General features: G+C 68.2%; 54 protein-coding genes (1 of these 54 only partly in view). 29 read left to right on the plus strand and 25 right to left on the minus strand.

What is annotated here, in order from left to right; genetic code table 11:
- Positions 1 to 179: 179 nt before the first annotated feature.
- The 4 genes from ACZ3HV_RS41245 to ACZ3HV_RS41260 all read right to left on the minus strand — a co-directional run bounded on the left by ACZ3HV_RS41245 (position 180) and on the right by ACZ3HV_RS41260 (position 2,229).
- Positions 180 to 1,076: a hypothetical protein gene (locus ACZ3HV_RS41245; RefSeq protein ID WP_465693009.1), complete on the minus strand. Its 897-nt coding sequence runs from the start codon at positions 1,074 to 1,076 to the stop codon at positions 180 to 182.
- Positions 1,073 to 1,291, minus strand: coding sequence for a heavy-metal-associated domain-containing protein (locus tag ACZ3HV_RS41250; RefSeq protein WP_465693011.1), 219 nt, complete (start codon positions 1,289 to 1,291; stop codon positions 1,073 to 1,075). The genes ACZ3HV_RS41245 and ACZ3HV_RS41250 overlap by 4 nt, the downstream gene beginning before the upstream one ends.
- 52 nt (positions 1,292 to 1,343) lie before the next feature.
- The gene (locus tag ACZ3HV_RS41255; RefSeq protein ID WP_465693012.1) at positions 1,344 to 1,646 is read right to left on the minus strand and encodes a metal-sensitive transcriptional regulator; all 303 of its coding nucleotides are present in this window, start codon (positions 1,644 to 1,646) and stop codon (positions 1,344 to 1,346) included.
- Between the two features lie 115 nt (positions 1,647 to 1,761).
- Positions 1,762 to 2,229, minus strand: a complete 468-nt coding sequence (locus ACZ3HV_RS41260) for a nuclear transport factor 2 family protein (RefSeq protein WP_465693014.1) — start codon at positions 2,227 to 2,229, stop codon at positions 1,762 to 1,764.
- Positions 2,230 to 2,448: 219 nt separating this feature from the next.
- On the opposite strand from ACZ3HV_RS41260, the gene ACZ3HV_RS41265 reads away from it, so the two are divergent.
- Positions 2,449 to 3,051 (plus strand): AAA family ATPase, encoded by a 603-nt coding sequence (locus ACZ3HV_RS41265; protein WP_465693123.1) that lies wholly within the window; start codon positions 2,449 to 2,451, stop codon positions 3,049 to 3,051.
- Positions 3,051 to 4,043 (plus strand): ABC transporter permease subunit, encoded by a 993-nt coding sequence (locus ACZ3HV_RS41270; protein WP_465693016.1) that lies wholly within the window; start codon positions 3,051 to 3,053, stop codon positions 4,041 to 4,043. The genes ACZ3HV_RS41265 and ACZ3HV_RS41270 overlap by 1 nt, the downstream gene beginning before the upstream one ends.
- Here the strand turns inward: ACZ3HV_RS41270 and ACZ3HV_RS41275 are convergent.
- Entirely contained in the window at positions 4,033 to 6,510 is a 2,478-nt protein-coding gene (locus ACZ3HV_RS41275; RefSeq protein WP_465693018.1) for a YfhO family protein, read from the minus strand. The two genes, ACZ3HV_RS41270 and ACZ3HV_RS41275, sit on opposite strands and share 11 nt — an antisense overlap.
- A gap of 33 nt (positions 6,511 to 6,543) precedes the next feature.
- Here ACZ3HV_RS41275 and ACZ3HV_RS41280 point away from each other — a divergent pair, with 33 nt between their 5' ends.
- Positions 6,544 to 7,533, plus strand: coding sequence for a glycosyltransferase family 2 protein (locus ACZ3HV_RS41280; protein WP_465693019.1), 990 nt, complete (start codon positions 6,544 to 6,546; stop codon positions 7,531 to 7,533).
- Positions 7,534 to 7,549: 16 nt separating this feature from the next.
- Here ACZ3HV_RS41280 and ACZ3HV_RS41285 read toward each other — a convergent pair whose 3' ends face one another.
- On the minus strand, positions 7,550 to 8,629 hold the full coding sequence (locus tag ACZ3HV_RS41285) for an ABC transporter ATP-binding protein (protein ID WP_465693021.1): 1,080 nt from the start codon (positions 8,627 to 8,629) through the stop codon (positions 7,550 to 7,552).
- Between the two features lie 219 nt (positions 8,630 to 8,848).
- Between ACZ3HV_RS41285 and ACZ3HV_RS41290 the strand changes: the two genes are divergently transcribed.
- Positions 8,849 to 9,868: a LacI family DNA-binding transcriptional regulator gene (locus ACZ3HV_RS41290; protein ID WP_465693023.1), complete on the plus strand. Its 1,020-nt coding sequence runs from the start codon at positions 8,849 to 8,851 to the stop codon at positions 9,866 to 9,868.
- A 72-nt stretch (positions 9,869 to 9,940) separates the two neighbouring features.
- Here the strand turns inward: ACZ3HV_RS41290 and snpA are convergent, their stop codons facing one another.
- Positions 9,941 to 10,627: a snapalysin gene (gene snpA, locus ACZ3HV_RS41295; RefSeq protein WP_465693025.1), complete on the minus strand. Its 687-nt coding sequence runs from the start codon at positions 10,625 to 10,627 to the stop codon at positions 9,941 to 9,943.
- A 528-nt stretch (positions 10,628 to 11,155) separates the two neighbouring features.
- A complete protein-coding gene (soxR, locus tag ACZ3HV_RS41300; protein WP_465693027.1) occupies positions 11,156 to 11,632 on the minus strand; it encodes a redox-sensitive transcriptional activator SoxR in 477 nt (158 codons plus the stop codon).
- Positions 11,633 to 11,995: 363 nt separating this feature from the next.
- Here soxR and ACZ3HV_RS41305 point away from each other — a divergent pair, with 363 nt between their 5' ends.
- Entirely contained in the window at positions 11,996 to 13,996 is a 2,001-nt protein-coding gene (locus tag ACZ3HV_RS41305; RefSeq protein WP_465693029.1) for a DEAD/DEAH box helicase, read from the plus strand.
- Positions 13,997 to 14,047: 51 nt separating this feature from the next.
- Here the strand turns inward: ACZ3HV_RS41305 and ACZ3HV_RS41310 are convergent, their stop codons facing one another.
- On the minus strand, positions 14,048 to 15,136 hold the full coding sequence (locus ACZ3HV_RS41310; RefSeq protein WP_465693030.1) for an aminotransferase class V-fold PLP-dependent enzyme: 1,089 nt from the start codon (positions 15,134 to 15,136) through the stop codon (positions 14,048 to 14,050).
- A gap of 117 nt (positions 15,137 to 15,253) precedes the next feature.
- Here ACZ3HV_RS41310 and ACZ3HV_RS41315 point away from each other — a divergent pair, with 117 nt between their 5' ends.
- Genes ACZ3HV_RS41315 through ACZ3HV_RS41330 form a run of 4 tightly spaced genes read left to right on the plus strand, consistent with a single transcriptional unit; the run spans position 15,254 to position 21,629 of the window.
- Positions 15,254 to 18,406 (plus strand): penicillin acylase family protein, encoded by a 3,153-nt coding sequence (locus ACZ3HV_RS41315; protein ID WP_465693032.1) that lies wholly within the window; start codon positions 15,254 to 15,256, stop codon positions 18,404 to 18,406.
- A 7-nt stretch (positions 18,407 to 18,413) separates the two neighbouring features.
- Complete coding sequence (locus ACZ3HV_RS41320) at positions 18,414 to 19,010, plus strand: YbjQ family protein (RefSeq protein WP_465693034.1); 597 nt, start codon at positions 18,414 to 18,416, stop codon at positions 19,008 to 19,010.
- On the plus strand, positions 19,000 to 20,385 hold the full coding sequence (locus ACZ3HV_RS41325; protein ID WP_465693036.1) for a GH1 family beta-glucosidase: 1,386 nt from the start codon (positions 19,000 to 19,002) through the stop codon (positions 20,383 to 20,385). Before ACZ3HV_RS41320 ends, ACZ3HV_RS41325 begins: the two co-directional genes overlap by 11 nt.
- Positions 20,382 to 21,629, plus strand: coding sequence for an MFS transporter (locus tag ACZ3HV_RS41330; protein ID WP_465693038.1), 1,248 nt, complete (start codon positions 20,382 to 20,384; stop codon positions 21,627 to 21,629). The genes ACZ3HV_RS41325 and ACZ3HV_RS41330 overlap by 4 nt, the downstream gene beginning before the upstream one ends.
- On the opposite strand, the gene ACZ3HV_RS41335 is transcribed toward ACZ3HV_RS41330, so the two are convergent.
- Positions 21,613 to 22,899, minus strand: a complete 1,287-nt coding sequence (locus ACZ3HV_RS41335) for a winged helix-turn-helix domain-containing protein (RefSeq protein WP_465693040.1) — start codon at positions 22,897 to 22,899, stop codon at positions 21,613 to 21,615. The two genes, ACZ3HV_RS41330 and ACZ3HV_RS41335, sit on opposite strands and share 17 nt — an antisense overlap.
- Positions 22,900 to 22,986: 87 nt before the next feature.
- Here ACZ3HV_RS41335 and ACZ3HV_RS41340 point away from each other — a divergent pair, with 87 nt between their 5' ends.
- Complete coding sequence (locus tag ACZ3HV_RS41340; protein ID WP_465693042.1) at positions 22,987 to 23,115, plus strand: hypothetical protein; 129 nt, start codon at positions 22,987 to 22,989, stop codon at positions 23,113 to 23,115.
- 24 nt (positions 23,116 to 23,139) lie between these two features.
- Positions 23,140 to 24,351: a pyridoxal phosphate-dependent aminotransferase gene (locus ACZ3HV_RS41345; protein WP_465693043.1), complete on the plus strand. Its 1,212-nt coding sequence runs from the start codon at positions 23,140 to 23,142 to the stop codon at positions 24,349 to 24,351.
- Here the strand turns inward: ACZ3HV_RS41345 and ACZ3HV_RS41350 are convergent.
- From ACZ3HV_RS41350 to ACZ3HV_RS41365, 4 genes are read right to left on the minus strand one after another with little or no spacing between them, the layout of a single operon-like run.
- Positions 24,342 to 24,782: an EVE domain-containing protein gene (locus ACZ3HV_RS41350; RefSeq protein WP_465693045.1), complete on the minus strand. Its 441-nt coding sequence runs from the start codon at positions 24,780 to 24,782 to the stop codon at positions 24,342 to 24,344. The two genes, ACZ3HV_RS41345 and ACZ3HV_RS41350, sit on opposite strands and share 10 nt — an antisense overlap.
- 4 nt (positions 24,783 to 24,786) lie before the next feature.
- Positions 24,787 to 26,301 (minus strand): tripartite tricarboxylate transporter permease, encoded by a 1,515-nt coding sequence (locus ACZ3HV_RS41355; protein WP_465693047.1) that lies wholly within the window; start codon positions 26,299 to 26,301, stop codon positions 24,787 to 24,789.
- Complete coding sequence (locus ACZ3HV_RS41360; protein WP_465693049.1) at positions 26,301 to 26,813, minus strand: tripartite tricarboxylate transporter TctB family protein; 513 nt, start codon at positions 26,811 to 26,813, stop codon at positions 26,301 to 26,303. Before ACZ3HV_RS41360 ends, ACZ3HV_RS41355 begins: the two co-directional genes overlap by 1 nt.
- The gene (locus ACZ3HV_RS41365) at positions 26,810 to 27,802 is read right to left on the minus strand and encodes a Bug family tripartite tricarboxylate transporter substrate binding protein (RefSeq protein ID WP_465693051.1); all 993 of its coding nucleotides are present in this window, start codon (positions 27,800 to 27,802) and stop codon (positions 26,810 to 26,812) included. Before ACZ3HV_RS41365 ends, ACZ3HV_RS41360 begins: the two co-directional genes overlap by 4 nt.
- 179 nt (positions 27,803 to 27,981) lie before the next feature.
- Between ACZ3HV_RS41365 and ACZ3HV_RS41370 the strand changes: the two genes are divergently transcribed.
- From ACZ3HV_RS41370 to ACZ3HV_RS41395, 6 genes are all read left to right on the plus strand, one after another.
- Positions 27,982 to 29,634, plus strand: a complete 1,653-nt coding sequence (locus ACZ3HV_RS41370; protein ID WP_465693053.1) for a sensor histidine kinase — start codon at positions 27,982 to 27,984, stop codon at positions 29,632 to 29,634.
- On the plus strand, positions 29,631 to 30,296 hold the full coding sequence (locus ACZ3HV_RS41375) for a response regulator (protein WP_465693055.1): 666 nt from the start codon (positions 29,631 to 29,633) through the stop codon (positions 30,294 to 30,296). Before ACZ3HV_RS41370 ends, ACZ3HV_RS41375 begins: the two co-directional genes overlap by 4 nt.
- 112 nt (positions 30,297 to 30,408) lie before the next feature.
- Positions 30,409 to 30,828: a gamma carbonic anhydrase family protein gene (locus tag ACZ3HV_RS41380; protein WP_465693057.1), complete on the plus strand. Its 420-nt coding sequence runs from the start codon at positions 30,409 to 30,411 to the stop codon at positions 30,826 to 30,828.
- On the plus strand, positions 30,825 to 31,553 hold the full coding sequence (locus ACZ3HV_RS41385; RefSeq protein WP_465693059.1) for an HD domain-containing protein: 729 nt from the start codon (positions 30,825 to 30,827) through the stop codon (positions 31,551 to 31,553). Before ACZ3HV_RS41380 ends, ACZ3HV_RS41385 begins: the two co-directional genes overlap by 4 nt.
- A 10-nt stretch (positions 31,554 to 31,563) precedes the next feature.
- The gene (locus tag ACZ3HV_RS41390; RefSeq protein ID WP_465693061.1) at positions 31,564 to 32,067 is read left to right on the plus strand and encodes an MFS transporter; all 504 of its coding nucleotides are present in this window, start codon (positions 31,564 to 31,566) and stop codon (positions 32,065 to 32,067) included.
- A 51-nt stretch (positions 32,068 to 32,118) separates the two neighbouring features.
- Positions 32,119 to 32,481 carry a cupin domain-containing protein gene (locus tag ACZ3HV_RS41395; protein WP_465693063.1) on the plus strand — a complete coding sequence of 121 codons (363 nt, stop codon included), beginning with the start codon at positions 32,119 to 32,121 and terminating at the stop codon, positions 32,479 to 32,481.
- A gap of 3 nt (positions 32,482 to 32,484) precedes the next feature.
- On the opposite strand, the gene ACZ3HV_RS41400 is transcribed toward ACZ3HV_RS41395, so the two are convergent.
- Positions 32,485 to 33,081 carry a TetR/AcrR family transcriptional regulator gene (locus ACZ3HV_RS41400; protein WP_465693065.1) on the minus strand — a complete coding sequence of 199 codons (597 nt, stop codon included), beginning with the start codon at positions 33,079 to 33,081 and terminating at the stop codon, positions 32,485 to 32,487.
- 86 nt (positions 33,082 to 33,167) lie between these two features.
- On the opposite strand from ACZ3HV_RS41400, the gene ACZ3HV_RS41405 reads away from it, so the two are divergent.
- Positions 33,168 to 34,547 (plus strand): MFS transporter, encoded by a 1,380-nt coding sequence (locus ACZ3HV_RS41405; protein ID WP_465693066.1) that lies wholly within the window; start codon positions 33,168 to 33,170, stop codon positions 34,545 to 34,547.
- Positions 34,537 to 35,004 carry a GNAT family N-acetyltransferase gene (locus tag ACZ3HV_RS41410; RefSeq protein ID WP_465693068.1) on the plus strand — a complete coding sequence of 156 codons (468 nt, stop codon included), beginning with the start codon at positions 34,537 to 34,539 and terminating at the stop codon, positions 35,002 to 35,004. Before ACZ3HV_RS41405 ends, ACZ3HV_RS41410 begins: the two co-directional genes overlap by 11 nt.
- Before the next feature lie 9 nt (positions 35,005 to 35,013).
- Here the strand turns inward: ACZ3HV_RS41410 and ACZ3HV_RS41415 are convergent, their stop codons facing one another.
- Both ACZ3HV_RS41415 and ACZ3HV_RS41420 read right to left on the minus strand, forming a co-directional pair.
- Positions 35,014 to 35,829, minus strand: a complete 816-nt coding sequence (locus tag ACZ3HV_RS41415) for an SDR family NAD(P)-dependent oxidoreductase (protein ID WP_465693070.1) — start codon at positions 35,827 to 35,829, stop codon at positions 35,014 to 35,016.
- A gap of 14 nt (positions 35,830 to 35,843) precedes the next feature.
- Positions 35,844 to 37,187, minus strand: coding sequence for an FAD-binding oxidoreductase (locus ACZ3HV_RS41420; protein WP_465693071.1), 1,344 nt, complete (start codon positions 37,185 to 37,187; stop codon positions 35,844 to 35,846).
- A 161-nt stretch (positions 37,188 to 37,348) separates the two neighbouring features.
- On the opposite strand from ACZ3HV_RS41420, the gene ACZ3HV_RS41425 reads away from it, so the two are divergent.
- Both ACZ3HV_RS41425 and ACZ3HV_RS41430 read left to right on the plus strand, forming a co-directional pair.
- Positions 37,349 to 38,284, plus strand: coding sequence for an NAD-dependent epimerase/dehydratase family protein (locus ACZ3HV_RS41425; RefSeq protein WP_465693073.1), 936 nt, complete (start codon positions 37,349 to 37,351; stop codon positions 38,282 to 38,284).
- 72 nt (positions 38,285 to 38,356) lie between these two features.
- Positions 38,357 to 39,013, plus strand: a complete 657-nt coding sequence (locus ACZ3HV_RS41430; protein WP_465693075.1) for a DUF998 domain-containing protein — start codon at positions 38,357 to 38,359, stop codon at positions 39,011 to 39,013.
- Between the two features lie 7 nt (positions 39,014 to 39,020).
- Here the strand turns inward: ACZ3HV_RS41430 and ACZ3HV_RS41435 are convergent, their stop codons facing one another.
- The gene (locus ACZ3HV_RS41435; RefSeq protein WP_465693076.1) at positions 39,021 to 40,025 is read right to left on the minus strand and encodes a DUF5937 family protein; all 1,005 of its coding nucleotides are present in this window, start codon (positions 40,023 to 40,025) and stop codon (positions 39,021 to 39,023) included.
- A 129-nt stretch (positions 40,026 to 40,154) separates the two neighbouring features.
- On the opposite strand from ACZ3HV_RS41435, the gene ACZ3HV_RS41440 reads away from it, so the two are divergent.
- On the plus strand, positions 40,155 to 40,733 hold the full coding sequence (locus ACZ3HV_RS41440) for a dihydrofolate reductase family protein (protein ID WP_465693078.1): 579 nt from the start codon (positions 40,155 to 40,157) through the stop codon (positions 40,731 to 40,733).
- A 63-nt stretch (positions 40,734 to 40,796) separates the two neighbouring features.
- Positions 40,797 to 42,041, plus strand: a complete 1,245-nt coding sequence (locus ACZ3HV_RS41445) for a DUF4142 domain-containing protein (protein WP_465693080.1) — start codon at positions 40,797 to 40,799, stop codon at positions 42,039 to 42,041.
- On the opposite strand, the gene ACZ3HV_RS41450 is transcribed toward ACZ3HV_RS41445, so the two are convergent.
- On the minus strand, positions 42,023 to 42,565 hold the full coding sequence (locus ACZ3HV_RS41450; protein WP_465693082.1) for a hypothetical protein: 543 nt from the start codon (positions 42,563 to 42,565) through the stop codon (positions 42,023 to 42,025). The genes ACZ3HV_RS41445 and ACZ3HV_RS41450 overlap by 19 nt on opposite strands.
- A gap of 126 nt (positions 42,566 to 42,691) precedes the next feature.
- Between ACZ3HV_RS41450 and ACZ3HV_RS41455 the strand changes: the two genes are divergently transcribed.
- Complete coding sequence (locus ACZ3HV_RS41455) at positions 42,692 to 43,528, plus strand: DUF1028 domain-containing protein (protein WP_465693084.1); 837 nt, start codon at positions 42,692 to 42,694, stop codon at positions 43,526 to 43,528.
- A gap of 1 nt (position 43,529) precedes the next feature.
- On the opposite strand, the gene ACZ3HV_RS41460 is transcribed toward ACZ3HV_RS41455, so the two are convergent.
- Positions 43,530 to 44,276: a helix-turn-helix domain-containing protein gene (locus tag ACZ3HV_RS41460; protein ID WP_360372442.1), complete on the minus strand. Its 747-nt coding sequence runs from the start codon at positions 44,274 to 44,276 to the stop codon at positions 43,530 to 43,532.
- An 86-nt stretch (positions 44,277 to 44,362) separates the two neighbouring features.
- On the opposite strand from ACZ3HV_RS41460, the gene ACZ3HV_RS41465 reads away from it, so the two are divergent.
- Positions 44,363 to 45,130: a phytanoyl-CoA dioxygenase family protein gene (locus tag ACZ3HV_RS41465; protein ID WP_465693125.1), complete on the plus strand. Its 768-nt coding sequence runs from the start codon at positions 44,363 to 44,365 to the stop codon at positions 45,128 to 45,130.
- Positions 45,131 to 45,166: 36 nt separating this feature from the next.
- Here the strand turns inward: ACZ3HV_RS41465 and ACZ3HV_RS41470 are convergent, their stop codons facing one another.
- Positions 45,167 to 46,294 carry a serine hydrolase domain-containing protein gene (locus tag ACZ3HV_RS41470; RefSeq protein WP_465693086.1) on the minus strand — a complete coding sequence of 376 codons (1,128 nt, stop codon included), beginning with the start codon at positions 46,292 to 46,294 and terminating at the stop codon, positions 45,167 to 45,169.
- Positions 46,295 to 46,359: 65 nt separating this feature from the next.
- Positions 46,360 to 49,383, minus strand: a complete 3,024-nt coding sequence (locus tag ACZ3HV_RS41475; protein WP_465693088.1) for a PQQ-dependent sugar dehydrogenase — start codon at positions 49,381 to 49,383, stop codon at positions 46,360 to 46,362.
- Positions 49,384 to 49,556: 173 nt separating this feature from the next.
- Here ACZ3HV_RS41475 and ACZ3HV_RS41480 point away from each other — a divergent pair, with 173 nt between their 5' ends.
- Positions 49,557 to 50,462, plus strand: coding sequence for a GIY-YIG nuclease family protein (locus ACZ3HV_RS41480; protein WP_465693090.1), 906 nt, complete (start codon positions 49,557 to 49,559; stop codon positions 50,460 to 50,462).
- Between the two features lie 44 nt (positions 50,463 to 50,506).
- On the opposite strand, the gene ACZ3HV_RS41485 is transcribed toward ACZ3HV_RS41480, so the two are convergent.
- On the minus strand, positions 50,507 to 51,247 hold the full coding sequence (locus ACZ3HV_RS41485) for a TrmH family RNA methyltransferase (protein WP_465693092.1): 741 nt from the start codon (positions 51,245 to 51,247) through the stop codon (positions 50,507 to 50,509).
- A gap of 73 nt (positions 51,248 to 51,320) precedes the next feature.
- Between ACZ3HV_RS41485 and ACZ3HV_RS41490 the strand changes: the two genes are divergently transcribed.
- The gene (locus ACZ3HV_RS41490) at positions 51,321 to 52,130 is read left to right on the plus strand and encodes an ACT domain-containing protein (protein WP_465693094.1); all 810 of its coding nucleotides are present in this window, start codon (positions 51,321 to 51,323) and stop codon (positions 52,128 to 52,130) included.
- Here the strand turns inward: ACZ3HV_RS41490 and ACZ3HV_RS41495 are convergent.
- On the minus strand, positions 52,120 to 52,416 hold the full coding sequence (locus tag ACZ3HV_RS41495) for a DUF4287 domain-containing protein (protein WP_465693096.1): 297 nt from the start codon (positions 52,414 to 52,416) through the stop codon (positions 52,120 to 52,122). The two genes, ACZ3HV_RS41490 and ACZ3HV_RS41495, sit on opposite strands and share 11 nt — an antisense overlap.
- A gap of 95 nt (positions 52,417 to 52,511) precedes the next feature.
- On the opposite strand from ACZ3HV_RS41495, the gene ACZ3HV_RS41500 reads away from it, so the two are divergent.
- Positions 52,512 to 53,105 carry a TetR/AcrR family transcriptional regulator gene (locus tag ACZ3HV_RS41500; RefSeq protein WP_465693098.1) on the plus strand — a complete coding sequence of 198 codons (594 nt, stop codon included), beginning with the start codon at positions 52,512 to 52,514 and terminating at the stop codon, positions 53,103 to 53,105.
- Here the strand turns inward: ACZ3HV_RS41500 and ACZ3HV_RS41505 are convergent.
- Entirely contained in the window at positions 53,076 to 54,467 is a 1,392-nt protein-coding gene (locus tag ACZ3HV_RS41505; RefSeq protein ID WP_465693100.1) for a pyridoxal phosphate-dependent decarboxylase family protein, read from the minus strand. The two genes, ACZ3HV_RS41500 and ACZ3HV_RS41505, sit on opposite strands and share 30 nt — an antisense overlap.
- A 58-nt stretch (positions 54,468 to 54,525) precedes the next feature.
- On the opposite strand from ACZ3HV_RS41505, the gene ACZ3HV_RS41510 reads away from it, so the two are divergent.
- Positions 54,526 to 55,107, plus strand: partial view of an MFS transporter gene (locus ACZ3HV_RS41510; RefSeq protein WP_465693102.1) — the 5' end (the start) only. Its footprint extends 612 nt past the window's final position; only the first 582 of its 1,194 coding nucleotides appear in the window; it begins with the start codon at positions 54,526 to 54,528; the stop codon falls past the right edge of the window.

Below are 55,107 nucleotides of genomic sequence, written 5' to 3' on the forward strand. Positions count from 1 at the left end.
ACTCAACCACCGCACAGCCACTCCATCTGCCGCATGAGGTTGACACAGGGAGTGTCATGGGGCCTCCCGGCCTGGACTGAGGAGCGGAGGGAGCGAAGCGACTGGAGCGACGAGGGAAGGCCGGGAGTCAAAGCCCCATGACCCTGCCGGTGCCGAAGGCCCGGCCAAAAGCACAGTCATCACGGAACCTCTACTGTGAACTCGGCGGTGTGGACCGCGCCCGCGTGTTGGAAGTCCAGGTACAGCCGGTACGTCCCGGCGGTGGGGAAGGTGGTCCCGAAGGTGATCGCCGGGCCGCCGTTCATGCCTGGGTCCGCGTGCTGGGCGGGGTGATTGTGCAGGTAGGCGAGGTCCCCGCCACGGAGCGAGACCAAGTGGCCGAAGGCGCCGAGGTAGGGCTCTAGGTCGGTGACTGGTTTGCCGCCGCGGCTGATCTGGAACGTCAGCTCGGATTCCTTCCCCGCGACCGGATTGCCTTGGAGCGTCACGTCGTACCCGTTGACGCTGTAGGTGCTCGCCGGCTTGGCCAGCGGGACCGGGGCGTAGGGGCCGGAGACGTTCACGTCGGTGCCGAGCGTGAGTTTCCGGTCCTGGCCGGCCGCCTGGAAGTCTGCGTACAGGCGCCAGGTCCCGCCGGAGGTGAAGGTGAACGGGATGCTCCACGCCCCGGTCGCATCCATCGTCGGATGCACGTGGTGGAAGCCGGACAGGTCACGCCGGACCACGATCAGGTGCAGGTCCTTCTCGTGGGTCTTGGTGTACTGCGTGACCGGCTTGCCGTCGGGTCCGTGGATCGTGAAGCGCAGTTGGGTCTTCGCGCCGGACTGGAAGGATGTGGTCGCCGGGGCGAACGTGTACCCGGCGTCGGAGACCGCGAGCCCGGGCAGTTGCCCGCCCTCGTCATGCTCGGCTTGCTCCATGCCGCCCATTTCTTCTCCGTGGGCAGCAGGGGTGCTGGACGCCGTGTCGGCCGCCGCGATCGGGTCGACCGCGGAGCCGATCGCGAACGCCGCCCCGAAGGCGAGCGCGAGCGCACCGGCGAACGCGCCGAGCCGGAGCGCGGCGGCCCGGTTCACGACGCCGCCAGTTCGTAGCCCGCCTCGTCGACGGCTTCGCGAACGGCGGCCTCGTCGAGAGCGGACTCACTGGTCACGTGGACGGCGGAGATGCCGCCGGCGTTCAGGTCGATGCTGACCTGCTGGACACCGGTCAGCTTGCCGATCTCCTCGGTCACGGCCGCGGTGCAGTGCCCGCAGGTCATCCCGGTGACGGAGTAGGTCGTAGTGGTCATATCAGCTCCTGAAGAACACGCCGCCTTCGGCGGCGGTGGGGGATGGATGTTTTCAGCTGCGAACCAGGCGGGCGATCGCGTCGGAGGCCTCGCGGACCTTCTCCTCGGCCTCGGCGCCACCCTTCTGTGCGGCCTCGACCACGCAGTGCGAGAGGTGCTCGTCGAGCAACTCCAGCGAGAACGACTGCAGTGCCTTGGTGGCGGCCGACACCTGGGTCAGGATGTCGATGCAGTACTTGTCCTCCTCGACCATCCGCTGCAGGCCGCGGATCTGGCCCTCGATCCGCCGCAGCCGCTTCAGGTGGCTGGTCTTCTCGGCGGTGTACCCGTGCACATGGGCGTCGGCGTCGGTCATCTCTCGCTCCTCTGGCTACCCCTCGGGGGTATGTCGACAGTACGAAAGTACCCCCTATGGGTATCCAGCGCAAGTCCTGCGCGGATACCCATAGGGGGTACTTGGTTCGGCGGGGTCAGAGTCCGAGGTCGGTGAGGCCCGGGTGGTCGTCGGGACGCGGACCCGACGCCCAATGGAACAGTCGCTCGGACTCCGCGATCGCCTGGTCGTTGATGCTGGCCCGCCGGATCCGCATCAGCCCGTTCTCGTCGAACTCCCAGTTCTCGTTGCCGTGTGAGCGGTACCACTGGCCGGCCGCGTCGTGGCACTCGTAGACGAACCGCACCGCGATCCGGTTGCCGGTGAACGCCCACAGCTCCTTGATCAGCCGGTAGTCCAGCTCGCGGCGCCATTTCTGGGTCAGGAACGTGACGACCTCGGCCCGGCCGTTGACGAAGACGTCCCGGTTCCGCCAGGCGGTGTCCGGCGTGTAGGCGAGCGAGACGGCCTCCGGGTCCTGCTTGTTCCACGCGTTCTCCGCGGCGCGGACCTTCTGGATCGCCGTCTCCTCGGTGAACGGGGGCAGCGGGGGTCGAGCGTTCACGACCAGCTCCTTCGGTTGACAGTATTCATTCAATCTTGGACCAGGCTGGCGGAGACATGCACTCGCCCAACAAACCTGTCACTCTGTGCGTCTGCTCACTGACGAGAGGGGGCGCGGGATGCCGGAAGCGGCGATCAGTACGCGCGGACTGCGCAAGACGTACCCGTCGAGTCACCGAAGTTCTTCCCGGCCTTCACCGGCCGGAAGAACCTGGAGCTGCTGGCCGCGGCGATCGGCACGCCGCGCACGCGGGTCGGTGAGGTGCTCGAGCAGACGTCGCTCGGTGACCGCGGCAAGGACCGGTACCGCGGGTACTCGCTCGGGATGAAGCAGCGGCTGGCGATCGCGGCCACGCTGCTGAAGGAGCCGGACCTGCTGATCTTCGACGAGCCGACGAACGGCCTCGACCCGGCCGGTATCCGCGAGATCCGCGAGACCATGCGGGCGCTCGGCGACCAGGGCAAGACCGTGCTGGTCAGCAGCCACATCCTGGCCGAGGTCGAGCAGGTCGCCGACACCGTCTCGATCATCGGCCACGGCCGGCTGCTCGCGTCCGGCACCGTCGCCGAGGTGATCGGCGGCGGTACGGCGACCACCGTCAAGGTTGCCGTGGACAACCACGAGGCCGCGACCCGGATCCTGGCCGCGGCCGGGATGACGGTGCGCGCCGACGGCAACTACCTGCTCGTCGACGGCGCGGAGCACCCCGCGGACGTCACTCGCCGCCTCGCCCACCAGGAGCTGTACGTGTCCGAGCTGGTCCCGGTCCGGGCCGACCTCGAGTCGGTGTTCCTCGAGCTGACCGAAGGCGAGGGATTGTGATGCTCCGCCTGAGCGGCGTCGAGCTGCGGCGGCTGACCTCCCGCCGGCTGACCGTGATCGGCGTCGTCGGGGTGCTGCTGATCATCGCGTTCCTGCTGTTCGCCACCTGGCTCGACGCGCGGCCGCAGTCCGCGCTCGACCAGGCGGGGGCGCAGCGGCAGTACGAGTTCGCGCACAAGGACTGGGTCGAGCACGCTGCCGAGAGCAAGAAGCTGTGCGAGGCGGACTACCAGAACCAGCCCGATCCGAAGCCGAAGATCGAGGACATGTGCGCCTACCCGGAGCCGAAGCTGGAGGACTTCGGCAAACCGCCGACGGTGTTCGCCCAGCTGATGCCGGAGCTGCTGCTCGGATCGTCGTACCTGCTGGTCTTCGCGGCGTTCCTGATCGGGGCGAGTTTCGTCGGTGCCGAGTTCAGTACCGGCGCGATCGGCAACTGGCTGACGTTCGAACCGCGTCGGCTCCGGGTCTACAGCAGCAAGCTGCTCGCCGCCGCCATCGGGTTCGTGCCGGTCGGGGCTGGTGTCCTCGCGATCCTGATGCTCGGCACGTATCTGATCGTCGCTCAGCTCGGCGACACGTCCACCACCACCAGCAAGGTCTGGGGTGATCTCGTCGCGACGGGTGGCCGGGCCGTGCTCGTGACGGCCCTGGGCGCCGCGATCGGTGGCATCACCGGGCTGCTGCTGCGGCACACAGCGGCCGCGATCGGGGTGGCGATGGGGTACCTGGTCCTGATCGAAGGGGTCTTCGGCAGTTTCCTCAACCAGGCGCAGCCGTGGCTGATCAAGCTGAACTTCGACGCGTTCGTCCGGCATGACGCGACGTACTACCTGAATCAGTGCAAGACCGGCAGCGACGGCAGCTACGTGTGCGAGAGCATCGAGAAGACGCTGTCGTTCGAGCACGGCGCTTGGTACCTGAGTGCGCTGACGGTCGCCCTGGTCCTGCTCGGCGCCGGGGTGTTCCAGCGCCGGGACATCAACTCCTGACGCGTCGCCGCCGCCATCCGAGCAGCACGATCCCGAGCGTGATCGCGGCGGCGGCCGCGCCGATCGCCAGGCCGCGGCGCAGGCCGGGCGGCGTGTAGGTGCAGTTGATCCGGTCGGCGTTTCCGGTCAGCGGTACCGCGACCAGGCCTCCGTAGTCCCGCGGAGTCTGGGCCTTCCCGTCCCCGGCCGAGCATTTCCAACCTGCAACCTTCGGTACGGCGACCACGGCGACCCCCCTGCTGCCGGGCGGTAGCGTCGCGCTGATCGAGTGACCGCCGGCCTTCACGTCCGTCGCTCCGCCCGCCCGCAGTCGCCGCACGGCCCTCGCCAGCGCTTGTTGATCGAGGCAACCGATCGCGCCGCTCGGCTCGATGCGCTGCGGCCCCTCGTCGAAGCTGATCTCGATCAGCACGATCCCGGACTTCGGCACGGTGCCCAGCTGGACCATCGCGCTGCTCGTGTTGATCCCCGGCCGGCGGGTCGCGGACAGCTCGTGCCACCGGTCGTCGGCCAGCCGTGCCCGGCCGCCCACGCGGGGGATGTAGAGGAAGGCCGTCGTACCCGCTGTGCACTGTGCGACCAGCCTCACGTCACCGGTGACGGACCTGCGGCCCCTGTACTCCGGGACCTCGTACACCGTTGACCCGAGCAGCCGCTCCTGCGCGACGTACGCGTTCGAGGAGGCCGGCGCGCCGAGTCGCCGGCGAAGCGTGACCAGCTGCGGAACCTCGGACCGGGTGATGTGCGGGCCGTCCTTCCCGAGCTGCAGCTTGGCCCCGATCGAGAAGATCGTGTCGGTCACCGGGTTGTCGAGGTCGTGCGACGCGCGGCCGTAGCCGGACCAGCCGAAGCCGAGACCGGTCAGCGTCTGGTTGAGCGAGTAGGGCAGCAGGCTGCTGTAGAGGCCGGCGCCCTGCCCGCCGAGCAGCAGCGGATCGTTCGGCGTCCCCGATGTCCCCGGGTCAGCCCGGTAGTTCGGCCAGTTGCTGGCCTCCAGGATCGTGGTGCGCCGCTGGGCCTGCGCGTCGTCCCACGCCGTCGACGACGCGCCGAGCACCTTCGACCGCTGCTCATCGGTGACCACCGCGGTCCACGTGGTCTCCACCGCGACGACGACCATCAGGATCGTGAACGCCGCCGCCACCGGCCACTTCGTACGTCGCACCGCGGGGACTCGGCGGATCACCCAAATGGCGCCGAACACAACCACCGTCAGGGTGCCGGAGGCGATCAGCACGGTCAACGCGTGCTGGGTCAGCAGCGGACTGCCGTCGGACAGCCAGGCGATCACGGCCAGCAGTACGCCGCCGCACAACAACTCGATCGGCCCCGGCAGGCGATACGCGACCGCCAGCCAGGCGAGCACGATGATGACGCCACACAGCAGGAAGGCCTCGCGGTACTGACTGCCGTTCGGGGTGTCGAAGCCGTGCCACATCTCCTGCGTCGGCGGCCAGCGGAACGACAGCGTCAGCAGGACGGTCGTCACCACCCAGACAGCCTTGGTCCGCCAGGGGACGTAGCGGTTGAAGGGCATCGTCAGGGCGAGCAGGAGCGCTACGGTTCCGACGTACAGGCTCGCGGTCTGGCCGACGCCCTCGGACAGCGGGAGCAGGCGGGACAGGAACAGGTCGATCGGCGACGGCTGGAAGACACCTGACGGCGACGGCGTCGCGGCGTCGTTGGCGGTGAGGACCGGTAGCAGGACGGGCGCGACCAACGCCATGCCGAGCACGAACGAGATACCGTGACGCAGCACCGCCCGCAGTCCCGGCATCCAGCCGAGGTCGCTGGTCAGCAGTCGCGCGAGCAGATACAGTCCAGCCGCGATCGTTGCCATGTAGGCGGTGTAGAAGTTGGACAGCCAGAAGACCGCGACCACCAGCACACTGAGCAGCCTGTTGGTGCGGCGTAGTGACCACTCGGCCACCAGAAAGAACATCGGCAGCGCGATCAGGCCGTCCAGCCACATCGGCACGTACCCGGCGTCGTCGATCGCCCAGCCGCAGACGCCGTACGACGCACCGAGCATCGCCGCAACCCAGCGGGGGCCTGGATGCATCTTGATCAGTAGGACCGCCATCGCGGCGGCCGCGAGGCTCAGTTTGAGGACGGTGATGACGTAGACGGCCAGATCGATCTGGTCGCGCGGGAAGAGACCCACCAGCAGGGACAATGGACTGCCGAGGACGACCCCGAAGTCGCCCAGGAAACCGACGCCGAACGCGCTCTGCCAGTTGAACAGCAGATCGCCCTGGGCGCCGCCGTGCAGGATGTCCCACAGATGGGCGAAGAAAGGGATGTACTGCGTGCCAAGATCGTTGGTACTGCGAGACAGTGAGCCGAAGGGATAGGTGCCGCGGATGATTCCGGAGGCGGTGAACACCGCCGCCACCAGCACGCCGGCGACCACTGCCGGTCGTAACGGTCGTGCCGCGCGCGGTTGCGCCTCGTTGTCCGAACCCACTGGCCGCCTCTCTGCTCGCCCTGGATGGTGCGCATGAGCACAACGATGCGCCTGAGCCTAGTGGTGCCTTGCTACAACGAGGTCGAGGTGGTCACGCGATTCCACGAGGCGCTCAGCCGTGAACTCGTCGCCACCGGGCGGCCGTACGAGATCGTGTACGTCGACGACGGTAGTACTGATGGGACGCTCGACGCGCTGGTCGGGTTGGCAGCCGCCGACGAAACGGTGCGCTACCTGTCCTTCAGCCGGAACTTCGGCAAGGAGGCCGCAATGCTGGCCGGCCTGCGGTACGCCGAAGGCGCCGCGGTGGTGATCATGGACGCCGACCTGCAGCACCCGCCGGAGCTGATCGGCCGGATGCTCGAGCAGTACGAGCGCGGCTTCGACCAGGTGATCGCCCGCCGCACCCGAACTGGTGACCCTGCTAGCCGGACGCTGTTCGCGCGGGCGTACTACTGGCTGATCAACCGCTGGGCCGACGTCGAGCTGGTCGACGGGGTCGGCGACTTCCGGCTGCTGTCGCGGCGGGCCGTGGACGGGTTGCTGGAGCTGGGTGAGTACAACCGGTTCTCCAAGGGGCTGTTCGCCTGGATCGGGTTCGAGTCGATCCTGTTCGAGTACGAGAACGTGAAGCAGTCGGACCGCAAGAGCCGATGGACGTTCCGGCGCCTGTTCGAGTACGGCCTCGACGGGCTGCTGTCGTTCAACAACCGGCCGCTGCGACTGGCGATCTACGTCGGCCTGCTGCTCACCGGGGTCGCCGCCGGGTACGCCGTCTGGGTGATCGCGGTCGCGGTCCTGCACGGCGTGGAGATGCCGGGCTACGTCACGCTGATCGCGGCGATCACCGGCCTCGGCGGCCTGCAGATGGTCATGCTCGGGGTGATCGGCGAGTACATCGGCCGGATCTATTACGAGACGAAGAAACGCCCGCACTACCTGCTCAAGCAGACCAACTTGGATCCCGCGGACCGGCTGAACGACAGACCGGCCCCGGGCGGACGAACCACCCAGGGCCGGTAGGACTGCTACTGCCGAATCAGGCGGTCAGCCGCTCGTCGGTGGAGGTGGAGAACAGGTGCAGCTTGTCCGGCAGCGCCGCCAGGTGGATGGTCGAACCCTTCTCGACCGGCATCCGGGCGTCGATCCGGGCGACGATCTGCTGGTGCTCGTTGTTGTGCTCGGCGGTGCCGTACAGGTACGCGTCGGCGCCGAGCTCCTCGACCACGGCGACGTGCACCGGCAGGCCCTGGTCGGCGACCTTGAAGGCCTCCGGCCGGACGCCCAGGGTCAGCGTCTTGTCGTTGCCGGCCTTGGCCAGCAGGCTGCGCTCGAGCGGGATCACGTAGTCGCCCAGCTTCGCGCCGCCCTCGGTGATGTCCGCGGTCAGCAGGTTCATCGCCGGCGAACCGATGAAGCCCGCGACGAACTTGTTCTTCGGGTGGTCGTACAGGTTCAGCGGGGTGTCGACCTGCTGGAGCAGACCGTCCTTGAGGACGGCCACCCGGTCGCCCATCGTCATGGCCTCGACCTGGTCGTGCGTGACGTACACCGTGGTGACACCGAGACGCTGCTGCAGCTCGGCGATCTGGGTGCGGGTCTGGACACGCAGCTTGGCGTCGAGGTTCGACAGCGGCTCGTCCATCAGGAAGACCTGCGGGTTACGCACGATGGCGCGGCCCATGGCGACACGCTGACGCTGACCACCGGACAGCGCCTTCGGCTTGCGCTCGAGGTACTCCTCGAGGCCCAGCAGCTTGGCCGCCTCCATCACGCGCTTGGCGCGGTCCTCCTTGGAGACACCCTGCATCTTCAGGGCGAAGCCCATGTTGTCCGCGACGGACATGTGCGGGTAGAGAGCGTAGTTCTGGAACACCATCGCGATGTCCCGCTCCTTCGGCGGACGGTGCGTGACGTCGCGGTCGCCGATGTAGATGGAACCCTCGTTGACCTCTTCGAGGCCGGCGAGCATCCGGAGGGAGGTCGACTTTCCACAACCCGACGGGCCGACGAGCACCATGAACTCGCCGTCCTCGATCTCGAGGTTGAGCTTGTCGACGGCGGGGGTGTCACCACCGGGGTAGATCCGGGTTGCCGCCTTGAAAGACACAGTGGCCATGACGATGTACTTCCCTTCACCGGCAGGAACGTGCCGGACGATCCGAGTAAAGGCCCCCGGGCGGGGGTGCGCCTATCCTCACCCGGCCCGCTGGTCCTGACAAGGTGTACGGCGTGTGACGTGTCCGTACTGTTCACGTTGTGGACAGATCCACGCAGTCTGCAAGTTCTTGCAGGATCTTGCTGCAAAGTCAACGGCCGGCTGGGTACAGTGCCCGGCGTGAGCAACAGAGCACGGCTGGCGGACATCGCGGCCAAGGCGGGGGTCAGTGAGGCCACGGTCTCGCGGGTGCTGAACGGCAAACCGGGGGTGGCGGAGGACACCAAACAGTCCGTCCTGACGGCGCTCGACGTACTCGGGTTCGAGCGGCCGACGCGGTTGCGGCGGCGGTCCGCGGGGCTGATCGGGCTGGTGATGCCGGAGTTGATCAACCCGATCTTCCCGGCGTTCGCCCAGGTGATCGAGTCGGCACTGTCGCAGCGCGGCTTCACGCCGGTGCTGTGCACCCAGTCGCCGTCCGGTGCGACCGAGGAGGAGTACGTCGAGATGCTGCTGGAGCGCGGCGTCTCCGGGATCATCTTCGTCTCCGGTCTGCACGCGGACACCGGAGCCGACCACGCCCGGTACCAGGCGCTGGTGGAGCGCCGGTTGCCGGTGGTGTTCGTGAACGGCTGGCTGCCCGCGGTGGAGGCGCCGTTCGTCTCGTCCGACGAGTACGCCGCGATGGAGCTGGCGGTCTCACACTTGGTTGCCCTCGGCCACCGCCGGATCGGGTTCGCGTCCGGGCCGGAGCGGTTCATCGTGGTGCAGCGCAAGCTGGCCGGCTACCGCACCTCGATGAAGGCCCAGCTCGGGGTGTCCGACGAGGACCTGAACCCGTTGGTCGCGCTGAGCATGTTCGGCGTCGAGGGTGGTGCCGCGGCGGCGCAACAGTTGCTCGACGCGCAGGTCAGCGCGGTCATCTGCGGCTCCGACATGATGGCTCTCGGCGTCATCCGGGCCGCTCGCCAGCGCGGCTTCGCCGTCCCCGCCGACCTCTCCGTCGTCGGCTACGACGACGCCCCGATGATGGAGTTCACCGACCCGCCCATGACCACGATCCGCCAGCCGGTCCAATCCATGGCCCTCGCCGCAGTCCAGTCCCTACTGGAAGAAGTCCGCGGCCACGCCACCCCCCACACCGAGTTCCTCTTCCGCCCCGAACTCGTCGTCCGAGGCTCAACCGGCCCGGTGCGCTAGTACCGCAACTAGCTCCGGCCCGGAACCGTCCCCTGCCGGGCGGCTCCGGGCCGGAGGGCTCGGGGTACTGGGCTACTTGGAGATGTGGAAGGCCGCGGTGGGGAGGGCGGTCTTGCCGTTGGCCCACAGCGAGTTCACCTTGGCGCGCTCGGTGGAGTCCGGGTACGGATTGGTGCAGGACGGGCCGGGGCCGCCGCCGGACATCAGCTCGGAGCAGGGGCCTGAGTAGTGGTCAGGCAGGCCGAGCACGTGGCCAGTCTCGTGGGCGGTGATCCTGGTCGGGTCGTACTGCTGCGCCTGGGCGTAGTCGAGGAACACGTACCCGCTGCCGTGGCCGTCGGTGGACGCGTACGAACCGCGCGGGTCGTTGCCCTCGGTGTAGTAGAAGTCGTAGTTGCTGCCCTCGACGAGGCGGACGTTGCTGACCGAGGAGTTCCAGATCTGCGTACTCGAGCTGATCTGGGACGCGAAGCTCGGCGCGTCGACGGCGTACGTCACGGTGACGGCGGCGACCTTCTGGCCGGACTTGGCCTGCTTGGCCATCTTGGCCCGGGCCGACTTCATCACGGCGTCGTAGAACGCCTTGGTGGCGGCTTCGTCCTGCGGCGAACCGACGTACGCCGCACGCGTCGCGGCGGTCGAGACGGACGAGTCGGTGGCTGGTGCCGAGGCGGTGGGGGACGCGGCGGCGAAGGCGGGGACGGCGAGCGCGGCGGCGGCGAGCCCCGCGAGCGAACTCAGGATACGGCGATGCGACATGGAGGGCCTCACTCCGGATCAGTGGCGGATAGCGACGGGCGGATTACCGTTCGCTACCTCCGGATGCTGCCAAGACTCCAGGAGTTCCGCACCAGATCCCACAAAACCCTGGGGATAACCCGCGAATCACCGATGCCGTTCTATGCCCCTCATAACAACGCGGGTATGGCCGGGCGGGGAGCTGACGCCAGTTCTCATCAGCGCGGTCGTCCGGCTCACCGGCGCCGTCCTGCAGTCGATCGCGGGCGAGCAACGCCGCAGGTCACGATCGCGTGTCGGGAGCGCGGAGCGGGTGCGACGAAGACATCGCAGGGGTTTGGGTGCCAAGCGGCGGTCATCACCAGCTCCACGTGAGTTCCCAGAGCTGTGAACTCGCGACGGACTGGGAGGGTTTTCTGCCCGATTCGGGGGTAAAAGCCTCCCCGGTCCGGGTGGCTGACGGTCGGCGTGAGGGCGGTCGTCTCGCGGGTGTGCGCCGGCCTCGGGTGGTTGATCGCGCACGACAGCGCGCAGCACGCGTGGGAAGACTCAGGACTCGCCGGGGATGCCGACGTTGAGGAGGCGGGCGCCGGCGCCGCGTTCGGCGAGGCGGTCGGCCTTGTTGTAGAGGTTGCAGCGCTGCAGGCTCAGGCAGCCGCAGCCGATACAGCTGTCGAGGTCGTCGCGGAGGCGCTCGAGCTCGGAGATCCGCTCGTCGAGCCGGCTTCGCCACGACTTCGACAACCGGCTCCAGTCCGCGCGGGTCGGCGTCCGGTCGTCGGGCAGCGAGTCCAGCGCGTTCTTGATCTCGGCGAGCGCCAGGCCGACCCGCTGGGCAGCCTGGACGAACGCGATCCGCCGCAACGTGCTGCGCTGGTATTGCCGCTGGTTGCCGGCCGTCCGCCGCGAGTCGATCAGACCTTGGTCCTCGTAGAACCGCAACGCCGATGCCGCTACTCCGGACCGATGTGCGATCTCCCCGATCGAGAGCCAGTGCTCCTTGCTGGGGACGTTCTCCTCTCCCATACCGCCACCCTAGGGCGGGAGACCAGAAACTCAAGCTCACTTGAACTGCGGAGAAAGGGGCCTCGGGCACACCAGTCCGCCAACTGGTCTGCCAGTTGGCCGGGTGGTCAGGAGCGGCCGCCCGGTCGGGTATACTTTTGCCTGTCGGTGCGCGCGTCGCGTCACCAGAGTTACTTCCAGGCGCTCCGACCCGTCGGTTTCAGCATCCGGCTGAAGTTCCCCGGCGACATGGGTGCAACGCGATAGCACCCGCAGGTCGATGCCCGTCTCCTGCTCAGCACGCTCTTCCGGTCATTTTCCGTGACCGGCGCTCGCGTGCGGCTGCGATCCGGCTAATCGTCCGTGACGTTGAGAGAGAGATTCGTGACCCAGCACCACCAGGACCACCCCGAATCCGGCGGCGAGCAGGCCGACGGTCGGATCAAGAAGCCGCGGCACAAGAAGTTCCAGACCCAGTCGTACGGCGAGCGGATGGCCGCCGAGACGACCGCGCCGACGACCGGCGACGTCCGGAACGACGCTGCGCGCGGTGAGCGCCGTGGCGGCCCCTCCCAGTACTCCGACCGCGGCTCCCGCACGAGCCGTCCGGTGAAGGGCTACCGCGCCGAGCGCGCCAACCAGCCCGGTCGCGACGACCGCCCGCAGTACAACCGCGGCGACCGTAACGACCGTAATGACCGCAGCGACCGTCGGAACGACCGTGGCGACCGGCCGCAGTTCAACCGTGACGACCGTGGCGACCGGCCGCAGTTCCGTCGCGACGACCGCCCGCAGTACAACCGCGATGACCGCGGCTACAACCGGATCGACCGCCGCGACGACCGTGGCGACCGTCCCCAGTTCAACCGTGACGACAGGCCGCAGTACAAGCGCGATGACCGTGGCGACCGCCCGCAGTTCCGTCGCGACGACCGCCCGCAGTACAACCGTGACGACCGCAGTGACCGTCCCCAGTTCCGTCGGGACGACCGGCCGCGCTTCGAGCGGAACGACAAGCAGTACGAGCGTCCGAGCAACCAGGACACCCGGCGCGAAGAGCCGGTCGACCTGGGCACCGTTGCTGAGGACAACCAGTTCGCCGCCCTCGGGCTCGCCCCGCGGCTGGTGCAGCGGCTGGCGCGGGACGGGATCACCACCCCGTTCCCGATCCAGGCTGCGACCATCCCGGACGCGCTGGCCGGCAAGGACGTTCTCGGCCGCGGCCAGACCGGCTCCGGTAAGACTCTCGGCTTCGGCCTGCCGACGCTGATGCGGCTGGCCGGCGGCCACACCGAGTCCCGCCGCCCGCGGGGCGTGGTCCTGGTCCCGACGCGTGAACTCGCGATGCAGGTGCACGACGCCCTCGAGCCGCTGGCGCACGTGATGAACGTGTCGATCAAGCTGATCGCCGGCGGCCTGCCGTACCCGAAGCAGATCGAGTCGCTGCGTCGCGGTGTCGACCTGCTGATCGCCACCCCGGGCCGGTTGATCGACCTGTGCGAGCAGGGCGCGGCCGACCTCGGTGCCGTGGAGATCGCGGTCCTCGACGAGGCCGACCACATGTGCGACATGGGCTTCATGCCGGCGGTCACCACGCTGCTCGACATGACGCCGCCGGAAGGCCAGCGCCTGCTGTTCTCGGCGACGCTGGACAACGACGTCGACAAGATCGTGAAGACCTACCTGAAGGACCCGGTGCAGCACTCGACCGAGTCCGGCCAGGCCTCGGTGAGCACGATGGAGCACCACCTGCTGGTGATCGAGCCCGGCCACAAGCAGTCGCTGACCGCCGAGCTCGCCAGCCGGGACGGCCGGACCATCGTGTTCGTCCGCACCAAGCTGGGCGCCGACCGGATCGCCACCCAGCTGCGCGACCGTGGCGTGATGGCCGCGGCGCTGCACGGCGGCCTGACCCAGGGCGTCCGCAACCGGACGCTGGACCAGTTCAAGGACGGGTCCGTACCGGTGCTCGTGGCAACGGATGTGGCGGCCCGTGGCATCCACGTCGACGATGTCGGCCTGGTGGTTCAGGCTGACCCGCCGGCCGAGCACAAGGACTACCTGCACCGTGCGGGTCGTACTGCGCGGGCCGGGGGCAAAGGTGCCGTCGTCACGCTCGTCCTGCCGCACCAGCGGCGTGGGATGATGCGGATGGCCGAGACCGCCGGAGTCAAGGCCGAGCCGGTTCGTGCCCGTCCGGGCGACGAGCTGGTCACCGAACTGACCGGTGGCACGAAGCCGTCCGGGTACCCGGTGAAGCTGCCGGCCCCGAAGCCGCAGCGCTTCAGCAAGGGCGGCGGCGGCAAGCGGTTCGGCAGCAGCCGTCCGGGCAACCGCGGCAGCAACGGACCCCGTCGTACCGAGCGGAAGTCCTACCAGCACTGAGCAACTGGAAGGCCCGGTTTCCTGTACTACCAGGGAAACCGGGCCTTTTGCTTAGGTGAGGATCGCCCAGAGCCTGGCCACGATCATCGCGATCTCGTCCGCGTCGAGCGGGACGAGCTCGAGCATCAACTCGTCCTCCGCGACCCGTTCGGTCATCACGTAGATCGGCGGTGACCCGGCTTCGAGCTCGGTGGCGACGCGCTTCGCGTCCGGAACCTTCAGCAGTACGCGCGACACCTGCAAGCCGGTGGGATCCGGGACCACCTCGGCCGTGACCTCCGGGATGCGCTCGGCCGCCGCGGCGAATGCGACCACCTTGGACAGCTCGTCGGCCTCCCACTTCATCCGGTCCAGGGCCTGCCACTCCTCCAGGGCCGCGATGACGCCGACGATGGCCTCCTTGGTCGGCTTCATCACCCGGCCGATGCCCTTCTCCTGCGCACGGACGGCCTGAACCAGCGGCCAGGTGCCCGCGACCAGGCCGGCGGTGGGGGAGCCGAGGTACTTCTGCCCGCTGACGAGCACCAGATCCGCGCCGGTCGCCAGCAGATCCGCGATCCGCGGGAACTGGGCCGCGCCGTCGATGATCGCGGGGACGCCGCGGCGGTGCGCGGCCCGTACGGCGGCGACGAGGTCGAGCGGCTCGCCCTGCGTCAGCCGCGACGATACGAGGAACAGGCAACTGACGTCCGGGCCGTCGAGCTCCTCCTCCAGATCGCCAACGCTACAACGGGTTTCGTCGCCGGCGAGGTCGACCTGAGCACCGGCCAACCGGATGCCCTGCAGGTTGGAATGGCCGTAGTCGGCCACGTGGCAGGCAGGCATCACCACTCGGTGATGCATGTCGGTTGCGTCCGGCAACGCCGCGATCCGGCGCGGGTCGCCGCCGGTCATGGTGGCCGCGACGGCGAGTGTGATCCCGGCCGCGGTGCAGTGCACGACCGCGCCCGCCTGCGCGCCGGTCACCTGCGCGATGCCCTCGCTGGCGCGATCGCCCAGCTCGTCCATCACGAAGAATTCGGGTAGTGCCTGTGCGACAGCCGCCGCCACCCCGTCGGAGCTCCGGGACACCCCGAGCGGGGTGAACGTCCCCCTGGCGTTGATCACCACACTCAACCGATAACGCTCATGGATGCTCATGGTGATCCACACAGTAGTGGTCACTGTCAGCAATTGGCGAGAGTCTAGGCGTGAAACCTTGACCCGAAAGCTACTGGTGAGTCATTCTCACTTTCATTCGAGCCAGGGAGGTTTCCCGTGCCCCGCCCCGCACTTCGAACCCGCCTTCGTACGACGATCGCCGCGGTCGGCGTCACCGCCGTACTCGCAGCGCTCCCCACACCCACGCAGGCAAAGCCCGAAGCGGCTGTCGCGACACCGACCGACTATTGCGTCGGGCAATGTCGCGACATCCTGCCGCCGGGGCAGAACGGCAACGCGACCTTCACGGATCTCCTTGCTTTCAAGGCTTTCGGGATCAGACCGGCACACTTCAGCGACACCGTGAAGCCGTACCAGGACTTGGTCTGGAACTCCCAAGGCATCACCGACGACGGCCTCGCGCCGTACTACGACGACTCGTCGTTCGGAGTGAAGCCGAACGACGTCGCGAGCACGATCCACCCGCGCGCGGACGTGACGATCGTGCGCGACAAGTCCCGTGGCGTCCCGCACATCACCGGCACCACCCGGCAGGGCGTCATGTTCGGCTCCGGGTACGCCGGGGCGCAGGACCGGCTGTTCGTCATGGACGTGTTCCGGCACCTCGGTCGCGGCCAGCTGACCCCGTTCGCGGGTGGAGCGGCGGCCAACCGTGCGTTCGAGCAGGAGTTCTGGCGGACCGCGCCGTACACGGAGGCCGATCTGCAGCGTCAGTACGACGATGCCGACGAGCTGTACGGCGCCGACGGCGTGAAGATGCAGCAGGACATCCAGGCCTGGGTGGACGGCGTCAACAACTACATCAACACCGTCGGCATCGCCTACCCGGGTGAGTACGTCGCCCTCGGCCTCGACTGGCCGACGCAGCCGTGGAAGGTGACCGACGTGGTTGCCACGGCGGCTGTGGTCGCGGGCATCTTCGGCACCGGTGGCGGCTCCGAAGTCGCTTCGGCACTGGCGATGCTCGAGGCACAGGCGAAGTACGGCGTTGCTCAGGGCACCAAGGTGTGGGAGTCGTTCCGGTCGCAGAACGACCCGGAAGCCAGTACGACGGTGCACAACGGCACGACCTTCCCGTATGGCACGACGGGTCCGAATCCGGCCGGCCGCGCAATGCCGGATCGTGGTTCGGTCACCCCCGAGCCCGAGGTGATCGACCAGACGGTGAACAAGACCGCCGCCGCGAAGCCCGCGCCGAAGGGCTCGGAGTCGTTGAAGGGCATCTTCGATGGCGGTCTGTTCCCCCAGGGCTTCGGCAAGAAGGGCATGTCGAACGCGCTGCTCGTCTCCGGCGCCCACACCGAGAGCGGCAACCCGGTTGCCGTCTACGGACCGCAGACCGGGTACTTCGCTCCACAGTTGCTCATGCGGCAAGAGCTCCAGGGACCGGGCGTCAGTTCACGCGGGATCGCCTTCGCCGGACTCAACTTCTACACGCTGATCGGCCGCGGCCCCGACTACTCGTGGAGCGCGACGTCGGCCGGGCAGGACATCACCGACACGTTCGCCGTACCGCTGTGTGAGCCGGGCGGCGGGACGCCGACGAAGAACTCGCAGTTCTACGACTTCCGCGGGCAGTGTGTCCCGATCGAGCGGCTCGAACGGCACAACGAGTGGTACTCCAGCCTGGGTTCGTCCGAGCCGGCTGGGTCGTACACGTTGGTTGCCCTGCGCACCAAGTTCGGGATCGTCACGCATCGCGGGACGGTCGGCGGGAAGCCGGTGCTGTTCACCAAGAACCGGTCGACGTACGGCAACGAGGCCGGATCGGCGCTCGGGTTCATGCAGTTCAACGACCCGGACCGGATCCACTCGGCGGCAGACTTCCAGAGGGCCGCGGCCGACATCGGCTACACGTTCAACTGGTTCTACACCGACAAGTCGTCGATCGCGTACTTCAACTCCGGTGACAACCCGGTCCGCGCGGCCGGTGCCGACCCGAACCTGCCGACCTGGAGCTCGTACGAGTGGCAGGGCTGGAACACCGACACCAACCGGGCCACCTACACGCCGGCCGCACAACATCCGCAGGTAGTGAATCAGGACTACCTGACCAGCTGGAACAACAAGCAGGCGCCCGGGTTCTCCGCGTCGGACGGGCAGTGGGGTTACAACGCGGTCTACCGCAGCCAGCCGCTCGACGATCGGATCAAGGCGGTCATCGACAGCGGGCAGAAGTTCACCCGCGGCAAGCTGGTCGAGGCGATGGAGGACGCGGCCACGGTCGACCTCCGCGGCGATCAGGTGCTGCCGTACCTGCTCCGTGTCCTGAAGAGCGCGCCGATCACCGATCCCGCCGTGGCCGACGCGGTCGCCAAGCTGACCGCGTGGCAACAGGCCGGCGCCCATCGCAAGACGCCGAGCGCGTCGTCGACGACGTACGATCACGCCGACGCGATCCGGATCCTCGACGCCTGGTGGCCGCTGCTGGTGCCGGCCGAGTTCAAGGACCTCGGCCCCGACCTGTACGCCGCTCTGGTCGCGAACCTGAAGATCGACGAGCGGCCGAGTGCGCAGGGCTCCGCGTTCCAGAGCGGGTGGTGGGGTTTCGTTCAGCGCGACCTGCGCAAGGTGCTCGGCGATCCGGTCAACACACCGCAGCCGGTCACCTTCTGCGGCGCTGGTTCGCTCGCCACCTGCCGGTCAGTACTCACGGACTCTTTGCTAGCAGCAACCAAGGTGCCGGCGGCGACGACGTACCCGGCGACAGCGGACTGCGCGGCGGGGAACCAGTTCTGCGCGGACCAGATCATGCACCAGCCGATGGGTGGGATCACCCAGGACCGCATGGCGTGGGTCAACCGGCCGACGTACCAACAGGTGGTCGAGTTCCCGGCGCGGCGGGGTGACGATGTCAGCAACCTCGCGGCGGGGAAGACCGCGACCGCGAGCAGTTACGAGAAGGGCTGGTACAACTCACCGCCGGCCCAGGCGGTCGACGGGAAGCTGGACACCCGATGGGCCAGCGACTGGTCCGATCCGCAGTGGCTGAAGGTTGACCTCGGCAACGAGCAGACGATCCGGCGGGTGGTGCTGAACTGGGAGGCGGCGTACGGGAAGTCGTACCGGGTGGAGGTCTCGCGGGACGGGACGAACTGGCAGCAGGTGTTCGCGACGACGACCGGGAACGGGGGCGAGGATGTGGTCCGGTTCGGGGCCGTCGCGGCCAGGTATGTGCGGGTCACCGGGACTGTCCGGGCTACGTCGTACGGGTACTCCCTCTACGAACTCCAAGTCTTGAGGCAATGATGAGGGCATGACACAGAACTATCCTCCGAACCCGAACCAGCCGTACCCGCCGCAGCAGGGCTATCAGCAGGGTCCGCCCCCGGGCTACGGGCCGCCGCCGCAGCAGGGGTACCAGCAGGGTCCGCCGCCGCAGGGCTACGCGCAGCCCGGGTACGGACAGGCTCCGGGCAACTATCAGCCGGCGCAGCAGAACGCGCCGCATGTCGCTCCGCAGGGTTCGCCGTACCCGGTGCTCGTGTCGACGATGAACGACCTGCCCGGGTACACCGCGGAAAAGGTGTTCGGCGAGGTCTTCGGGCTGACCGTGCGGAGCCGCGACTTCGGGTCGAACTTCACCGCGAGTTTCCGCTCACTGGGTGGCGGCGAGGTGCCGGAGTACACCCAGATGCTGGCGGAGTCGCGGCACGTCGCGGTGATGCGGATGTGCCAGATGGCCCAGCAGATGGGCGCCAACGCGATCCTCGCGATGCGGTTCGACTGCAACGAGATCGCGCAGACGATGAGTGAGGTGGCGGCGTACGGCACGGCCGTGATCGTGCGGAAGGTCGAGCCGCCGCGGGTCCAGGACAGCAAGCCCGATGAGGATGATGCGAATGGAAGCTGACCCAGCGAGCGAACAGTCAGTGCGGCCGTTTCCGCCCGGATTCAGGTGGGGCGTCTCGACGTCGGCGTACCAGATCGAGGGAGCCGTGGCCGAAGGTGGCCGCGGTCCCTCCACCTGGGACACGTTCTGCGCCGAGCCGGGCCGGATCCTCAACGGCGACACCGGCACGGTCGCATGCGACCACTACCACCGGTACGCCGAAGACGTCGCGCTGATGCGTGAGCTGGGGGTGGACACCTACCGGTTCTCGTTCTCCTGGCCGCGGATCCAGCCGTCGGGGACCGGTCCGGGGGACGCCGCCGGCCTGGACTTCTACGACCGGTTGATCGACACGTTGCTCGGCGCCGGGATCCGGCCGGCGCCGACGCTGTACCACTGGGACACCCCACAGCCGCTGGAAGACGAGGGCGGCTGGCTTTCACGCTCGATTGCGGATCGTTTCGCCGACTACACGGCACTGCTGGCTGCGCGGTTCGCGGATCGGGTGCCGCAGTGGATCACGATCAACGAGCCGATGGTGCTGACGTTGATGGGGTACTCGCTCGGTGCGCATGCGCCGGGCAAGGAACTGCTGTTCGACGCGTTGCCGGTCGCGCATCATCAACTGCTCGCCCACGGTCGCGCGGTGCAGGCGTTGCGGGCGGGCGGCGCGACCGAGATTGGCATCGCGTCCAACCACGCGCCGACCTGGCCGGCCAGCGACAGCGTCGAGGACAAGGAAGCGGCCGGGCTGTACGACAACCTGATCAACTGGATGTTCGCCGATCCGGTCCTCCTCGGGACTTACCCATCGGGCTTCGAAGCCGCGATGCCCGGCCCGGTTGAGGACGACCTGGCGATCATCTCGACACCGCTCGACTTCTTCGGCATCAATCACTACGCACCCGTGTCCGTCGGCGCCGCGACCGGACAGGCCGACACCGCCGCGACCGACGGCATCCAGCTGCCTCCCGGCTTGCCCTTCGAGCCCCGCCAGCTCGCGGGTTTCCCCACCACGGACTTCGGCTGGCCGGTGGTGCCCTCGGCGTTCGGCGAGATCCTGCGGATCTTCAAGGACCGGTACGGCGATCGGCTGCCGCCCCTCTACATCACCGAGAACGGGTGCGCGATCAACGCCGAGCCCGTCGACGGGGTTGTCGACGATCAGCGGCGGATCGACTACCTGGACGGGTACCTGCGCTCGTTGCGCGCTGCGATGGACGACGGGATCGACGTTCGGGGGTACTTCCAGTGGTCGTTGCTGGACAACTTCGAGTGGGCCGCCGGGTACTCGCAGCGGTTCGGGTTGGTGCACGTCGACTTCGACACGCTGGTGCGGACTCCGAAAGCGTCGTACCACTGGTTCCGTGACCTGATTGCGCAGAACCGCGGATGATCCCCGAGCCGGGGGTGGTGCCGGCGGCGTTCGCCGAGCCCACAGTTCGGGTCCGGCCGGGCTGGACGGCTGCCGTCGTACTGGCGAACGTCGGGGTGTTCGCGGCCTGGCTCGGACCGATCCAGGTGGTGCTCGCGAAGCAGTCCGAGGCGGTTGCTCCTGACAACAAGGAGTTCATCTACGGGTTGGTCACCGGGGTTGGCGCGGCGGTCTCGGTGTTCGCGAATCCGGCGTTCGGCGCGATCTCGGACCGGACCACGTCTCGCCGCGGTCGCCGGGCACCCTGGGTACTCGCGGGTGCCGTCGGAGGTGCCGTTGGTCTGCTGATCCTGGCCGGGGCGACCGCGGTGGCGTTGATGATTGTCGGCTGGTGCCTGATGCAACTGTTCGGCAACGCGTTGCTGGCCGCCGTGACCGCGACCGTCCCGGACCGGGTGCCGGTCGACCAGCGCGGAGTCGTCGGCGGCTGGGTCGCGATCTCACAGGTGCTGGGTGCGCTGGTCGGCACCGCGCTGGCGACTGTTGCCGGTGGCATCGGACTTGGGTACGTCGCGTGTGCCGGGTTCCTGCTGCTGTCCGTCGTACCGTATCTGCTGCGCAGTCACGACACCCCACTGGTCACACCGCCGCCACCGCTGGTGCTGCGGGAGTTCCTTCGTGGGTTCTGGATCAGTCCGCGGCGGTATCCGGACTTCGGGTGGGCTTGGCTGACGCGGTTCCTGTTCAACGTCGGGAACGCGCTCGGCACGCTGTACCTCTTCTACTACCTGCAGGACGAGGTCGGGATCGACGACGCGGACACCGGCGTACTGATCCTGACCGCGATCTACAGCGTCTGTGTCCTGGCCACCGCGATCGGGTTCGGCCGGTGGTCGGACCGGAGCGCGCGGCGAAAGATCTTCGTCACCTGCTCCGGCGTCGTGATGGCCGTCGCCGGCGTGATCCTCGCCCTCTGGCCGACCTGGCCCGGCGCGATCCTCGGCGCGATCGTCCTCGGCACCGGCTTCGGCGTCTACCTGTCCGTCGACTTCGCCCTCCTCACCGAAATCCTCCCCAGCGCCCGCGACCGCGCCAAGGACCTCGGCGTCATCAACATCGCCAACTCCCTCCCCCAGGTCCTGGCCCCCGCCATCGCCGCCCCCATCGTCAAACACGCCGGCGGCTACCCCGTCCTCTACCTCCTAGCCGCGGCTGTCACCGCCCTAGCCGGCCTCCTCGTCCGCCAGATCAAGTCAGTTGCTTGACGACTGCCTTCGCGACGGAGTTCGTGGCGGTGATCTTGATGTGTTGGAGGTTTAGCCAGTGGGCGAGGAGTTGGAGTTCGGTGGCTAGGGGGTGGGTGAAGTCGGGGGTGTGGGGTTCGGGGGTGAGGGTGGGGACTTCGAGGGTGGAGGTGGCGCGGTTGGATTTCAGGTCTACTCGGGCTGCCAGGCGGTCGCCCAGGAGGAAGGGGAGGACGTAGTAGCCGTGGATGCGTTGGGGGGCGGGGGTGTAGATGCTGATGCGGTAGAAGAAGTCGAAGAGGTGGTGGGTGCGGTCGCGGTTCCAGATCAGGGGGTCGAAGGGAGAGAGGAGGGCGCGGGCGTCGACCGGGCGGTCCTTGGCTTCGTGCCAGCGGTAGCTCTGTTGGGAGACGCCTTCTACGCGGACGGGGATGAGGTCGCCGGACTCGACCAGTTCGGCGATCACCTGGCGGGCGGTTGCGGTGGGCAACGAGAAGTGGCCCTGGCCGGCGCCGCAGAGGTCGCGGGCGGTGGCGACGCCCAGACCGCGGGCGGCGATCCGGACGAGCTCGCGGCGGGCCTCGTCGGCGGGTAGTTCGGGCGCGGACAGTACGTCGGCCGGCAGGACCCGCTCGGTGAGGTCGTAGACCCGCTCGAAGTTCCGGCGTCCCGCGATCGTCACCCGGCCCGCGCAGAACAGGTACTCGATCGCGATCTTCGCGTCCTGCCAATTCCACATCCGGCCGGTGGTCGGATCCGGATCCGGGTCGGACCGCTTCCGCCGTACGCCGTCCGGACTCGCCTGACCGGCCGTGAGTGGACCCTGCTCGGTGATCATGGCGAGCACCTGGGCGGCGTACCCGGGTTTCTCGGCGTTCAGCCGCCGCATCCCCGCGACGACCGACCACGGCGCGGTCACGTCCGGGCCGAGCTCCTGGTCCCAGACCTGCTGCTCCGCCGCCCGCATTCGCCAACGCAGCAACGGGTAGTAGCTCAACGGCAGCAGCGCAGCCTTGTGTCCCCAGAAGTACTCGAAGAGCTCCCGCTCGTCGCCCCAGCTCAGCCGGTCGAGCGTCGTACGCGCGTAGTCCCCGACCCGCGCGTACACCGGCAGATAGTGCGACCGGCACAACACATTCACCGAATCCAGCTGCAGCACCCCCGCTGCCCCGATCGCCTTCCGCACCTGGCGAACGTCGCCCCGCCGCGGCCGCCCCTCGCCGAACCCCTGCGCATTCAGGGCAATCCGCCGCGCGACGTCCACCGAGATCTCATCGCCAACAGCCACCATGGCCCGAACCTACCGCGCAGGGACCTGCGCCGTTGCGTGCTTGCGGAGCCACAGGCCTGCGCCGGCGAGCAGGGCTAGAGCGCCGACATGGAGCGCCGGGCGCTCAACGGCGCCACCAGCGTCCCCACCGAGGTCCTGGCCGAGATCGTCGACGAGGTGTTCCTCCCGCTGACGACGCGGCGTTCCTGTGCGTCGGACAAATCCGGCGGTTGTTGACATGCCGGGGATAAGGTTTTGGGCATGTCGGTGATGCAGTCGTCGAAGCTTGCGAATGTTTGTTACGAGATCCGGGGGCCGGTGCTGGAGGAGGCGCAGCGGCTGGAGGCGGCGGGACACCGGATCCTCAAGCTGAACACGGGGAACCCGGCGCCGTTCGGGTTCGAGTGTCCGCCGGAGATCCTCGAGGACATCGTCCGTAATCTCGCCGACGCGCACGGTTACGGCGACGCGAAGGGCCTGCCGGCGGCGCGCCGGGCGATCGTGCAGCACTACCAGCCCGCGGGCGTCCACCTGGACATCGACGACATCTACATCGGCAACGGCGTCTCCGAGCTGATCCAGATGGCCGTGCAGGCCCTGCTCGAGGACGGCGACGAGGTCCTCATCCCGGCGCCCGACTACCCGTTGTGGACCGCGGCCGTCGCCCTCGCCGGCGGTACGCCGGTGCACTACCGCTGCGATGAGCAATCCGACTGGATGCCCGACCCGGCCGACATCGAGGCGAAGATCACCGACCGCACCAAGGCACTGGTGATCATCAACCCCAACAACCCGACCGGCGCGGTGTACGACCACGACCTGCTGGTGACGCTGGTCGACATCGCCCGCCGGCACGGCCTGCTGATCTACGCCGACGAGATCTACGACAAGATCCTGTACGACGACGCCGTCCACACGCCGGTCGCGTCACTGGCTCCCGACGTACTGACGCTCACCTTCAACGGACTGTCGAAGGCGTACCGGGTGGCCGGCTACCGCTGTGGGTGGCTCGCGGTCAGCGGTCCCAAGCATCAGGCGTCGAGCTATCTCGAGGGCCTGACGATCCTGTCGAACATGCGGTTGTGCGCCAATATGCCCGCGCAGCACGCCATCGCGACCGCGCTCGGCGGCAAGCAGTCGATCAAGGATCTGGTGCTGCCGGGCGGGCGATTGGTTGCTCAGCGCGACACGGCGTACGAACTGCTGACCCAGATCCCCGGGGTGACGTGTGTGAAGCCGAAGGGCGCGCTGTACGTCTTCCCGCGGCTCGACCCGAAGGTCTTCGGCATCTCCGACGACCGTCGGTTCGTGCTGGATCTGCTCCGCGCCGAGAAGATCATGATCGTCCAGGGCACCGGCTTCAACTGGCCCGAACCGGACCACGTCCGCATCGTCACGCTGCCGCACAAGGATCAGCTCCACGACGCGGTGACCCGCATCGCGACGTTCCTGGACGGCTACCGTCAACGCTGAGCCATCGCGTTCCGCAGCAGCTGGAAGTCCTCGGCGGTGAGTGACACCATCCCTCGGCGAAGCTGATAACCCCAATGGGGATCGTCGGTCAGCGCCAGCTCAGCGGTGATCTCGGCGAGCGGGATCGGCCGTACGGCGTCGAACTCGACCCGGCGCCGCCACGGACGAACGATGCCGTGGGCACCCATCGACATCGGCTCCGCCTGGTACGGCTCGGCGTCGGCGACCACTCCGAGCGCGGTGAACGCCCGGAGCGGTGCCTTCTCGCCCAACCGCTCGGTCGGGGAGTAGATCGCGAAGCCGTCCCCGGCCCGCAGCCGGGCGACGCCGTACCGCTTGCCGTGGTTGAGTTGGATGAAGCCGCCTTCGGCAGCGAGCCGTGCGTGTTCCGCTGACACGACACCGAGCCAGGCTCGTTGCTGAGTAGTCATGTCTCTACTGTCCAGCGGTATATACGACATCTTTCGTCGTGTTTTTCCGGCGGAGCCGGTTGATCAGCGGCCAGGCGAGCATGGCCAGGATGACGGCGTAGATGACGTAGGCGATGGGGCCGCCGATCAGGCCGGAGGCGTCGCCGTTCGATAGTTGCAGGGACATCCGGGCCTGGCGTTCGGCGATCGGTCCGAGGATGACGCCGATGATCAGTGGGAGCACCGGCAGGCCGAAGCGGCGCATCGCGAAACCGAGCAAGCCCAGCAGCAGGAGCAGCAGGAGATCGAGCGGCTGCGCGTTGACGGCGTACGCGCCCATCGAGGCGAAGAAGATGATCCCGGCGTACAGGTAAGGACGGGGGATCTGCAGGAGTTTCGCCCAGGCCGGCGCGAGCGGCAGGTTGAGCAGGAGGAGCATCAGGTTGCCGATGAACAGGCTGGCGATCAGCGCCCAGACCAGCTTCGGCTCGCGCTGGAACAGCAGGGGACCGGGCTGGATCCCGTACGACGTGAACGCGGCGAGCATCACCGCCGCAGTCGCGTTGGTCGGCAGCCCGAGCGCCAGCATCGGCACCAAGGTCCCCGCGGCCGACGCGTTGTTGGCGGCCTCCGGCCCGGCCACGCCCTCGATCGCACCGTGCCCGAACTCCTCCGGGTGCTTGGAGAGCTTCTTCTCCGTCGCGTAGGACAGGAACGTCGGAATCTCCGCCCCACCGGCCGGCAGTGCCCCGATCGGGAACCCGTACGCCGTCCCGCGCAGCCACGGCTTCCACGAACGACGCCAGTCCGAACGCCCCATCCACGGCCGCCCGACCGGGATCACCGTGCCCGGGTTGCGGCGCAGGTGCGCGGCCACCCAGAGCGCCTCGCCGACCGCGAAGATGCCGACGGCAACCACGACGACATCGATGCCGTCGGCAAGCTGGGGGATTCCGAAGGTGAGTCGTTCCTGGCCGGTCACCTTGTCGATCCCGACCAGGCCGATCACCAGCCCGAGCAGCAGCGCAGCGAAACCGCGGATCCGGGAGGAGCCGAGGACGGACGTCGCGCCGGCGAACGCGAGCAGCATGATCGCCAGGTAGTCCGGCGCGCCAAGGCTGATCGCGAACTTCACCACCTGCGGCGCTACGAGCACCAGCAGCACGGTCCCGATCGTGCCGGCCACGAAGGATCCGATCGCGGCCGTCGCCAGTGCCTGGGCGGCTCGGCCGGCCCGGGCCATCTTGTTGCCTTCGATCGCCGTCACCACGGACGAGGACTCGCCCGGTGTGTTCAGCAGGATCGAGGTCGTCGAGCCGCCGTACATGCCGCCGTAGAAGATGCCGGCGAACATGATGAACGCCTGCACCGGCTCCAGGCCGTAGGTGACCGGCAGCAGCAGCGCGACCGTCATCGCCGGACCGATGCCGGGTAGTACGCCGACCGCCGTACCGACCGTGACACCGAGCAGTGCGAGCAGGAGGTTGAGCGGGGTCAGTACGTCGCCGAACCCGGTCAGCAAGTTCGTCAGGTTGTCCATCACAGGATCCCTTGCAGTACGCCGGCCGGGAGGTTCACGCCGAGCCCGATCGCGAACGCGTAGAACGTCGTCAACGACAACGCGGCGGCGATGAACAGGTTGCGGATGTGGTGCCGGCTACCGAGAGCGAATGCCGAACCCCAGAACAGCAGGCCTCCGCTGATCACCCAGCCCAGCGGCTCGATCAGCGCCAGGTTCACGACGAACGCGCCGATCAGCAGCAGCACAGTGCGCCAGTCCACCGGCGAGGTCACGTCGATGTCCTCACCGCCTTCGGCCTCCCCGGTTCCACCGCGGGCGACGTCGACGGCGTACAGGATCGCGATCAGCACCAGGAGCGCGCCGAGCACCATCGGGAGCGGCTTCGGCCCGATCGGGTCGTTGCTGTTGGCAATGTGCCGGAGCCGGGCGGCGTCGGTGATCACCAGAACACCGACGACCGCCAGGAATGCACACACTCCGTACTGCGCCCGATCCCGCCGAGTCTCGATCTGAGGCTCGGCGGTGGTCATGCCGCCAACCCCAACTTGGTCAGGATGTCCGCGACCGCCTTGTCCTGGTCGGTCAGGAAGGTGCCGAACTCGTCGCCGGTGACGAACGCGTCGGTCCAGCCGTGCTTGGTCAGCTCGGCCTTCCACTCCGCCGAGTCGTGCATCTTGGTCAGCGCGTCGATCCAGACCAACTTGTCCTCGGCGCTGATCTCCGGCGGCGCGACGATCCCGCGCCAGTTGGTGAACACCAGGTCGATCCCGGACGACTTGAGCGTCGGCACATCCTTCAGCGCCTCGACCGGCTTCTCGCTGGTCACCGCGAGAACGCGGACCTGACCGCTCTGCACCTGGTCCAGGAACTCGCCGAAGCCGCTGGCCCCGAAGGCGATCTTGCTGCCGAGCAACGCGGGCAGCAGTTCGCCGCCGCCGTCGTACGAGACGAAGTTGACGTCCTTCGGGTTGATGCCGACCGCCTGCGCGAGCTGCATCGGCAGCAGGTGGTCCGGGCCGCCGGGCGACGAGCCGCCGCCGACCGCGAGCCCCTTCGGGTTCGCCTTCCAGGCGGTGACCAGATCGCCGATCGTCTTGTACGGCGAGTTCTTCGGTACGACGATCGCGCCGGCCTCCTCGATCAGCTTGGCCAGCGGGGTGGTCTGGGTGAGCGTCGCCTTCGACTTCGAGGTGTACGTCGCCCCGACCACGCCGAGGCCCATCTGCAGGGCGAGCTTGCCGTTGCCCTTCTCGTTCACGGTCCGCTGCAGGCCGACCGTGCCGCCGGCGCCTGGCAGGTTGAAGACCTGTACGCCGGTCGCGATCTTGGCGTCCTCCATCACCTTCGCGGCGACCCGGGCGGTGGTGTCGTACCCGCCGCCGGCCGTGTTCGGCACCATCAGTCGCAGTCCGGTGGCCGGCTTGCCGTTGCCGGCGTCGGCGGAGTCCTTCTTGTCCGCGGTCGCGCCGCAGGCGGTCGTACTCACCAGGGCGAGTATCGCCGTGGTGACCAAGAGCATCGGCCTAGACCTCATCGGCGGAGTCCTTTCGGAGACGGGGGTTCAGGTGGCGACGATCGTGGCCCCGTCTCGAGTGGGTCGTCTGCATTGTGGCCGCAGCGGAGGTTGAGTTCATTGTGGTCATGGGACGATTCCGGTTGAACTGTGGCCCTGGAGCTTTCGAGCGGTGATCATGCGGCATGGCGTTGAGACTGGGTAGGCGGCCGACCTTGGCCGGCCAGCTGCTGGTGCTGCAGCTGGCGATCGTGGTGGTGGTGCTGGTCGCCGTCGCCGCGGTCTCGCTCGCCCAGTCCGCCGCCACCTTCAACCGGGTCGAGGGTCGCCGGGTGACCGCGCTGGCCGAGCAGCTGTCCGGTAACCAGACGCTGCGGTTCGGCATCCGGAAACCGGCGCCCGCGGAGATGCTCGCACCTTTGCTCCAAACCAGCCTGACCCAGTCCGGCGTCACCTCGATCACGGTCGCGGACGCCGGTGGCCGGGTGATCGCGGCAACCAATCCGACCCTGATCGGGAGCGCTCTCATGCTCGGCGATCCGCGCGTCGCGGACGGCCGCGGCTGGTCCGGTGAGCTGCAGGTGGACGGTTCCAAGGAGCTGGTCTCGCAGGTCCCGGTGCTGAGTGACGGTCGCGACGCGGACGGTCGGCCGGACGGGTCGCTCGGTCGCCACATCGGCACCGTGATGGTCGGGGAGCGGGCTCCGTCGGTCTGGCAGCGGCTTCGCGGCGCATCGTCGTACCTGGCGATCTATCTCGGCATCGCGTGCGTACTCGGGCTGCTCGGGTCGTGGTTGCTCGCTCGCCGGATCAAGCGGCAGACGCTCGGACTCGAGCCGCGCGAGATCGCCGGGCTGGCCGAGCACCGCGAGGCGATGCTGTACGGGCTGGCCGAAGGTGTGGTCGCCCTCGATCCCCACCTGCGCGTCACATTGGTGAATGACGTGGGCCGGCGGCTGCTCGACCTGCCCGAGAACGCGGTCGGCAAGAGCCTGCGGGAGCTGGGGATCGAGGGCCGGCTGCGAGACGTGCTGGCTGGGGATGACGATGCGCGCGACGCTGTCGTCGTACGGCGTGGCCGAGTGCTGGTGATGAACCGGATGGACGTGCTGAAGGACGGGCGGTCGCTCGGCTCGGTGACCACCTTGCGGGATCGGACCGAGTTGGCGCAGCTGGAGCGGGAGCTGGGGTCGTTCCGCAGTTCGGCCGAGTTGCTGCGGGCCCAGACCCATGAGTTCGCGAACCAGTTGCACACGATCTCCGGGCTGATCCAGATCGGGGAGTACGACGAGGTCGTCACGTACGTCGGCGCGCTCAACCGCTACCGTGAGTCGCTCGACCTGACCGTGACCCGGCGGGTCCACGACACCGCGGTCGCCGCCCTGCTGATGGCGAAGTCCTCGGTCGCGGCCGAACGTCGCGTCGAGCTCCGCGTGTCCGAACGTACGACGCTGCTCCGGCTCGACCCATCGTTGTCCGCCGATGTCGCGACTGTGGTCGGCAACCTGGTCGACAACGCGATCGATGCCGCCGCACAGTCGGGGACGCCGCTGTCGCCGGCGTGGGTCGAGGTCGAACTGCGGCAGGACGCCAGCAGTGTCGAGATCGTGGTCCGCGACTCCGGTCCCGGTGTCGCGCCCGAGCTCGCGCAGGAGGTGTTCGCGCACGGGTTCACCACCAAAGCCGCGGCCGAGGGCGAACGCGGGATCGGGCTGGCGATGACCCGCCTGGTCTGTCGCCGGCGTGGCGGGGAGGTCGCGGTCACCAACCTCGAGGACGGCGGCGCCGCGTTCGTCGCCCGGATGTCCGTCCAGCGCCTGCCCGAAGGAGCCCGATGATTACGGTCCTGGTGGTCGACGACGACTTCATGGTCGCGCGGATCCATCGCGGTTTCGTCGAGCGGGTGGACGGCTTCGAGGTCGTCGGTACGGCGAACTCCGGGTCGCAGGCGCTGGATGCGATGCGGGAGCTGCGACCGGATCTGGTGCTGCTGGATCTCTATCTGCCGGATGTGTTCGGGCTCGACCTGATCGCGCGGATGCGGGCCGAGCAGCCGGACTGCGACATCCTGGTGATCACGGCCGCGCGTGAGGCCGACGCCGTACGGGGTGCTGTCCGGCAAGGGGTGGTGAACTACCTGCTGAAGCCCTTTGGTTTCGAGGATCTGCGGTCGCGGCTGCAGGAGTACGCGCGACGGCGGGCGAGCGTCCCGGATCAGGTCACCAGCCAGGCCGACGTGGACCGCGTGCTCGCCCCGGCTCGGTCTTCGGTGAGCCGATTGCCGAAGGGTCTGAGCCAGGAGACCGCGGACCTGGTGGCCGCGGCCCTCCGTACGGCCGAACGCAACCTCTCCGCCGCCGAGTGCGCCGAAAAGGTCGGCATCTCCCGCGTCAGCGCCCGCCGTTACCTCGAGTTCTTCTGCACCCGGGGCCAAGCCTCAGTAGCCCTCCGCTACGGCACCACCGGTCGCCCCGAACGCCGCTACCACTGGCGCGGTTAGGGTGCGGGGTATGCCGCTGTTTTCGTTTGAGGGGAAGAGTCCTAAGGTGCACCCGGAGGCGTGGGTTGCGCCTACTGCCACGTTGGTGGGGGATGTGGTGGTGGAGGCGGGGGTGTCTATTTGGTACGGCGCGGTGATCCGGGCTGACCTCGGCACGATCACGATCCGGGCGGGCGCGAACATCCAGGACAACACCGTGATCCACGTCGGGCACAACGGGTGCGAGATCGGGCCGAACGCGACCGTCGGGCACCAGTGCCTCGTTCACGACTGCACGATCGGCGAGCAAGCCCTGGTCGGGAACGGTGCGGTCGTGCTCGACGGCGCGGTGGTCGGGAAGCGCTCGCTGGTCGCGGCGGGCTCGACCGTGACGCCCGGCACGGTAATTCCGCCGGAATCGGTCGCCATGGGCAGCCCGGCCAAGAAGGTCGTCCCGCTCGACGGCACCGCCAAGCTCTTCGTCGACCACAACGCCGCCGTCTACCACAACCTGGCCGAACGCCACGCGGCATCGGTCGAACAAGTCGGATGAAACCCGGAGAGCTCGATCGGCGGGCCAAACTGCACTTCGCGAGGCAGGCGGTCCTGACCCAGCTGACCGGCCTACCCAGCCTGGTTCGGGCGCACCTGACGAGCGGTCCGCGTACGCCGGCTCTCCTGACAGACCGCGAGCCGCCCGACACCCCGCTGAGCCGTGACGTGCTTGAGCTGGCCACATCGTCGTACCCGGAACCCCTGCTCGGCCACTGCGTGCGGACGTGGTTGTGGGGCGACCTGCTCGGCGCGCGCGACGGCGTCACACCCGACGGAGAACTCCTCTACATCAGCGCACTAATGCACGACCTCGCGCTGACCGACCGCTTCCGACCGGACGAATCGGTCGGGTGTTTCGCGGTCCACGGTGGCAAAGTCGCCCGTACGACGCTGACGTCACTCGGCGCGGACCCGTCGTACGCCGACGAGGTCGCCACAGCGATCGCGCTGCACATGAACGTCCGGCCCAGCGGTGGACCCGAGGCCCGCTTGCTGCTGGCCGGCGCCCACCTCGACGTCGCCGGCACCCGAGCAGGCGACCTCAACCGGCAGACAATCGGCGAGATCGTCGCCAGATACCCGCGCAATGGGTTCCCCGCCTGCTTCGCGACCGCCATGCGCCGCGAAGCCGCCGAACGCCCCAACTCGCGAGCGGCCCTCCTCTGGCGCCTAGGTATGCGCCTGCCTATGAATCACAACCCTCTGGACCGCAACGGCTCCTAGGGTTGAGCGCATGCTCAGACCACTCGCTGGATTCGGCGCGTTCGGACTGTTCTGGGGAGCATGGGGCGCGATCCTGCCCGCGATCCGCGCCGAGGCCGTGTTCGCCGCCGCGGCCGCCATCGGACGGATCGCCGGCAACGTGCTGCTGAAACGGCTCCGGCCCGTCCAGCTTCTGGTGACTGGAGGCGCCATCGCCGCCGCGGGATCGCTGTGCGCCGCCGTAGCGGGCAACGCCGTACTCGCGCTGGTCGGGATCGGCGTAGCCGGCCTCGGTACGTCGGTCTGCGCGCCAACGATCATCGGGATGGCCGGTGCCTGGGCCGGTCCGGACCGGCGGGCGGGAGCGATCTCGACGGTGACGACGATTGCCTACCTGGGATTCCTGCTCGGTCCACCCGCGGTCGGCGCGGCGTCCTCGGCGTGGTCGTTGCCGGTCGCGCTGGGTAGCGTCGCCGTACTGGCTGTCGTCGTCGCCGTCCTCGCCCCGATCGCCGGGCGACTGAAAGGAATGTGAAAGGGACCCTTTGCGAGGCTACGGTGACAAGCAGACCGAGGGAGGGTGCTCATGACCGAGATCGCGAACTCCGGCGCCGCGGTGATCAATCGGGCCGACGGGCGGGACGACGGCGAGGAGTGGACCGAGAACTACACCGAGCTCCCGGGTGGTGCGGGCGTCTCGCTGATCCTCGAGTCCACCACGCAGGAGGGCGTCGGCCCCCGGCTGCACAAACATCCTTACGCCGAGACCTTCATCATCCGGCGCGGTACGGCGACGTTCACCGTCGGCACCGAGGAGATCGTCGGCAAGGCCGGCCAGATCCTCGTCGTCCCCGCCGACACCCCGCACAAGTTCCGGACCGGCCCGGGCGGCTACGAAGCCGTTCACATCCACGCCAACCCGACGTTCGAAACCATCTGGCTGGAGTAGCCGCTATCTCACCGGCTCACCCGGTGGGGCGAAGGCGGCCAGCAGGGTCGCGGTGATGTAGCCGGCGGCCTTGTCGGGGGTGAGGCGTCCGGCGTGGATCTCGCCGGCGGCGCCGTGCATCACGTTGTGCATCACGCTGACCAGCCACGAGGTGGGCAGGTCGGTCCGGAACGCTCCGTCCTTCCGGCCACGCTCGAGCAGCCGCTCCACGCGCGCCATCGGATCGGCGTGCAGCTCTTGCACCCTGCCTGGGGGGAGCGTGTCCTGGGCTGCGAGCAGGAGTGACCGGTACCGGTCGACCAGATGCCAGCTGGACTCGATCAGCCGGGCCAGCGCGTCCCGCGGATCACCGCTCAGATCGACCTGACCAAGCGTGTCCTCGCCGCCCTCGATGGCGTGCACGAACACCGCGTCGACGAGCTCGGCCCGGGACGGGAAATGACCGTAGAGCGTGACCCGTCCGACGCCGGCCGCTTTCGCGATCTCGCTCGTACTCGCGGCCGGATCGCGGCTCAGGCACTCCGTCGCGGCATCCAGGATCGCCGCGATGTTGCGCTGCGCGTCCGCCCGCTTGCCGGCCTTGGCAGTCGTCGCGGCCATCCGGCCCTCCTCTTGTCGAACACTGGTGTACGAGTTATGGTACCCGAGATAACTTGAACAGCAGTGTTCGACTTAAGGATTCGACCATGGAAGAACGAAACCCTCAGCGGTGGCGACTGCTGGGGCTGCTCGCCGTCGCGCAGTTCATGCTGATCCTGGATGTGACCGTGGTGGCGATCGCGCTGCCGAACATCGAGACCGACCTCGGGCTACGGCGCGAGACGCTGACCTGGGTGGTCAGCGCGTACACGCTGATGTTCGGCGGCCTGATGCTGCTCGGCGGCCGGGCCTCCGACCTGTTCGGCTCCCGCCGGGTCGTGCTGACCGGCCTGACAGTGTTCACCCTGGCTTCGCTGGCGACCGGCTTGGCGAATGGCCCGGAGTTGCTGCTCGCCGGCCGCGTCGCGCAAGGCATCGGGGCCGCGATGCTGTCGCCGGCCGCGCTCTCGGTGGTGACCAAGATCTTCGACGCCGAGGAGCGGAACAAGGCGCTCGGCATCTGGTCGGCGATGGGAGGTGGCGGCTCGGCGATCGGCGTACTGCTCGGTGGTCTGCTCACGGCCGGCCCGGGCTGGCAATGGGTGTTCTACGTGAACGTGCCGATCGGCGTGATCGTCTTCGTGATGCTGCTCCGGATGCTGCCGGTCGATCGTCCGGGCGAGGATCTCGGGCGGCTCGACCTACCGGGTGCTCTGTTGGTCACGGCCGGCACGGGTACGGCGATCTACGCGCTGATCAACGCAGGTGACCGAGGCTGGCTTTCGGCCGCGACGCTTGGAACCCTGGCCGGCGCAATCGTTGTGTACGGCGTGTTCGCGCTCGTGCAAAGGAGCGTCCGGTCACCGCTCATGGACCTGCGGATCCTGACCCGCCGGCCGGTTGCCGCAGGCATCTTCATGATCCTGGTCGCGACCGCGTTGATGATCGCGACGTTCTTCCTCGGGTCGTTCTATCTGCAGCACTTCAAGGGGTACGGCGCACTCCGTACCGGACTGTTGTTCCTGCCGGTCGCGCTCGCCGCGATCGTCGGGGCTCAGGTGGCCGGGCAGATCGTGGGGCATGTCGGCGCTCGTGTCGTCGCCTTGATCGGGTTCGTGATCTCTGCGGTGGGGATGGCTGTCCCCGCTCTCTGGGAGGGTGCTGCCGGGGTCGTGATCGGGATGACTGTCGGCACGGTCGGGCTCGGTGCCGCCTTTGTTGCGGCGTCGACGACGACGTTCGCGCAGGTCGATCATCGGGAGGCTGGGCTGGCGTCGGGGCTCCTGTCGACGTTCCATGAGTTCGGTGCGTCGTTGGGCGTTGCTGTGGTCTCGAGTGTTGCGGCGGCGAGTTTGGCCGGGACGGTCAGCACTGGGTTCACTCGGGGGTTCACGTTTGCCGCGATCACTGCCGGTGTTGCGGCCGTCCTCGCGCTGGTCGTCGTACCCGTCTTCAAGCCTTCGACAGGAGTGGTCCATGCCCACTGAGATCCGCCGTGCTCGGCCCGCGGATGCCGAGACTGTGCTGACCATGCTGCAGGAGTTGGCGGCGTATCAGGATCAGCTCGCGTACGTGACGGCGACCGTCGACGACTGGCGAGGCTTCCTCGGCCGCGACGACGTGATTGTCCTGATCGCCGTCGTCGACGGGACGCCTGCCGGATACGTCTCGTCCCTTCGGCGCCCGTACCTGTGGGTCGGCGGAGACCAGCTGGCGTTGGATGACCTCTACGTCCGCGAACAGTTCCGCGACGCCGGCGTCGGCCGCCAGCTCATGCTCGACCTGGCCCGGCACGCCCTCCCGGACCGCCTGGTGATCAGCTGGGGCCTACGCCTCGAAAACCAGTCCGGCTACCGCTTCTACGACCGTCTGGGCGCCACCCTCACCACCAAGACCACAGCCAGCTGGTCCCCGGACATCTACGCGGACCAGCTGGCCGACTAACTCACGGGGTCAGACGCCGTGGGCCTCCAGCGCCAGGTCTTGCCAGTCGGACCAGGTCTTCAGGCGGTCGGTGTAGGCCTGTTGGACGATGGGCAGGCCTTGGGAGCCGAAGAAGACTCGTAGTGGTGGGTTGTCGGTGTCGGCCAGGGTCAGGAGGGCGCGGCCGGCGGCAGCCGGGTCACCGTAGTCCAGGGTCTTCGCGTATTCCATGAAGGCCTCGCGGAGACCGTCGTACCGGGGGTCAGGGCCGGCGAGGACAGCGCCGGTGGCGCCTTCGGTTGCGTAGCCGCCGGGCTCGACGACGGTGACCTTGACGCCGAACCCGGCGACCTCCTGGGCCAAGGACTCGCTCAGTCCTTCGAGGGCCCACTTGGACGCGCAGTAGGCGCCGCCGGTCGGGAACCCGGTGAGGCCGGCGACCGACGAGATCTGGATGAGGTGACCGCTCCCCTGCGCGCACAGGTAGGGGAGCGCGGCCTGGACGACCCACACCGGACCGAAGAAGTTGGTCTCCAACTGGTCGCGCAGATCTTGCTCGGTCAGCTCCTCGACCGCACCGGACAGGCCGTACCCCGCGTTGTTCACGATCACGTCGAGCCGGCCGAAGTAGTCGTTGGCCTGCTTCACGCTGTCGAAGACCGCGGCCTTGTCGGTCACGTCCAACGCGAGTGGCAGTACGGCGTCGCCGTACGTCGCAACCAACTCGTCGAGGCGTTCGGTGGTCCGGGCGGTGGCGGCCACCCGATCGCCGCGGGACAGGGCGGCCTCGACGAAGCTCCGGCCCAGGCCGCGCGACGAACCGGTGACGAACCAAACCTTGCTCACGATATTTCTCCGTTCTAGGCCGCGGGCCGGACGTTGTGGTTGAGGGCGAACAAGTTGCCGGGGTCGTACTGACGCTTGACCGCAGCCAGCCGCTGATAGGTCTCCGCCGGATAGATCGCCGCCACGTCCTCCTCGGTCGCAGTGGACAGGAAGTTCGCGTACGCGCCGTTGACGTGTGGCGCGAGCCTCGTCCAGATCGCCTCCAGGCCTGGCCGACCGGCCGCGATCACGGGCTCCGGGCCGATGGCGGTGATCGCGAACATCAACTCCGCCTGACGATGCGCGTACGCCGTGGCGTCGTCAGCGACTCGTGACACCGCGCCGCCGATGCTGCGGATGGCGATGACCGGTGACCGTTCCGACGTCGCGATCTCGGTCAGAATCCGAAGGACGTCGGGGACGGATTCCCTGTCGGCAAAGGCGTTTCGGGTGACGAGCTGGATGCCGGGCGGCGGGATCATGCCATCCACGAGGATGTCCGCGTACGGCTTCAGTGCGATGTCGTCGTCGATCACGGTGCCGAGCCGGCGAATCGGGTCGATCGCCTGGCCTGCGAGTACCGCGTCATCGCCGTCGAACGCGACGTGGATCTCGACCGGCGCTTCGTGGCCGCCGGCGAAGGGGTTGGCGAGGGCCGCGATCGAGGTGAGTTCCTCGGGCGCGGTCCGGAAGTACTCCGCCCAGCCCTGGAGTACGGTCGATGCCTCCGCCGCCGGGAACCTGACCTTGCCGAAGAAGACGTCGGTCGTCGGGTGGGCCGCGAACTCGAACGCGGTCACGATCCCGAAGTTGCCGCCGCCACCGCGAAGCGCCCAGAACAACTCCGGGTTCTCGCCGGCACCCGCGCGTACGACGTCTCCGTCGGCGGTGACGACCTCCGCGGCGACCAGGTTGTCCAGCGCCAGGCCGTACTTGCGGACCTTCCAGCCGATGCCGCCGGACAACGTCAGCCCGCCGACGCCGACGCTCCGGGTGTCGCCCGAGGAGATCGCCAGGCCGTGCGGGGCGAGGGCGGCGGTGACCTGCCCCCAGGTGGCGCCGCCGCCGATCCGGACGAGGTGGCGATCTTTGTCAACAATCAGAATGTCTGCGAGTTGACCGAGATCGATGACCACGCCGCCGTCGTTCGTACTGAATCCTTGGAAGGCGTGGCCGCCGCCTCGCACGGACAGCGGGAGTCCGCTGTCGGCGGCGAACGCGACGGCCGCTCGGACGTCGGCGACGCTCGTGGGGCGCAGTACATAAGCCGGCGTACCGAATGCCAGAACCGAGCGGCTGGCCGCCTCGTACTCCGCCGCGCCGGGTTCGATGATGTCGCCGCCGAAGTCGCGGCGAAGGTTCTCGAGTGCTGAAGACATGGTGTTCCTTCCACAGGGGATGCCGGTGAACGAACACGAGATGCCGGACCCGCGGTTCCTGTGACAGCGCGGTTTCGTGACCTGCGCCATACGGCTCGATGTCACACGACGACCGGACCGCGTGTCTGAGGGGTGACGACGAGATCGGAGAGGTGATCGGTATGCGCGTGTTCGTGGCTGGTGGAACCGGAGTTCTGGGACGGCGGTTGGTGCCGCAGTTGGTGGCCCGGGGGCATGAGGTGACGGCAACGACGACGAGCTCGGCCAAGGTGGGGTTGGTGGAGCAGTTGGGGGCCGAGGGGGTGGTGATGGACGGCCTGGATGCGGCGTCGGTCGACGCGGCCGTGGGCAAGGCGCAGCCGGACGCGATCGTGCACCAGATGACCGCGATTGCTGTCGGGCACGCGGGCAAGCCCGACATGAAGCACATGGATCGGTGGTTCGCCGGCACCAACCGGCTGCGCACCGAGGGCACGGACAACCTGCTGGCTGCTGCGTCGGCGTACGGGGTGGCGAACTTCGTCGCGCAGGGGTACGGCGCCTGGAACGGGATCCGTACGGGCGACTGGATCAAGACCGAGCAGGACCCGGTGGATCCGATGACGGGTACGCCGGCTGAGCCCGGGATGGCCGCTCTGCGTTACGTCGAGGATGTGGTCGTCAAGGCCGGCGGGGCGGTTCTGCGGTACGGGTGGTTCTACGGGCCTGGGGCGATGGATGATCTGGTCGAGCCGGTGCGGAAGCGGCAGTTCCCGGTGGTCGGGAGCGGCGCCGGCCGCTGCTCGTGGATCCATCTGGATGACGCGGCGAGCGCGACGGTCCTCGCGGTGGAGCAGCAGGCGAAGGGCGTCTTCGACATCGTCGACGACGAACCGGCACCGGCGTCGGAATGGCTGCCGTACCTGGCGTCGGTCGCCGGGGCGAAGCGCCCGATGCGGGTCCCTGTCTGGCTGGCCCGGCCGCTGGCAGGAGAAGTCGCAGTCACGGTGATGACCGCCGGCCGCGGCTTCTCCAACGCCAAAGCCAAACGAGAACTCGGCTGGAACCTCCGCTACCCCACCTGGCGCCAAGGCTTCAAAGCCGAACTAGCCAAATGACACCTGTCGATTTTGGGTGGGGGTGATCGACGCAGGGGTGATGGAGCACTCAACCCCTGGAAGGACCGCATCATGACTACCAACGACGTGACGATCCCTGCCGCCGGCGTTTCCACTCGTGCTTTGCTGACCGCCGGCGTCGTTGCCGGGCCCCTGTACGTCGCGGTGTGGCTCGGGCAGGCGTTCACCCGCGACGGATTCGACATCACCCGCCACCCGGCCAGCCTGCTCGCGAACGGCGGGCCGGGCTGGATCCAGACCACGAACTTCGTCGTCAGCGGACTGTTGTCCATCGCAGCTGCCGTCGGACTACGCCGTACCCTCACAGGCCGCGGCCGGATCTGGGCGCCTCGGCTGGTCACGGCGTACGGAGTCGGGCTTCTGCTCGCGGCGATCTTCCCCGCCGACCCGGCGGCAGGCTTCCCCGTCGGTACGCCGGCCGACTACGCCGAGATCAGCACCCGCGGCATGGGTCACTTCGTTGCCGGAAGCATTGGATTCAGCGGCCTGATCGCCGCGTGCCTGGTCGTCGCCGCCCACTACCGCAGCATCGGCAACCAAGCCCTCAGCCGCTTCTCGACGATCACCGGCATCCTGTTCTTCGCAGCGTTCGCCGGCCTCAGCGCGGGCGCCGGTTCTCGCCCCACCATCATCGCCTTCGACCTGGCGGTCACCCTCGCCTGGACCTGGCTGACCATCATCTGCACCAACAAACGCGGTACGGCGTGATCCCGAGCTATTCGGTCAGGACGTCACCTCGGGGGGTTCGGCGGTAGAGGACTGTTCCTGCGACTCGGGTCCGGGAGACCAGGCCGCTCGCGTTCAGGACCGAGAGGTGTTGGCTGATCGCCCCTGGGGTGAGTCGCATCCGGCGGGCGAGGGCGGTGGTGGTGGCGGGCTCGGCGAGGCTGGTGAGGATGCTGGCGCGAGTACGGCCGATCAGCGCCGCCAGCGCGTCGGGCGGAGGCGGTGGGGTGGCTTCCCACAAGGTGGCGATGCCGCGGACGGGGTACGCGATCATCGGCTGGTACCGGGCATGGGGGAACCCTGGTTTCACGCGACCGGTCATCGTGCGGACCCACGGCCATCCCATCGCGTACGGCACCAGGGTCAGCCCGCTGCCCGACAGCTCGCCGGTCCAGTCGAAGGGCTCCGCGACGAGCAAACGATCCCCGTCGAGGGTGACGGTCTCGTGCAAATCGTCGAACAACGCTTGCAGGCCGCCGGTGGCAAGTCGTTGGGACCGCCACAGCACGTCGGCCTCGAGAAGGCGCCTAATCCGGGGCCAATGCTCGGCCAGCGCCACTTCCCAGTACGCCCGGAGCACGTCGACGATGCGGATGATGGCGGCCTCGGGGTCCGCACGGATCCGCTCGGCGACCGCTGAGGGCATGTTCGGCACTTCTTCGGCGATATCGGTCAGGACTCGCTGCGCGTCCGTACGCCGGATCTTGTCGAGCTCGCTGACGATGTCGGGCTGTGGCTCGGTCGGCGTGAACGAGATGAAGTCGGCGATGAATCCGCGGACCGGCGCGAGCGCGAACACCTCGGTCAGGTCGAGATCGGCGACCGACGGCCGGGTTGCGCGCACCCAGGGCAGGTGCAATGAGTGTTCACCCGGTGCACGGAGCGCGACCGTACTGAAGACCAGCTCCATCAGCGGCGAGAACGCGAACCTGATCCGGGCCACGTCCTCGGGTCGCAGCCGCCACTCGATCACGCGAGCCTCCTCGCCGCACATTTAGCTCAGGCTAAAAGTATCGCCGCCCCTCGGCGCCCCGGCCAGAGTCAGGTCAAGCCGGTTCAGCCGGCTCCGACCTACTCACGACAGGGCCGGACGGCCGCCCGATGCAGCGAAAGGAACCCCGTGATGAGCAAGGTAGTGCTGGACGTATCTGTGTCTCTGGATGGATTCTCGGCCGGACCGAACGTCCGGCCGGACGAGCCGATGGGGGACGGCGGTGAAGGGCTGCACGACTGGGTTGCCGGGACGGGGCCGAACGGCGAGGTCGACGCCGGCGTCCGCCGGGAGCTGGACGCGTCGGTGGGGGCCACCATCGTCGGACGGCATACCTTCGAGCTCGGCCTGAAACCGTGGGGCGGCACCCCGTGGCCCGGCGTACCGAGTTTCGTGGTCACCCACCGGATCAGGGAGGACCTCCTCGGCGACAACGGCGGTACGTTCGCCTTCGACGGGCTGGAGTCCGCGGCCCGGCGTGCCAAGGAAGCCGCGGGGGACAAGGACGTGGTGGTGCTGGGCGCGGAGGTTGCCCGGAGCCTGCTCAGGGCGGGCCTGCTCGACGAGGTGTGGATCCATATCGTCCCCCGGCTGATGGGGGAGGGCACGCGGCTGTTCTTCGGGGAGCAGGCCGAGCTGATCCCGGAGGGAAAGCCTGTCGCGGGAGCCGCCACCCACCTGCGGTACCGCGTCTCCAAGAACACGGACTAGTCGTACGCCGCAACGGTCCTTAGTGTCATCGGTACGACGATTGACACTCGAGGGGAGGTCGGGGTGCCTCGGCGGCAGGACATGGGGACGGCTTCTTCCCGGCAGTGGGCGATTGCCCGGCTGTCGGCGTTCCTGCTTCTCGTCGTGGCGGGGGTGCTGGGAACGGCGCAGCCGGGCTACGCGGCCGCAACACAGGAAGATGTCACCTACCTCAACGCCGCCCACCAGCTCAATCTGACGATCATCCAGGCCGGCCTGGATGCCAAGACCCATGGTCGGAGTTCGTGCGTGAAGCAGGTGGGCGCCCAGCTCGAACGTGACCATCGCAAGCTGGCCGCGCAGGAGCTAGAGGCCGCCAGCCAACTCGGCGTCGGGCTGGTCCCTATTCCCTCGCAGGCACAGCGTGAGCAGCTCAAAGCCGTTGCGGACAAAGCCGGGACCTCTGGGTACGACTCCGCCTGGCTGGCGTTGCAGCGGCAGGCGCACCAGCAGTACCTGACGCTGATCAAAGGCGAGTTGGCGAACGGCACCCAGCCCGCCGTCAAGTCAGTGGCCAAAGGTGCCCAGACCGTGATCCAGATGCATCTGGACATGGTGGAACCCACCTGCCACGTCGGAACCGACACCCCGACAGTGCCGACTGGCGACGGCGGCCAGATGGCGGACGTCCAGCGGATCCGCTCGCAGATCGGGTTGGTTCTGTTCGTCCTCGGCGTACTTCTGCTCGCCGGCAAGGCAGCCCGAGCGCGGCGACGCCTCGTCGGCCTTTCAGCGTTGGCGCTAGGAGTCGCTCTGGTGTTCGGAGGGCCGCTCGGTGATGCCGGTAACGTTCCGGAGGCCGGTGCTGCGGTGACGGATCCGGAAGCCGCTATTCCGCCGACCCGGCTGGCGGTGCCCGGCTTCGTGGACGCCCCGGTGAATCCGGTCGCGGCCGGCACCGACGGTCAATTGCAGGTGCCGAAGTCGTCGGCCGACGTGGGCTGGTGGGCGGCTGGTGCGGCGCCGGGCTCGGCCGGTGGCACCGTGCTCCTCGTCGGGCATGTGGACACCGCCCGGAGCGGGCGCGGGGTGTTCGCCGCGTTGTGGGACGTACCCGTCGGCACCAAGGTTGTAGTGACAGCCGGGGATGGCCGCGTGCATCGGTACCGCATCGTGGCTCGCCGGATCTACCTGCAGGAAAAGCTACCGGCTGACCTGTTCCGCGGTGCTTCGAAGCCGCGGTTGGCGCTGGTCACCTGCATCGGCTCGTACAACCACTCCGCACACCGCTACACCCACAACCTGGTGCTCTACGGCGTCCCATCCTGACCGGTGGCCTGCGCCCCCTTGTGGGAACGGAACCTCGAGCGGAACTTCGAGTCGTACTCCAGGTGCACGTATCCCGAGGAGTGCACGCCGACCGCGACGAATCCCACGGCCAGGAACACGATCCCCGCCACCAGGGAGATGTGCCAGAAGGCCGCCGTCAGGCCGGCGAACGCCGAGCCCTGCGCGACCGCCTTGGCCAGCCCGACGAACCGTGAGGTGCTCGTCCGATGACGAAACGCCTCCTGCCGGTTCAGCACCAGGAGCGCGGCGAGCAAGGGTATCGAGACGGCGAACGCGACGACGCAGATCTTCGCCGACAGATCGAGCGAGTCCTCGGTCAGGAACGGCTGCACCACCACGAGGCCGGCGGCCGCCAGTCCGCCGTAGATCAGGTTGGACTGACGGATCGATTCGTCCTGCGCAGCCGGGTCGGCGACGGCGTCCTGGGCCTCCTGCCGGATGGCTTCCGCCTCGGCTTCGGCTTCGGCCTCCATGAGGTCCGCATGTTCCCTGTCCTCGTTCATGGGCTCAATCTTCCCGAACTCCGTTGGTCCCTGTGATCCGGGCTTGGCGATTTACACTGCTTGGCGGCCGCCTCGCGCCTGAGCGCGTGAGCTGCGCTGATCCGATCCGGCTGGCTGGAGAGTGCGATGACCTTTTCGATCGTGGCGTTCGACCCGGACTCCGGCTCCTCGGGGATCGCGGTCGCATCGAAGTTTCTGGCGGTAGGCGCGGTGGTGCCCTGGGGACGCGCCGGCGCGGGTGCGGTCGCCACCCAGGCCATGGCGAACCTCTCGTACGGGCCACAGGGTCTCGATCTGCTGGCCAACGGTCTCTCCGCTGATCAGGCGGTGGCCCAGCTGACAGACGCCGACGACGAGCGCGAGCACCGCCAGGTCGGCATGGTCGACACCCAGGGCCGAGGCGCCACCTTCACGGGCGGGTCCTGCCTGGACTGGGCCGGCGGCCAGGCCGGTGACGGCTTCGCGATCCAGGGCAACATCTTGGCGGGCCCGCAGGTGGTGGCGGCCATGGCCGATGCCTGGAAGGAGCGCGCCGGTGAGGCATTCGAGCGGCGACTGGTGGCGGCGCTGGCGGCCGGCGACCAGGCAGGCGGAGACCGCCGCGGCCGGCAGAGCGCGGCGCTCCGCGTGTGGCGCGAAGGAGCCGCGTACGGCGGTGTGCTCGACATCGCCATCGACCTGCGCGTCGACGACCATCGGACGCCCATCGACGAACTGGGCCGCCTGCTGGACCTCCACGAGTTGTACTTCGGCAAGCCGGATCCGGCGAGCTTGGTCCCATTGGAAGGGGCGCTGGCCGTTGAGGTGGCCGCCCGCCTGGAAACGCTCGGCTATCCCACCGGGGCCGGGTTGGTCGAGGCGCTCGACACGTGGGCGAGTACTGAGAACTTCGAGGAGCGCCTGGTGCCCGGCAAACTCGACCCAGTGATCCTCGAGCAACTCCGCCACCAGGCAGCCTCCTGACTCATTCTGGGGTGCGCAGGGCGCCTGGGGGTGAGCCGGTTGCGGTCTTGATGTGGCGGCTGAGGTGGCTGACCGAGTCGTAGCCGGTGAGCTCGGCGATTGCCTGGAGCGGCAGTGTGGAGTTGCGGATGTGGCCTAGCGCGTGCCGCAGTCGTACGTTCTGCAGCGCCGTACGCGGGCTCGTGCCGCGCAGTCGCGTGAAGTACGCGCGCAGCCCGGACGGCGAGATGCCGAGCTCGGCGGCGACCGTGGCGATCCGGATCCTGGTGGCGAAGCGTTCCTCGAAGATCCGCTCGGCTTGTGCGACGAGTTGTTCGGCCGAGGTGACTGGCTCGGCCGCCGCGGCGCGGCGGAGCAGGACGTCGAGTTCGCCGAGCAGTAGCGAACTCAACTGGTCGCTGTCGTGGCCGGGCTGTGCGTTCTCGCGGACGATTGCGTCGAAGACCCGGCCGAGGCTGCGGTCGCCGTCGTCGAAGCAGACGCGCGGCCAGGGCCAGCCGGCGGCGGCGTCGACTTGCAGGAAGCGGTTGGCGTAGCCGGTGCGGCTGAGCTCGGCGTGCCAGGTCCGGGGTGGCGTCAGCAGTACCGTCCCCGGCGTGGCGGCGTACGTCTCGTCGCCGACCGGGCAGGTGATCCGTCCGCGCACGTAGTAGACCAGCTCCCACGACGTGTGCGCGTGCAACGGATAGTCCTTGCCCGGCCCGGCGGTGTGTACGCCGGCGCCGAGCAGTCGAAGCGATTTATGCATAACCGCAGTCGCCTTCTGCATTGTTTCCCGGGCAGGTCCGATCGATGCTGACATCGATTCGTGCAACCTGTAAAGGAGCGCTTGTGATGGACATGGCGGCCGCACTCGGCGATCTCGGCGTGACTGACGACGTACTCACGCAGGACGAGAAGGACCAGCTCGACCGCGACGGATTCCTGCCGCTGGAGGGAATCCTCACGCCGGAGGAGGTGTCCGGGCTCAACAAGCGGATGGCGGAGCTCACCGTCGCCGAGGGCGACCGGGCGGGCCTGGAAGTGCATCAGGAGCAGGGCACCGACCGGCTCGCCGACCTGGTCAACAAGGACCCGAAGTTCGAGGTGTGCTTCAGCCATCCGCGCGTCCTGGCCGCGATGAAACATGTGCTCGGCGAGTTCAAGTTGTCGTCCCTCAACAGCCGCGCGGCACTTCCGGGTCAGGGTCACCAGGCCCTGCACGCCGACTCCGGCCACCCTGTCGAGCCCGGCGAGTACGAGGTGTGCAACTCGATTTGGCTGCTCGACGACTTCACACCGGAGAACGGCGCGACACGCGTCGTACCCGGCTCCCACCGCCGCGGAACCATGCCCGGCGACGAGATGGCCAACCCGGGCGACGAGCACCCCGACCAGATCCAACTAACCGGCAAGGCCGGAACAGTCGTGGTCTTCAACAGCCACCTCTGGCACGGCGGCACCCAGAACCGCACCGACAAGCCACGCAGGGCCATGCACTCCTACTTCGCGCTGCGCCACCTAGCGCAACAACTCGACCAGCAGACCTACCTCCGAGTCGAAACCTACAACCGCCTAACCCCCGCCCAACACTTCATCCTCGACGTCACCGGCACCAACTGAAGGTCGCGGCGCGGCGATGTTCCGCGCGCTGGTTGGTTAGGTCAGGGTGTTGCGGACGGCTGTGATCAGGCGGTTGGCTCGGGGGTCGCCGTGGCCGATCATGCGGTTGGTGACGTAGGCGAAGCCGATGCCGTGCTCGTCGTCGCCGAAGGCGAACTGGCCGCCGGCGCCGTCATTGCCGAAGCTTCGGGGGCCGAGGAGGGGGCGGAAACTCGCGGAGTCCAGCAGGAAGCCGGAGCCCCAGCGGGCGCCGGCGTCGAAGCCGAGGAAGCCCTGGCCGGATGAGACCTCGCGGACCGCGTCGGAAACGGTCTCCTCCGACAGCAGACGAGGACGGCCCTCGATGCCCGTGACGGCGGCTGCGTAGAGACCGGCCAGGCCGGTTGCCGACGCGACCGCGCCCGCACCCGGCAACTCCATCCCCATCAGCGCGGGATCGTTCCAGCCGTGCGGTACGTCGAGACCCGGGAACACCAGCGCCCCGTTCATCGTCACGATCCGCGTGAGCAGGTGCTCCGGCCCCGGCATCGCCGGCCGCCCCTCGGCCTCGGTCAGCCGCGCCAGCGTACCCAGCTCAGAGGAAGGCAGCCCGATCCACACCCGCAACCCGAGCGGATCACCAACCACAGAACGGAAGTACGCACCCGGCAACTGCCCGGTGATCCGCCGAACCACCTCACCGAGCACGAACCCGAACACATGCCCGTGATACTCGTACGACGTACCCGGCTCCCACAGCGGCTTCTGCTGCTCGATCGCCTCAACCACCGGCGTCCAGGCCGCAATCTCGTCGAAGGTCAGCGTCTTGTCCAGCACCGGAATCCCGGCCCGATGCCCGAGCACCATCCGGCAAGTGATCGCCTCCTTGCCGCCAGCAACAAACGAAGGCCAGTAAGAACCGATCGGCGCATCCAGCGAGAGCCGTCCGTCCTGCGCCAGCAGGTGTACGACGAGGCTCACCAGCCCTTTGGCACAAGAGAAAACGGGTACCACGGTCTCGCGATCCCACCGCTGACCGGGGGCGGCCTCGCCGTCCCAGAGCTCCACCACTTTGCGACCATCGAAGTACACGGTGACCGCGGCACCGAGCTCGGGAAACAGGGAGAAGTTCTCCGCGAAGGTGTCTGCGACAGCGCCGAACCCCTCGTCCACCCAGCCGTCCATGGTCTCCCGTCCTCAATCGATCAGCCGGGAAACCTTACGTCTGACAGCTCACGGCCACGACTGATTTAGGGCAGAACCCACTTCTGACTCGTCCCGCCAGTGCAGGTGTTGATGATCAGTTTGGTGCCGTTGGCACTCAACCCACCGGACGTGTCAAGGCACAGCCCGGACCCGGCGTTGAGCAGCGTACCGTCCGCACGCGGTGTCCACTTCTGCCCAGCACTGCCGTTGCAGGTCCACAGCACCGCGGTAGTCGTGATCGCCGTACCCCGAGCATCAAGGCACTTGCCCAGCGACCGCACCGTGCCGTCATCCGAGGATGACGTCCACTGCTGGTTCGTCGCGCCCTTGCAGGTGTAGAGCGTGATCGGCGTCCCGTCGGCGGTCGCGGCTTGGTAGATGTCGACGCACTTCCCGGCGATCCCGGTGATCGGCCCGGTGTCCTGGAACACCCCGAACTCCCACAGCGAGTAGTAGCTCCCCGCCACACCACGAGCCGTCGCGTAGATCCGTACGTACCTGGCGAAGTTCGGCGTGAACGCGATGCTGTCCGTGCCACCGTCTCCGGCAGTCGTCGAGGACACCGTCTTCCACGTCCGCCCGCTGGTGGACACCTGGATCTGATACGCCTTCGCGTAGGAGGTCGTCAGCCAGTTGAGTAGCACCCGATTGACCACCTGGACCGATCCGAGATCGACCCGGAACCACTGTGGATCCTGACGAGCACTCGACCAGGCCGTCGACATCGACCCGTCGACCGCCTTCGACGCCTCCCGTCCCGCGAGGTAGACGCTCGAGGCCAACGTCGCGCGGCCACGGGCGAGATTGCGCTTCGGTACGTACGTCGCCGTGTAAGTCGCAGCCGTCGCCGGCGCGACGAAGTTGTGGTTGCGCGCTCCGCCGTCGGACCAGGTCGCGAACCGGTACAGCTGGTTCGCGACCGGCTGTGTCGGCTCCGCGGACAGCGATCCGCTCGACCCGACGATCGTCGTACCGGTCGACGGAGTCTTCGCGGTCTTGCCGAGATACGTGAGCTGCAACCCCGACGGTTGCGAAGCGAAGCTCAGCCCGACCGTCTTCGGATCCAGCCGGACGCTCTTGACGTCTGTCAGTCCACCGGCATCCGTCGCGGTCAGCTTGAGTTCCAGGTACGACGGATACTCGTGATCCGGCGCGGTAAACGTGCCGCTGGCCGCGGTCATGCTCGTGATCGTGTGCGAGTGGCAGTCGCTCGGACAGTGATGCATGATCAGCGACCAGGTCAGCGCCGAACCCGGGAGCGTGCCCTGCTCGGGATCGGTGGCCGAGCCGGCGAAGCTGATCGTGTCGCCGACCTTCCACGTCGTCGCCGGACCGGGCGCGGTGATCAGGGCGGTCGGTGCGGTGTTCGCGACGTTGATCTGTGTCGACGTCGTCCCGGTGGTATGGCCGTCCGACACTCTGAGACGCGCAGTCACACTGCCGCTGGTCGTGTACGTCTTCTGTACGGTCGCAGCCGTCGAGTCGTCGTACTGGCCGTCGCCGTCAAGGTCCCACGCATAGGTCAACGGATCGCCGTCGGCGTCGTTGGAGGCGGTCCCGTCGAACGTCACGGTCAGCGGGGTCGGACCGCTGGACGGGTCGGCGTGGATCACCGCGGTCGGCGGGTTGTTCGTAGCGTCGTAGACGTAGCGGAGGATCCGGCCGTTGTCGTAGTCGACGGTGAACAGGTCGCCGCCGGGTCCCGTCTGCAGCCGGGTGGATCCGTAGCCGGAGGCGAACTGAACGATGTGCGCCGGGTCCGGCAGGCCGTTGCTGCCGGGCATCATCGCCCAAACGCAATGGCGGCTGTAGTCGGCGAAGAACAGTGCGCCGTCGTACTCCGGCGGATAGTTGCCGCCCTCGTAGAACGACATGCCGGAGATCGACGAACTGCCGGTGGTGCAGGGCTCGCCGGTCACGAGGTGCTGGGCGTGGTCGTAGGAGTAGTACGGCGTGGCCACCGCGGACGGACCGGCGGCGTACAGGTTCTCGCAGATGTTGACGTTGAGGGAGTCGTACCCGGACTGACGGCCTGGGCCGTCGTAGCAGGGCCAGCCGAAGTTGGCGACGCCGGCGGTCGGGTTGACGATCCGGTCGATCTCTTCCCACTTCTGGTAACCGACGTCGCCGATCCAGATCTCGTTCGTCCCCGGGCGGAAGTCGAACCGCATCGGGTTGCGCAGACCGTGCGCCACGATCCGGCGGGCGTTCAGGTCGGAGCTGCCCAACGCGGGGTTCCCCGGCGCGGCCTGGCCGGTGTCGGGGTCGATGCGGATCAGCGAGCCGTCGAGACCCGCCGGATCGCCGCTGGTACGGACGTCCTGGGACCGCAGCGCACCACCTTCGGCGGTCGGCGGGGCGAGCGTCGTACCGACGGGTGCGGGCCCATCTCCACAAGGGTTGTCGGGTGTCACATCGGAGGTGAGGAAGCTGTCCTGGCCGTAGTCGATGTAGTTGAAGCTGGCGCCGTCACCACCGCCCGCGTAGAGCATCCCGTCCGGCCCGAACTCGATCGAGCCGATCGAGTGGCTCGGGTAGACCTGGCACCAGTCCTCGACGAGCACCTGTTCGGCGCCGTTCCCGTTGATCACCGAAAGTCGTGCACTGGCCTGGCAGCCGTCACCGGTCGGACCGGGCGGCGACGGGCAGGGATCGTCCGTGGTGTCGGGGGTTCCCCACTTCGGGGTCGGTCCGCCGATCAGGCCGTCATGTGTGTACAGCACGTAAATGCGTGGATCCGCAGGGAAATCGGGGTGCAAGGCGAGACCGAGCAGGCCACGATCCCAGTAGTTGTAGACCTGCGTGCGGAGATCGGCGTACACACTCGGCGTCGGGTCGTCGAGCGAATCGAACACCTTGATCAGGCCGCTCTTCTCGGCGACGAAGACCCGGCCGTCCGGCGAGAACGCGACGTTCGTCGGATTGACCAGGCCGCTGAACACGATCTGCTCGCTGAATCCGGTCGGCGTGACCGCGGCTCGTGCCGGTTCGATCACCACGAGTGGCGTCAACAGGAGTACACAGACCGCGGACAGGACGCGACGTACCCACTTGGCGGAAAACCTCATGAAGCCCCCAGGCCCACAATCCCGGTGCCCGGCCTCACAACCCCCTGCGAGCACTCGAGATGCCGGTCAGCATGACCGCCGCGCCGCCCTCCGCGCAATACCATCCGGCATTCGTTTCAAACACTCAACCGAGCCGTCGACACGCAGTCAGTTTCTGCATGCACACTGTGGTGATGAGGCGTGATGTGCGGCAGTTACCGGGAGAGCCGGGTGTGTACCGGTTCCGTGACGAGACCGGAAAGGTGCTGTACATCGGGCGGGCGCGCAATCTGCGGCGGCGCGTGCAGTCGTACTGGAACCACCTCGGCGACCGTCCGCGACTGGCCCGGATGGTACGGCGGATCGCCCGGGTAGAAGGGGTTTGGTGCGACTCCGAGCACGAAGCGGCCTTTCTGGAACGCAATCTGCTCGAGCACTCCAAGCCGCGGTGGAACCGGACCGAGGGCGGCGCGGAGGTGGTCGGCTACATCCGGTTCGACGACGTGCCCAACCGGCCGGGCCTGCGGTTCGAGCACACGGTCACCGGGACCGCGCCCCACTACGGTCCGTATCTCGGTGGTCTACGGATCCGGCAGGCGATCTCGGGTCTGCATCGGGTCCTGCCGTTGCAGTACGCGGTCGAGGGTGACGGGTCGGCGCGTGAGTTCGGGCAGCTGTTCGGGATCGGTCCGGAGGATCGTGACTCGCTGACCCAGACGGCGATCGCCGTACTGGAACGCGATCCCGCCGCGGTCGCCGCACTGCGGGACGAGTTGGTACGGCGGCGGGACCGGGCGGCCGGCGAACTGCGGTTCGAGTTCGCGGCGAAGGTGCAGGACGAGCTCGCGGCCCTCGACTGGATCGTCGCGGAGCAGAAGGTCGCGTGGCTGGAGCCCCGGGATGCGGACGTGTACGGGTGGGCGGACGGCGTACTCGTGCATTTCGAGATCCGCGCCGGTCGGATGTGCACCTGGACACAACGCGCGGTGTCTGAGCGGACGGCCCGCGATCGGGTGGCGTCGACGCCGGAGCTCTGGCAGTTGTTTGCCCAACGCAACGCCGAGCTCGCGGTCCGGCTGCGTGACTCGATCGCTGAATAGCATCGTGTGTCTTGACCAAGCCCCCGCTTCCGCCGTATCACCGGCTAGCGGTTGGTGACCTCGAAGGCGACGATCGCGGCGGCTACGGCGACGTTCAGGGATTCGACGCCGGCGTGCAGGGGGATCTGCAGGTCGGAGTCGGTGGAGACCGTGATGCCGTTGGTCTCGCCGCCGAGCACGTAGACGGCGCGCGGTGCGAGATCCGCCTTGAAGAGTGACTGCGGTGAGCGGGCCGAGAGGCCGTACACGTGATAGCCCGCTGAGCGGAGCAGGTCGACTGCTGTCTTCGCGGTCGACGTGTTGACGATCGGCGCCTGGAACGCGATCCCGGCCGACGCCTTGATCACCAGCGGCCCGACATGCGGCGTACCGGCTCGGGGCAGGATCACGCCGTCGAACCCGGCGCCGGTCGCGGTCCGCAGGATCATGCCGACGTTGCCGGGGTTGGTGACACCGTCGAGCAGGAACACGTTCGTCGGCCGCTTACCGCGCGTACGGACGAACTCCTCCAGCGGCGTCATCCGCGGCGCGTCGACATCCGCGACCACGCCCTGATCGTGCTTGCCGTTCCCCGCCAGCCACTTCACCCGGCTGGCCGTCGCCCGCTCCACCGGCGTCCCGTACTTCTCGGCCGCCCGCAGGATCTCCTGCATCGACGACCCGGTCGCGTTGTCGGCCAGGACCACCTTCGCCACCGACAACGCCGGGTCGTGCAACGCCTCGAGCACGGGTTTGCGCCCGTACACGGTGATCCATTTATCCCGCGGCGACTTTCTCGATTCCACCCGCCTACGGTACGCCGGACAACTTCACACCACCGCAACAGCCGGGCAACGTCGGTCCGTCACGCTCAGTGGCATGGAACAGTTGCGTACGGCGCTCATCGGCGGAACCGCCTGTGAGGTGTGTGGGCGACTCCCGCATCCCCGGCGACTCCGGTTGACCCTGGCCAAGCTGCTGGCGATCTTCCCGGTCGAGTTCGCCCTCCACGCGGTGGTGCTGTGGCTGCATCCGGCGTACGTCGTGGCCGTCAGTGTGCTGGTGATCGCGACCACGGCCTTGGTGATCTGGGTGATCGAGCCGTCGACCATGCGCCTGTTGCGGTCGTGGCTGCACGCGCCGCGAACCCGACCGGTTTCCGGGCTCGGCGCGCTGTGGCGGATCCGGGTGACGCTCGACGACCGGGCCGGCGCGCTCGAACGGCTGACGCACGCCCTGGCCGACCTGGACGCGAACATCCTCGGCCTGCATGTCCACCCGCTGGACGCCGGCGTCCGCGACGAGCTCGTCGTCTCGACCCCGGACCCGATCGACGCCGGATTGTTGCTGGCGGCAATCGAGGACGCGGGCGGCCGGGACGCTCACGTATGGCCGACCACCACCCTCGCCTTGGTCGACGGCCAGACGAAGGCGCTCAGCCTGTCGGCACGGGTCGTCAGTGACCCGGGTGAGCTCCCGCACGCGGTCGCCGAATTGCTCGGCGCGCGCCTCGTCACCGACCACGCCACCCTGTCCGCACGTCTGCCCGCGGACGGCACCGTCTTGAAGATTCCGTCGCCGTGGACCGGTCTGTTCGCGTTCACCCGTCCGAACGAGCCGTTCACTCCAGCGGAGTCCGCCCGGGCGCATCGGCTGGCGGAGCTGGCCGAACTCGGGGTCAGGCGTTGAGTGGATTGGTGGCCTTCCCATCGAGCCAGAGGACGTTGGTCGGGTCGCCGTGTGCGCCTTTCCGGCCGACGTGCTTGTCGCTGATCTCCGGACCGTTCTTGATCACGTGGATGAGCGCCATCGCGTGTCCACGGCCGAGGTCGTAGTCCTCCTTCAGCCAGTCGATGATCACGCCGGCCTTCACGTCCGCGGCGTCGTACCCACGCCCCTTCGCCACCTCGACCAGCTCGCGCGGAGTGCGCCCGGTCTTCTCCTCGATCTTGTCCAGGTACGCCTGAAACGACATGCTCGTCCGCCTCTCACCGCAGGCGCCTGGTGCGCCCTTCACCCAGGCGTCGTACGGCGGGCGGCGAAATCGACACCCGGCGCTAAAGTCGATGGATGGGTGGCAATCGACTGACCGTGAAGGGGCGGGCGACGCGGGCGCGGATCCTGGCGGCCGCGGCGGAGTTGGTGCACCGGCAGGGCATCGCGCGTACGCAACTCGAGGACATCCGGCGGGCCGCCGGGGTGAGCGGTTCCCAGTTGACGCACTACTTCCACGACAAGGGGACGCTGATCGACGACGTCATCATCTGGCAGGCCGACACGTTGCTGGACCGCGAGCCGGTCCTCGACTCGTTCGACGCCTGGCACCGGTGGGCCGACGGGGTGGTCGCCCGCCAGACCGCCCGGAAGTTCCAGGGCGGCTGCGATTTCGGCTCCCTCGCCGGTCAGCTCGCGGAATCGAGTCCAGCGACCCGCGCCCTGCTGGCCGAGGGCTACGAGCGCTGGCTCGATCGCTTCCGTACGGGACTACGGTCCATGCGCGACAACGGCGTACTGCGCCCCGACGCCGACCCAGATGTCCTGGCCAACACGATCCTCGCCGCGATGCAAGGCGGCCTACTCCTCACCCAAACCCTCCGCCGCCCCGACCCCCTCCGCAGTTCCCTAACAGCAGCCCTAACCACTCTCGAGTCGTACGCCGGCTAGCCGTTGCAGAACTGCGGTGGCTGAGCGGTCGATGTCGGACTCGTCGGTGGTCCAGTTGGTGACGGAGATGCGCATGGCGGCCTTGCCTTGCCAGGTGGTGCCTGACATCCAGCAGGTGCCTTCCTGCTGGACCGCGTTGACCACTCGCCGGGTCAGCGCGTCGTCGTCGCCGAAGCGGACCAGGACCTGGTTGAGCACAACGTCGTTCAGTACTTCGACACCGTTGGCGGCCAGCGTGTCCGCGAAGCGGCGGGCCAGCGCGTGACAGCGGTCGACGATCTGGGCGATCCCTGAGCGCCCGAGTGCGCGGATGGCGGCGTACACGGCGAACCCGCGCGCCCGCCGGGAGAACTCGGGGTTGAAGTCGAGCGGATCGCGTTGGCCGTTCTCGTCCTGGATGAGGTACGCCGCTCTGATCGACATCGCGGCGCGATGAGGTTCGGGGTGCGCGCAGAGGACGAGGCCGGAGTCGTACGGGACGTTGAGCCACTTGTGCGCGTCGGTCGCCCAGGAGTCGGCGCGGTCGATGCCGTCGACCAGTCTTTTGAGCCTCGGACTGACCGCAGCCCAGAGGCCGAAGGCGCCGTCGACGTGAACCCACGCGCCGGCCGCATGAGCCAGGTCGCAGATCTCGCCGATCGGGTCGAATGCGCCTGTGTTCACGTTGCCGGCTTGTGCACAGACGATCGTGGGGTGCTCCTCGTTTTCGAGAGCTTCGGCGAGCGCGTCGGCGCGCATCCGGCCTTGCTCGTCCACCGCGATCGGCGTAATGCAGTTGATCCCAAGACCCAGGAACCGCAGTGCACGGTCGATCGTGTCGTGCCGCTCGGCTCCGGCGAGGACTCGGATCGGCGGAGCACCGATCAATCCGTCGTGCTCGACGTCCCAGCCTGCGCGCCGGAGCACCTCGTGACGGGCGGCCGCGAGGCCGGTGAAGTTCGCCATCTGGGCGCCGGTGACGAAGCCGACGGACGTGGTCGACGGCAGTCCGAACAGCTCGACCAGCCAGTTGGCCGCGACTTCCTCGACCACGGCCGCGGCGGGCGCGGCGGCGTACAGACCGGCGTTCTGGTCCCACGCGGTGGCGAGCCAGTCAGCGGCGAGTGCCGCGGGCGTTGCGCCGCCGAACACGAAGCCGAAGAACCGCCCGCTGCCACTGGGCAACAGTCCGTCCTCGACCCCCTTCGCGAGGTGCGCAACCACCTCCCGGGCGTCGGTCGGCCCGGTGGGGAGCGCGCCGCCGAGAGCTTCGTGCAGCTCTGCCGCGGTCGCGCGCGGGCCGACCCGCCGCTCAGGGAGTCCGGTCAGGTACGTGTTCGCCCGCTCGAACGCTTCCGTGAGCGGTCCCTCCCAATCCACCATGCCTCTTTTGTACGCCGGGATCGTGTGATGCAGCGTGTGACGGCACTACAGTTCGGCCATGCGGATGGCTGGAGTCGTGACGCGGAGTCGCTGGACGGCGATCGCCGGTTATTCCCTGGTCGGCGCGGCCACCCAGCTGGTCTGGCTGAACTTCGCCGGCGTGACCACGGTCGCGGCCTCCCGGTACGGCGTCTCCGAGAGCGCGATCGGCTGGCTCGCCCAGGTGTTCCCGCTGCTGTACGTCGTACTCGCGATTCCGTGCGGCCTGATCCTGGACCGGTGGTTCCGGGCCGGGTTGATCGTTGGTGCTTTGTTGACCGCCGTAGGTGCCTGCGTCCGGCTGATCGGGGACGACTTCGGCTGGCTGCTGGCCGGGCAGATCATCGCTGCGGTCGCTCAGCCGCTGGTGCTGAACGCCGTGACTGGTATCACCGGGCGCTACGTGACCCCTAAGGATCGTCCGACGGGCATTGCCGTCGGTACCGCCAGCATCTTCGCCGGCATGGTGATCGCCTTCCTGCTGTCCGCGGTCTTCACCACCGCCGCCGACCTGCCGATCATGCTCACCGTGACAGCCGCCTTCTGCGTCCTTGCAGCTCTCTTCTTGCTCTTCGCCCTCCGCAGCAAGGGCCCGTTCGAG

Source organism: Kribbella sp. NPDC020701, assembly GCF_055562215.1.

Coding starts and splice junctions, on each gene's coding strand:
- ACZ3HV_RS41505 (WP_465693100.1), bottom strand. CDS start 54,467: ATGGTGGATTGGGAGGGACCGCTCACGGAAGCGTTCGAGCGGGCGAAC.
- ACZ3HV_RS41400 (WP_465693065.1), bottom strand. CDS start 33,081: ATGGCCGCGACGACTGCCAAGGCCGGCAAGCGGGCGGACGCGCAGCGC.
- ACZ3HV_RS41370 (WP_465693053.1), top strand. CDS start 27,982: ATGGCGTTGAGACTGGGTAGGCGGCCGACCTTGGCCGGCCAGCTGCTG.
- ACZ3HV_RS41475 (WP_465693088.1), bottom strand. CDS start 49,383: ATGAGGTTTTCCGCCAAGTGGGTACGTCGCGTCCTGTCCGCGGTCTGT.
- ACZ3HV_RS41330 (WP_465693038.1), top strand. CDS start 20,382: ATGATCCCCGAGCCGGGGGTGGTGCCGGCGGCGTTCGCCGAGCCCACA.
- ACZ3HV_RS41450 (WP_465693082.1), bottom strand. CDS start 42,565: ATGAACGAGGACAGGGAACATGCGGACCTCATGGAGGCCGAAGCCGAA.
- ACZ3HV_RS41340 (WP_465693042.1), top strand. CDS start 22,987: ATGGAGCGCCGGGCGCTCAACGGCGCCACCAGCGTCCCCACCGAGGTC.
- ACZ3HV_RS41350 (WP_465693045.1), bottom strand. CDS start 24,782: ATGACTACTCAGCAACGAGCCTGGCTCGGTGTCGTGTCAGCGGAACAC.
- ACZ3HV_RS41335 (WP_465693040.1), bottom strand. CDS start 22,899: ATGGTGGCTGTTGGCGATGAGATCTCGGTGGACGTCGCGCGGCGGATT.
- ACZ3HV_RS41440 (WP_465693078.1), top strand. CDS start 40,155: ATGAGCAAGGTAGTGCTGGACGTATCTGTGTCTCTGGATGGATTCTCG.
- ACZ3HV_RS41395 (WP_465693063.1), top strand. CDS start 32,119: ATGACCGAGATCGCGAACTCCGGCGCCGCGGTGATCAATCGGGCCGAC.
- ACZ3HV_RS41490 (WP_465693094.1), top strand. CDS start 51,321: ATGGAACAGTTGCGTACGGCGCTCATCGGCGGAACCGCCTGTGAGGTG.
- ACZ3HV_RS41345 (WP_465693043.1), top strand. CDS start 23,140: ATGTCGGTGATGCAGTCGTCGAAGCTTGCGAATGTTTGTTACGAGATC.
- ACZ3HV_RS41280 (WP_465693019.1), top strand. CDS start 6,544: ATGAGCACAACGATGCGCCTGAGCCTAGTGGTGCCTTGCTACAACGAG.
- ACZ3HV_RS41430 (WP_465693075.1), top strand. CDS start 38,357: ATGACTACCAACGACGTGACGATCCCTGCCGCCGGCGTTTCCACTCGT.
- ACZ3HV_RS41420 (WP_465693071.1), bottom strand. CDS start 37,187: ATGTCTTCAGCACTCGAGAACCTTCGCCGCGACTTCGGCGGCGACATC.
- ACZ3HV_RS41405 (WP_465693066.1), top strand. CDS start 33,168: ATGGAAGAACGAAACCCTCAGCGGTGGCGACTGCTGGGGCTGCTCGCC.
- ACZ3HV_RS41460 (WP_360372442.1), bottom strand. CDS start 44,276: ATGCATAAATCGCTTCGACTGCTCGGCGCCGGCGTACACACCGCCGGG.
- ACZ3HV_RS41360 (WP_465693049.1), bottom strand. CDS start 26,813: ATGACCACCGCCGAGCCTCAGATCGAGACTCGGCGGGATCGGGCGCAG.
- ACZ3HV_RS41320 (WP_465693034.1), top strand. CDS start 18,414: ATGACACAGAACTATCCTCCGAACCCGAACCAGCCGTACCCGCCGCAG.
- ACZ3HV_RS41365 (WP_465693051.1), bottom strand. CDS start 27,802: ATGCTCTTGGTCACCACGGCGATACTCGCCCTGGTGAGTACGACCGCC.
- ACZ3HV_RS41255 (WP_465693012.1), bottom strand. CDS start 1,646: ATGACCGACGCCGACGCCCATGTGCACGGGTACACCGCCGAGAAGACC.
- ACZ3HV_RS41500 (WP_465693098.1), top strand. CDS start 52,512: ATGGGTGGCAATCGACTGACCGTGAAGGGGCGGGCGACGCGGGCGCGG.
- ACZ3HV_RS41325 (WP_465693036.1), top strand. CDS start 19,000: ATGGAAGCTGACCCAGCGAGCGAACAGTCAGTGCGGCCGTTTCCGCCC.
- ACZ3HV_RS41425 (WP_465693073.1), top strand. CDS start 37,349: ATGCGCGTGTTCGTGGCTGGTGGAACCGGAGTTCTGGGACGGCGGTTG.
- ACZ3HV_RS41270 (WP_465693016.1), top strand. CDS start 3,051: ATGCTCCGCCTGAGCGGCGTCGAGCTGCGGCGGCTGACCTCCCGCCGG.
- ACZ3HV_RS41285 (WP_465693021.1), bottom strand. CDS start 8,629: ATGGCCACTGTGTCTTTCAAGGCGGCAACCCGGATCTACCCCGGTGGT.
- snpA (WP_465693025.1), bottom strand. CDS start 10,627: ATGTCGCATCGCCGTATCCTGAGTTCGCTCGCGGGGCTCGCCGCCGCC.
- ACZ3HV_RS41410 (WP_465693068.1), top strand. CDS start 34,537: ATGCCCACTGAGATCCGCCGTGCTCGGCCCGCGGATGCCGAGACTGTG.
- ACZ3HV_RS41355 (WP_465693047.1), bottom strand. CDS start 26,301: ATGGACAACCTGACGAACTTGCTGACCGGGTTCGGCGACGTACTGACC.
- ACZ3HV_RS41465 (WP_465693125.1), top strand. CDS start 44,363: ATGGACATGGCGGCCGCACTCGGCGATCTCGGCGTGACTGACGACGTA.
- ACZ3HV_RS41250 (WP_465693011.1), bottom strand. CDS start 1,291: ATGACCACTACGACCTACTCCGTCACCGGGATGACCTGCGGGCACTGC.
- ACZ3HV_RS41385 (WP_465693059.1), top strand. CDS start 30,825: ATGAAACCCGGAGAGCTCGATCGGCGGGCCAAACTGCACTTCGCGAGG.
- ACZ3HV_RS41455 (WP_465693084.1), top strand. CDS start 42,692: ATGACCTTTTCGATCGTGGCGTTCGACCCGGACTCCGGCTCCTCGGGG.
- ACZ3HV_RS41375 (WP_465693055.1), top strand. CDS start 29,631: ATGATTACGGTCCTGGTGGTCGACGACGACTTCATGGTCGCGCGGATC.
- ACZ3HV_RS41390 (WP_465693061.1), top strand. CDS start 31,564: ATGCTCAGACCACTCGCTGGATTCGGCGCGTTCGGACTGTTCTGGGGA.
- ACZ3HV_RS41435 (WP_465693076.1), bottom strand. CDS start 40,025: ATGTGCGGCGAGGAGGCTCGCGTGATCGAGTGGCGGCTGCGACCCGAG.
- ACZ3HV_RS41495 (WP_465693096.1), bottom strand. CDS start 52,416: ATGTCGTTTCAGGCGTACCTGGACAAGATCGAGGAGAAGACCGGGCGC.
- soxR (WP_465693027.1), bottom strand. CDS start 11,632: ATGGGAGAGGAGAACGTCCCCAGCAAGGAGCACTGGCTCTCGATCGGG.
- ACZ3HV_RS41470 (WP_465693086.1), bottom strand. CDS start 46,294: ATGGACGGCTGGGTGGACGAGGGGTTCGGCGCTGTCGCAGACACCTTC.
- ACZ3HV_RS41310 (WP_465693030.1), bottom strand. CDS start 15,136: ATGAGCATCCATGAGCGTTATCGGTTGAGTGTGGTGATCAACGCCAGG.
- ACZ3HV_RS41480 (WP_465693090.1), top strand. CDS start 49,557: ATGAGGCGTGATGTGCGGCAGTTACCGGGAGAGCCGGGTGTGTACCGG.